This is a genomic window from Pseudomonas sp. DF11 (genome assembly GCF_058148565.1).
Genome location: NZ_JBYVYN010000008.1, coordinates 279564 through 333718 on the forward strand (window position 1 = coordinate 279564; position 54155 = coordinate 333718).

Consider the following 54155-nt stretch of genomic DNA (forward strand, 5'->3'; position numbering starts at 1 on the left):
TCAAGATTGCCTTGGTGTTGCCCATTGTTCATCTGGTGGACCCGTACATTCTGCGCTCTGGAGACTATTCGGCTTTTTTCAACAACCTCTGGGGCGCGCGCCCGCGTCTGGGGGAGAACCTTTCGCTGGCGTTGTTCTATGGGCTGGGGGTGTTCCTGGTGAAGGATTTCGTCCACTACTGGGTGCACCGGGCGTTTCATTCGCGCTGGCTCTGGGCTTTTCACAAGGTGCATCATTCGGCGCCCGTACTGGTGCCGGCCACGGCGAGTCGGGTGCATTTCGTGGAGAAGATCGTCGAGAAACTCGGCATCACCGCCTGCCTGGGCCTGTTCGCCGGTGGTTTCTGGTATGCCTGTGGGGGTGAAATCAGTCGCTACACGTTGTTCGGTGTGACGTACCTGGTGTTCATCTTCAATAGCCTGGCGGCGAATTTGCGTCATACCCATGTCTGGCTGTCCTTTGGTCCGGTGCTGGAACATGTGCTGAACAGTCCGGCCCAGCACCAGATTCACCACAGCGATGCGCCTCGTCATTTCAACCGCAATTTCGGTGTCAACCTGTCGCTGTGGGACTGGATGTTCGGCACGCTTTATGTCACCCGTTCCCAGCCCGAGCACTTGTGTTTCGGCACCGGAGAACAGGACCACCAGCGTTACCTGACGGTGTATAGCCTGATTGTCACGCCTTTCGTCGAAACTGCTCGCAAGTACCTGCCGGCGTTTTCATATCCAGGCCGACACGCCACAATGCCCCCCACGCCAGCCATCGGGTCAGTAAGTGCTGAGACGAGCGAGGCCGAGCGAAATCCAGCAAGGAACGCCCATGAATTTTTTCAAGAAGCTCCTCGGTTCGTCGAAAAGTCCTGAACCCCAAGCCCAAGACGCGCCGCAATCCCACGAACAGAGCAACCTGACCGAGGCTGAAGCGGCCAACCAGGCCGTCCGGGAAGCCGGCGAAGCGTGCCTGGATCGTCATTGGAATTCTGTCGGCACGGTCGAGCGGGATGTCCTTTCCTACCTGATCAGCCCGAGCTTTTCCGGCGGCCCATACTGGCCTTCGACCCGCCAGGCCTACCGCGTGGTTCGCCGTGGCGACACGATCATCCTCGCCACCGAAGGCCTGTCCGATCCATTTGATGACACTGAAGGAATGGGCAACGGCTTCGAGATGGAATTGTTCGTCGAAACCGCAGATATCCCCGAACACGCCCGCGGACCCGTGGGTGAGGTCGATCCTTTCAAGCGCAGTTGGGCATTCGAGCTCCTGGAGCACGTCGCCAAGACGGTGGCCGACGCTGGCGGCATCACCCACCAACTCGACCAGTACGGGGCGCTATCCCTAGAACTTCCCGGGTTTAGCCAATCGCACCACATGAGCGATCAACTGCCCAAGCTCTTCGTGACCGATGACGACTCCACCGGCGTCCTGCTCGGCGCCCCCGCGCCGGATTTCCCGACCCAACTGGATGACATGCCCTTGTCCCCGGTCAGATTGGTACCGGTGGTCTTGATCACGGCGGCGGAGCTGGAATACGTCCGTTCCGGTGGGCGAGCGGCGCGGGAGGATCTGGTGAGCCGTTTGAAGGCGGCGGGGGTAGGGCACATGAGCAGCCTGCATCGGGCGAGCGTGGTGTGATACCGAATGGGGTCGCCCCCACAAAATGCCCAAGTGAACGGTCGCTAGATTTGGTACCCCGTCCCACCCAATACCTTTCGAGACATCAATGACTGACTACCGCGGACTCATCCTCGAAGACACCCGTGAAGGCGCCACCGACCAGGCCATCGCGCAACTGGAAGCCAGCCTGGGCGCCCGCTTGCCGGACGACTATCGCCAGTTCCTCAAGACCTGCAACGGCGCCTACGTGGAATACGATGTGCTGGCCACGCTCGCCAATGGCGACGAGGAGTTGCTCAGTTTTTCGCTGTACGGGCTGGATCCGGATGAAAAGCATGAATCCAACCCCTTTGAACTGGAGCAACTGCGGGCGCAGCCAGGCTTCCCCGCAACGGGATTGTTGCCGATCGGTCGCGACGGCGGTGCGAGTATCCTGCTGCTGGATTTGCGGGAAGGGCGCCAAGACGTGGCAGCGATGGTGGCGGGCTTACCTGCCTGGACTGGGCGCCGTCAGCAGGGCGATGAATATGTGGTGCTGGCGGATTCTTTCAATGGTTATCTGGACTCGCTGCATCTATCGGAAGAGCGGATCGAGGAGCATATCAATCACTTCATGATCAGCCCTGAGAGTATTGAGGCGACGTTGGAGTGGTTGGATAAAGGGAGTCCGGGGTGGCGGGAACGGTATCGGGAATTGTGGAATGCGAGGGTTTTGGATCGGAGGATTTGAAGTCTTGCCGGTGAATGAGTCCTTGTGTAATGGATGTATACAGGTTCCTTTGGGGCGACGATGCCTGTCCTGAAGGGCTGCAATCGACCGATTCTGTTGAAAAGTCGACATCGAATTCCACGGCAGAAAAGTACGCGCCTGAGATTGAAATCTGAATTTTGGGCAGACGGTTCAGGGCTCGGATTTCATGTAGCAGCGTGCAACAGAGGTGTTTTCATCCCTCAATATTCGAGCGTTTTAGGAATACCGACTTTTTCAACAGAATCGACCCATTGCAGCCGGTCAGCACCGGCAGAAATCGGCCAGAAGCGGTCGGTTGCTTGGAGTGTAGGCAGGGGCGAATCTTTAGCTGCAGCCGATCGCAAGCGCACTAGGACATCAGGCAGAGATCAGTAGGCGACGGAGCTTGAGCAGGCGCTATCAAGCTGATCCGAAGAAGGTGTAAAGTCACTTTGATATCGAAGTAATTTCCATACAAGTATGGAAGCAACCGGGTCTGTTGTTCACGAGCGGAATTACGACTCTACAAAGCAAGGAGGCATAGGTGGGCGGATATCAAGGTATGCGCTGGTTCAAAATGGATTTCCAAGTCCAGACGCCGGAGGACAATAGGCACTGGGCGGACGACGATTTGCGCCTACAGAATCCACGTCGACCTTTACGAAATGGTGAGCCTGACGAAAGTGATATCCAAAACAAGGCCAAACGTTTCCTAATGCGGTGTCACGAGCTAGAGCTCGAGGCTATCGGTATCACCGACCACAACTTTTCAGAGAAAACTGAACCTCGTGATTGGTTTCTCACGCACCTCGTCGAGCAGAACAAAACCGTTGCCAGAGAACTTGATAGACCACCGCTCTTCATTTTTCCCGGTTTTGAGGTAGATCTCGGTTACCACGTTCTGTGCTTGTTTGAACCTGCTACGAAAGTGAGCCACCTCCGGCGCGTCAATATGATCCTTATTAAATTGGGATTGGCCGAAAATCAGCGATTCAGAGGCGGAATGCCCAATGCCTTACGTCGCGGGGACGAGCCTGTCAGTCTCAAGACCTTGCTGGATGTCGTTCAGAAAGATCATGGCGGTATTGTGATTGCTGCACACGCTGACCAGGAGGATGGTTTGCTTGCAGCCGGCCGAAATATGGATGACTACAAGCTGCCAGGACTGCTAGCCGTAGAGGTAACAACTTACCCAATGCCTCCAAGATATAGCTCGATCTTGGAAGGGAGGGATAGAAACTGGTCGCGTGGAGGACGACAGCCAGCATACGTTCAGTCCTCGGACGCAAAGTCACTGAAAATGGACGAAGATGGGGTTCCTCTAGCGAATGCTCTGGGCTATCGCCACACCTGGGTTAAGTCATCTAAGCCTTCGATCAACTCACTGCGCCAAGCCTTCCTCGATGGCAAGTCACGGCTTCGACTCCAACCGGCCCGCCCTTCGGATCAGCAGACTCACCCCAGGATCGTTTTTCTGAAATGTCGCGGCTTTAAGTTTCTCGCTGACCAAGAGATCTTTTTCTCACCAAACCTCAACACCTTAATCGGCGGACGGGGCACGGGGAAATCCACAGTTCTTGAGCTCCTTCGGTTCGCATTCGGCCGTGACCAAGGAGGTGCTTTCTCGGCCTCTACCAAGGCGAAATTCGACCGTGTACGGGCAACCTTTACTGAAGAGGCAGAGGTTCAGGTCGGCTGGGAGAGTATTCCTGGCCAGATAGATGTCATCTCGCTGAGACCACGGGATGGGCACGTATTAATTCAAGGAGAAGCACATGATCTTGAGGTCTTTCTCCGGCAGCTTCCGGTGCAGTTCTATAGCCAACAGCAGCTCAGTGAACTCACGGACGTGGATGGCGGCGATAGCTTGTTGGCGATGATCGACGAGGCTTGTTCAACTGAGCTCCAGGGTTTAAAGGGCCAGGAAAGTACTCTCCGTGCCGAGATCCATCAGCTTTTTGCAGGCGTCGATCAGATTCAAGCTCTGACCGACGAGATCAACGTCCTCAAACAGGAGCTCCAAGAGTTAAATCGACAGTGGCAGGCCCGGAGTGAGGTTCAAGCGGAGGCGCAACAATACCAGTACGCGGAGGCTGCCCGATGTTACTTTGAGCAGGTCCAAACTCAGATTAATGAAGACATCCAGCGTTTCTCCCTACTAGCCGACGATCTGTCTTCTCGAGGCGCACTCAACAATGGCCAGGTAGAGGTCTGGCCTAGGTCAGGGTGGTTCAATGAGTTCACTCGTGAAGCAGCCCAGATTAGGGAGATATATCGGACGAAGGCAGCCGAATTGGCGGCTCAGCTCCAGCAAGAAGCGATCAAGCTCTTTCAACATGGTGATGGTTGGGAACGAGTTTCAAAGGAGCTAGAGGGCACAAAGGATACGTTTCTTCTGGCATGTAGAGAGCGAGGACTTCAGCCTCAGGACGTGGCACGACTGCAAGAGATCGATAGGGCCCGCCAAGCAAAAATGCAATTGCTACTGCAGAAAGAGGAGCGCCTAGGAGTTCTTTCCCCGCAGCGTGAGCGTTTGAACACAGCGATGGAGGACATGGACGCTTTATGGGAGCAGCAATTCAATGTTCGCCATCAAGCCGCCCTTGAGATTAATGACAGGGCACAAGGCTCAATACGCCTCATCATTCAGAAAATGGCAGATGCAGCGGGCTTCATTCGGGCATGGAACGAAATGGCACCAGACGGTCGCAGTCGCCTTGGGAGAGCCTGGGAGCATATCGGCAAGCAACTATTTGAGAGCTTTTCCCGGCATCCACAGGGGGCAGATTCACCCTGGCTTCACATTCGTGAGGTGCTAGCTGAGCGGAGAGACTTCCCGCGATCCCTGCTGGAATACCGAGATGAGCTGAAGCCCTACGTCATATCCCAAAAAGACGCTTGGCGAAACGCTCGACTCACTCGTGTCGAGGAGCGTGTAGACATTGAGCTGTACCGGGCCGATAGGACATTGGTCGGTAGTGTTCAGAGCAAGGCCCTGTCGGAAGGTCAGCGCAACACAGCCGTCCTCAATTTACTCCTGGCCAAAGGAGAGGGGCCGATTGTCATCGACCAACCTGAGGACGAACTGGACTCAAAGTTTATCTATCGCGAGCTCGTGCCGTTACTGCGTAAGGTCAAAAATCAGCGTCAGTTGATATTGGCCACGCACAACGCCAACCTTCCCGTAAATGCCGACACCGACCTAGTGTATGCCTTAGAGGTGGAACGAGGATTTGGCGTAAGGCTTGCATCGGGCGGCTTGGACAGAGCTGATACAGCTACTGCAGTGCTGGACATCATGGAGGGATCGGAAGAAGCCTTTAAACGTCGACTCGACAAGTATCACTTCTAAACTCGGACGCAGTCCGTGGCGAGTCCATAGGACAAGCAAAGGTATGGGGGGCCAATTCGTGTAGCAGGCAGAATGGCCGCTCTTTGGTCGATTGCTGCCTGTCTCTCGGACACCGGGGCTAAGACAATCAACAGAGAAACTCAATCGTTTTGACGCCATTGAATAACCGCTTGCTGTCTTAAACATCGTTGTAGTATCAGATGCCAGCGCGAACCCGTCGATCCACCGGGCACTCCGCCTCGACTTCTAACTCACGTGTCATGCTGATCGCATCCGGTCAGGTTCGACAGCAAAGGTACCTGTGGATGATCTTCAGTCTTACGAGTATTAGCGACCTGACCTTGGCGCGGATTGGAGTAATAACGCAGCATGAGCTACGACTTCAAAAATCTCTCATCGGCGGACTTTGAGGATCTCGTCCGGGACCTCATCGGAAAAGAAGAAGGGCTCCGCTTTGAGGCCTTCTGCGCAGGCCCAGATGGTGGTATTGACGGTCGGCACGCGCACGCCAGCGGAAACGTTGTTCTACAGGCGAAGCATTATGAAGGTTCGCCGTTCAGCAAATTAACGGCGGCCATGAAGCGTGAGCGTCCTTCAATCGATAAGCTGGCTCCCGCCCGTTACATACTCGCGACCTCCTGTAGGTTTACTCCGCTTGGAAAAAGTAAGCTCGCGCCGCTCATAGGGCCAGGTTTGAAATCTGAGGTGGATATTTTTGGTCCGGAAGACCTCAATGGTCTTCTTCGGAAGTACCCAGACATTCTCAAGTCTCACATCAAACTCTGGCTCTCGGGGGTGGGGGTTTTGGAGCGGGTCGTATATGCGGCAGCGCATACCTTTGCAGCGCTAACACGTGAAGATATCGAACAAAAGGTTCGTGTCTACGCATCAAACCCCAGCTTCGACGAATCACTGGTGACACTAGAAAAACATCGGCTTCTCATCATATCCGGGCCGCCGGGCGTCGGCAAAACGACACTGGCCGAGATGCTTTGCTACACCTTTCTAAGCGAGGAGTGGGAGCTTATCCCCATCCGTAGTCTGGAAGACGGTTTCGCCGCTATTAACGACAGCAAGAAGCAGATATTTCTCTTCGACGACTTTCTTGGAAAGGTCGCCCTTGATCGACAAGCTTTGGCACATAAAGATTCTGACCTTGCGCGCTTCATGAGCCGCATACGTCGTTCACCTAATGCACGTTTCATTCTGACAACGAGAGGTTATATATTTGAGGAAGCCCGTAGAGTCTCTGAACATCTTGGTGATCAGCGCCTTGATGTGACGAAGTACGTGCTTGATGTTGGAGTTTACACTCGCCGCATAAAGGCGCGCATTCTCTACAACCACCTTTTTGTGTCAAAGACGCCGCAGTCGTATATCCGTGCGTTGTTAGAGAGCAAGAGACTTCCGGAAATTGTTGATCACAAGAACTATAATCCACGAGTCATCGAGGCAATGACCGATGCATTTCGCGTCAGTGACATTGAACCTGCTGACTATCCCACTGCCTTTATCAGCGCCCTGAACAATCCAAGCCAGATTTGGGACACCGCATTCCGGACGCACATAGATCATCGGTGCAGGCATCTCCTGATGGCGATGTTTTTCCTGTCAGAGTACGGGGTTCCAATCACGGTTCTTCGCTCATCTTTCGATGCTCTGCATAACGCAATAAGCACGGCCTACGGTCTAGCCCATGGCCCTAAAGATTTCGAAGAAGGCCTTCGCATTCTGGAGGGCAGCTTCGTCAACGTCGTCAACATCGACGGGCCAAGGGTTTCTTTTCTCAATCCTTCGCTCAAAGACTATCTCTCAACCTACCTGCTGGATACAGATCTACTCATTCGCCTTGTTCCCACGGCGGTCTCAATCGACTGGCTGTCTAACCTTTGGGACTTCGTACACCCGTCTGGGCTTAGTGAGGCCGACCAAGCGAAGATCGCCAGAGCCTGTGCTGATATGGTCGAGATGATTGAAGAGCGCCCGCACTGGCGTCCGCGAACCGGTGATGTCCGCTCACTCGAATACAACGATGCTGCAAACTCCAGGCGGCTCCGGATGCTCATGGATTGGTGGGAGATCACATACGACCGACGGTTTGCCGACAGCATCATCAAGATTGCGCGCAATCCACTGCAGGGCTTCAGTGCATGGTCAGACGGAGAGGCTCTGATCGAGTTTTTTTCCCTGCGAGACGGTAGGGGGAATGGTCAGCCATTCATTTATGAAGCCGAATTTCTAGAACTCATTGAAAAGGCTCTTACCGACACCATAAGGTGGAGTTCAAGTGACACGCTCTCGACTCTTGTCGATGTAGTGGATGCTGCGAATGGGCTGCCCCACAGCATTATTTGTGCCTTGCAAACGGCTGTGCTCGAAGAGTTCGACGATAACGCTAGTCGCATTCGCGAGGATGATAGTGAGTCCTCCCTTTCGGACCGGATCGATACCTTGAAAAAGTTCGCGCCGCGTTTTGGTGTACCAAAGGCTAAGTTGGATAGCGCCGTGTCAGCTATCGAGGATCGCATAGGCGAGATTGAAGGTCGAAGCAGTCACGCCTCCTCTCCGAACTTCCCCTCATCGAGCAGGCAGGACGGGGAAAAATTTGATGATCGCGCTCTTCGAGACCTTTTTACCCCTCTCCTTGAACGCTAGGCCAGCTCCAAAGAACAGGCCCCTTCATTCACAAATTCCGAACCGGTCTCTTGGCGCGGTCTCAGCTCCCGCCCGTCAGACCTAATCGCGGCTGAACTTAGCTGTCGAGAGAGTAAGAGCATTGCGCTAGGAGTACTACTGTCTCAGTTGGATAGTTGCGCCTGTTTACACCTCTTTTTTCAAAGTTCAGAGATCCAACGTTCGATTCTGGCCGATTCTGTTGAAAAAGTCGGCCACGGTTTGCGCATCAGAAAAGTACGCGTCCGAGATTGAAATCTTTACTTTTGGCAGAGGCTTTCGGACTCGGATTTCACGTAGCAGGGTGCAAAAAAGGCTTTCTCACCAGTCAATGATCAGGCAGTTTGAGCAGACCGACTTTTTCAACTGAATCGGCCGATTGCAGCCGATCAGCACCGGCAGAAAATCGGCCAATTGCGGTCGGTCGACTGATTGGGCCGGGACGGTTACGCTGGCGTTTCTCATCTGCACGGAACAGCTTATGACACAGGTATACCAAGGAAGCTGCTTATGCGCTGCCGTCAGTTACGAGTTACTCGTCTCACCAAAAGCAGTGAGTCATTGTCATTGCGACCAGTGTCGCAAAGGTCACGGGGCAGCATTCGCTTCGTACGGCAGCATTCCGCGCAGCGCGCTTCGAATACTTCGCGGTTCCACCAGCATCAAAACCTATGCTTCGTCAGCGACAGTAGTACGCGAGTTCTGCATGGACTGCGGCTCGACTCTGTTCTGGTCACGATCTGAAGGTAGGTTCTCCGACTGGGTCTCGATAGCGTTGGGCACGCTTGATACACCCTTCCTGCCTCAAAAGCAGAAGCATGTTCATGTCGATTCCGCAGTCCTCTGGTTCAAATCATCTAACCTATGCTCTCAGGTCGATTGACGGCTTTGGATCGCTTTCTGCCGGTCTCAGCCACGCAGTGTGCTGGTTAAGTTCGATGCAAACGATAGGTCTAGTTTCCGCTGCTGACGCATTTTTACAGAGCAACTTTGCGTTCGGGCTGAGGTGACGAGCAGTGACCACCGAATACAGGCTCACATTTTTTATCAGCAGCAAGGCTATGCAATAGACGAGCGTCGGTTTGTCAAACGGTATGATTCTCCCGGCGCAGTAAGTTTAAATTCGGCGAGCACGTCACCTTGATCAAAATACAAAACTGGTGAGCAGCGTATATTGCCGAACGCTTACGATTTGAAGCTTGATCGGATGGCTGAGTCCCAATTTTCCGAATGACGCCGGTCATCGTGGTCGAGCGTCGGCGAAGTTGAATATCCCTTAGCCGCTTGAATCTTCAGTCAAGGCGGTCAATGGCGCGTGCAAGATTCGCACGTGCCTGCTGCTCGAATGCGTCGAAGTACGGCGCGGTCGTATAAATGCGCCCGCGTGCCAGAAAGCCTTCAAGGACCTGACGCCGCTTTTGGCGGTACACAGGCAGCGGCACAAACTGGTACTCGCGGCGAATTTGCTGATCGTACTCCTCGAACCGCTCGAACGATGCCCCAAGGATCGCCAGATCCGTGTCCACCAACACCGCTTCATCTGCCGACGCCGGGGCACCGTCGTGTCGGGTCACCATCACCAGATCATAAAGCCTGCGTCGCGTTTCATCGCCCAGGCCGTTAGCGCGTGCCACGTCATCCAACCATTGGGCACTGCGCAGTTCGTTGTCGCTGCGAAGGGGGTCGTAGATCGCATCATGAAACCACAGCGCGAGGTCGACTTCGGCGGGGGCCTGGCAGGTAGCGTTGACGAGTCGGCGCACCTGAAGGCATTCCTTCAGATGCTGGAGGTTGTGGTAAGCGCGATGCGGCTCGCAGTAGTGTCGAGCGAGTTCTTCATACGTCTCTCGTGACGCGCATCCGACGCCAAGCTCCGCCCAGACGCGAGCCCAGGCGGCGAAGCCCGTGTCATCAGCCACGTCCAGGTCATCGGGTGTGCTGGCCGGGAATAGACCGCTCCCTTCTGGCGACCCCGTCATCGTATTTTTCCCCATATGAATTATTGGGCGTCATCCGCCGGCGCGTCGTCGGCATCCTCCGGTGGCGCTCCGTAAGGTACGCCAATCTCGACCCGATCAGCCTTTACCCAACCGGTATAGTCGTCGCCGCTTTTGGCGATGAAGTTCACTTCCAGCCATGATTCGTCTTCAAGGCTGGAGTAAATGGTGAGGGAGTCGCCGGGTATTACGAAAATCTTTTTATTGGCACAGGCTTCATCCGGCGCTTCGTGGAAATGCAGACGCCCTGTGCCGATGACCTTGCCTTGCACTGATGGATGGAATTCAGGCACCGTTCCGGAAAGCTTTTCTGCCAGGGCAGAACAATTGACAGCGGCCTGGCTCAGGCTGCTGAAAAGGCACAGGCACAACAAGCTTGAACGCAGATACATCTTGGCGAATTCCGTTTGGCGTGGGGCGTAGGATAGTAAAGTCTGAAACTATCGGGGAAGAGACATCTCTTTGACGAGAGTGGGGCCGTTCACAAATCACCTTCTTTGTACCCAACTGATTGCGCCAAAAACTCTGCAATCAATGACGCAACTTGCTGCTGGATCACTCCTCGAGCACGCCCGCCATCACCATCCCGACAAATGATCCCATCCCCCGGCACTTCCTCTTCAAGCATTTCCTGCGCACCCGGCTTACACATCGACATGAAACTGAAATGGCTCGCGTCTTTGATCTCGACGTAACGGCTTGACGCCTGGGGCAGACGCTTGGCCAGATTGGCAGACTCCAACTCAGCGGGAAGTTCTTGCGATGGCACACCGGCAGCGATCACCAGGGCAGGGACAGGCAGCGCGGCCAGGCTTTCATCCGTCAGGCCCCGGGAAAGGCCCAGGTCCAATGCCACCACCGCAGTCACACGTTTATCCCGCCAATCGGCGGCCAGTTCGGCTTTTGCTTCAGCGGTGCTGGCGGGATTCATCTGCTGGTAGACGGTGCAACTGGCTAACTGCGAATGGGCTTTGCAGTCCTGGGCGAAGCGCTCGGGATCGAAACGAGCGCCAGCGATCTCCAGGGCGGTCCAGCCGCCGAGTGAGTGGCCCACGGCTGCAATTCGACCATTGGCGACCCGGCCAAATTTTTCCGGTTGAGCCGTGACCGCATCAATGGCCCGACGCAGATCAACCGGCCGCTGCCATAGCTGTGCCGCTGCTTGAGGGCTGCGGTCATGGGTGGTGCTGCCGGGGTGGTTGATGGCGGCGACGATGTAACCTTTCTGGGCCAAGGAACTGGCGAGCCAAATCTGATTACCCCAGTTACCCCTGTAGCCGTGGGAGAGCACTACCAATGGATGTTCGCCGGCAGTGGGCGGCGCGTTACGCACGGCAGACGCGCCGACAAACACCGCATTATCGCCGATCAGTTGCGCGGTTGCGGAGGTTGCGCTGGGGTACCAGACGACCATCTCCAGTGCGCGGCCATTGTGCGGATCCGGCAGGGTGGAGGATTGGAAGCCGACGGGGTTTTCATCAGCCAATGCGGTAGTCGTCAGGCAAGCCAGCAACAGGGCGCCGAAAGCTGTTTTCAATGTCGTTTCTTCCTTGATTTGACGAAGGGGGGGAGATAAACACGGGCATTAAAGCTCAGATTCGAAACGTAGCGCACAACTTTCATCGAGCAAAAAACCTAGCTTCTGAAAGCAAAATCCGCAGGGGCGAATCGATCGCGGGTGTCCATACGAATATTTCGTAGCGCTGCGGTTTCCAGGTGTGATGCGTATAACGACTCCGAGCAGTAGCTGATCAGAATTGATCGACGGCGTGTGCCGATCACGTTCAGGCTGCCGGCGTGCACCAGATCGACATCGAACACCAGGATGTCGCCGGCGCAGCCTGACAACTGTACAGAGCGGGACTCGTCATTGAGGTCCAAGGGTGGTGCTCCCGGCTTCGGGCGATGGCTGCCGGGGACGATCCGTGTCGCGCCGTTCTGGGGGCCGTAATCGTCGAAGAAGGCCAGGGCGATGGCGATGTCGCCTGGCCGCTGGGCCGACAAGTCGCGGTGCAATTGTTGGTGGCCGCAACCGGCCAGGGGCTCGCGTCCTTCCACTTGGGAGAGGAAGAACCGTTCGCCGATCAACTCGCCTGCCACCGCCAGTAGTTGGGGCAGACGACACACCGCCTGAATCTTCGAATCATCGTCCAACATTGAATAGCGCCAGTCCATGCCACGGGGCACTGGCCATTGATCCGACGGCCGCACGCCTGCGTCGAACACGCTACGCAGGTCAGCCAGCCATTCGTTCGGGATCGCTTGGCGGAGCAGGACGTAGCCGTCTCGATGGAGTTGTTCGCGATCAGCCATGGAGGTCTCGACTTCCTTGTGGGGACGTTTGCAAGGCTAGTATTCAAACCAACAGAGGGCTACCGGACACTGGAAATTGACCGGAGCAAACCCGGGAGGTTTGCAGTTATCATCGGCCACCATCCAAGAAAAGGACTTCATCGATGAAGCGTTTGTTTGCCTGCACTCTCCTGGCACTGGCCGTCGTTGGCTACGCCAAGGCCGACCAGAGCACCTTCGAAGAAACGAACCAGTGCTCGGAAGACATCGACTGCCAGGGGGATTTCATTTGTAAAAACGGCCTATGCGATCTTCCAGAACCCCAGCAAAGCCTCGTTGCAAAGCCCGCCACCAAGCCTCAACCGGCACCTCCCGCACCCCCGGGCGTTGCTTATGAACCATTGCCCGTCAACGCCGAGCGTGCCGGACCGTTCACAACCCAGACCCAGGCGATGACGACCGCGCTGAATTATCGATCCAGGGCTGGCGTGATGAACGTTATGGAATCAATCGTCGAGCAAGTCGAATACACCGGTTATGTGACGATTGAAAAGGCTTATACGTTTGGCCCGAGCAAGTATGTGCTGGTCGTTTCCACGGGTGAGGGAGGCAATGCCTGCCCTGCGTCGACCTATGTATTTAGTTTCGATACCCAGGCCGAACGCGTTGATGGGAAGCGTGAGGTGGATGGGTGTTCTGAATTGGTCGAGGCCATGGCGCAGGGGAATAAGCTCGTGGTCAAGAAGGAGGGGAGTGCGACGGTTGTTTATAACGGGGTTGTTGAGTAGGTCCCGGAAGCTGCCCGATACAAAGCTGGGTTCTTGGCCTTTGCTATTGAAGAACCCACTTTTCTGAAAAGTCGCAGATCAGCATCCGTATGGGCTGCAGCAGAATGAGCCGACCATTTGGTTAGCAGGTCTCAAAGCGCTTCTTGGCGCGTCTCTTCTCCTGAAGGTACGTGCCATGGAGTATCAGGATTTCAGACTTGCTCAGAATGCCTTTTCTCTTGAGATTGACGAGCAACTGTTCGACGTTATCCAGCTCGACGACATCGCCAGCAAGACGGGGGATGGCCACGGCCATACGACTCATGGCGTCAAGATCAGCAGTGACATTGTGGGCTTCAGCAAGCCTGCGGACCTGAGCTGCGACACTGTCGGTAGGGGCTTGCGCCATTGGGAAGTCCTCCACTACAGCCAAATCTATTTCTCTCTTCACCGGAAGCCTCAGATTCGTGTTGAAGGGGAAGCTCTGTGTTTCTGGCGTTTCAAAATATCGCGGTACCGTCGTAATGCTGTTCACTTAAGAAAAACGATGGGCCCGTGGCGAGGGGATTTATCCCCGTTGGACTGCGCAGCAGTCCCAAAAACTGTGCGCGCCCAACCTGGGACACTGTGTTGGTTGGGTTAAGGGCTGCTGCGCAGCCCAACGGGGATAAATCCCCTCGCCACAGGTTCAGTGTTTGCCGGTGATTGGGTTTGATTAGTTAACACTTTCGCCACCGCGTCGGGATTATGACGTGAAGCCTGCCGGTGCCGCATCCAGTCGTCGTGCAATCACATCCATCACGTCGCACCCATCACGCAGCGGGATGCAGCAAAGCTGTGCCAGATCCTGAAGGGTCGCGGGGTCGATGGTCAGTTCATCGCGCATTGCCAAGTTTTCCAGGAATTGGGTGGCGGCACGGATTCGGTAGGCGGCTGAGTCGAGCAGGATGTGTAGCGGGGCGGTGGTATCGACGTAGAGAGGTTGGTCGTCGGCGTTGCTGGTGAGGCCCATATATCGGTTCATATCAATTCCTTGTGTCATGAATGAACTGCCACACTTTGTCGCCAAACAAAGGGTGACAGCTGTACGCAGGTTGGCGAACCGGAGACACAAGGAGCCGGCAGACCCGAAGGTCTCCCGCGCACAGCTGCCATAAAGCAGTTTCTGTGAGCATGAGCGTGCTTCTGCCACAGCAGAAAGCACCGTTGCACTTGTGTCAATCGAGTCGCCAAACCCGGTCGCCATCTGGGCGACGCCAAGACTATAGTCGTCACCGCAAAAAATACGCAAGGGATTGATAGGGAAGGGGATTCCCAATCACATGTAGGACGTTGCCATCGTCGTACGTATCCGAGCTGTACGTCTTACAACTTTGCAGTTTCCTCGCCTACATCAGTGCAATTCCCGACGATGTGTAGGATGTTTCTGTAGCCCAACAACCCATTTTCGCCATTCACCCCCCATCTACAGCCCGACACATTCCACAATCCAATCGCGCATTCCCACCCTGCGCGGGATAATACGGCCGTGCTTGAGGTCACAAGCTTTTCCCTCGTTGGTATTGGCGGCTCAGAAGGATCGAACGCAATGACTGATTGGCTCCAGAGCTATGGAGAAATGGCCGAACGGGTCCGCCGCCATCCTTGGAAGGACACGCCGCTCGGGCCGCCTGCGCAGTGGCCTGATGTGCTGAAGACCACTGTGGCGCTGAGCCTCGCCTCGCATTTTCCCCAGGCCATCGTATGGGGGCCGGACCTGATCACGTTGTACAACGATGCGTTCCTGCCGATCCTTGGCAGCAAGCCTGAGGCGCTGGGCCGGCGGTTCGATGAGGTGTGGCAGGAGGTCTGGAGCGATATCGAGCCGATTGCGCGCGCGGCCTTTGAAGGGCAAGCGACTTATATAGAGAACTTCCCCCTGGTCATCGAGCGCGGCGGCGGTCCTGAGCAGGCTTATTTCACTTTCTGCTATAGCCCCATCCGTGATCAGTTCGGCAAGGTCGTGGGCATGCTGGATACGGTCACCGAGACCACCTCGACGGTGTTCATGACCCAGCGCCTGGCCGTGCTCGATGCCATTGGCAACGCCGTGGCGAACGCCACCGACCCGCAGACCATCATGGCGACCACCACACGGATCCTGGCGGCGCACCTGAATCTGTCCAATTGCGCCTACGCAGACATGGATGAAGACGAGGACGGTTTCACCATTCGCGGCGATTGGGCCAGGGCGGGCTCGCCCCATATCCTTGGGCATTATCGGCTGGCTGATTTCGGTCGGCTGGCTGTTGCCAACCTGCGGGCCGGCAAGCCACTGGTGATCAACGATAACCTCAAGGAGCTGGCGCCGGAGGAAGCGGCTACATTCCAGGCCATTGGTATCGCGGCCACCATCTGCGTGCCGTTGATCAAGGGCGGGAGATTGACCGCGCTGATGGCCATACACGATAAAGCGCCGCGGGTCTGGTCGTCCAACGACCTGGCGCTGTTGGTGGAAGTCACGGAGCGCTCCTGGGCCCACATCGAGCGCGCCCGTGCCGACGCTGCCGTGCGCGAGGGCCTGGCGGCCCTGGCCGAATTGAACGCGACGCTGGAGGAACGGGTCGAGGAGCGCACCATGCGCTTGAAACAGACCGAAGCGGCGCTGCGCCAGTCGCAAAAACTCGAAGCCATCGGCCAGCTCACCGGCGGCGTGGCCCATGACTTCAACAACCTGCTGACGATCATCCGTTCTTCGGTGGACTTCCTGCGCATGCCCAACCTGTCCGAAGAGCGCCGGCAACGCTACATGACGGCGGTGTCCGAAACCGTGGATCGCGCCTCCAAGTTGACCAGCCAGTTGCTCGCGTTTGCTCGGCGCCAGCCGTTGAAGCCAGAAGTCATCGATGTGGGCAAGCAAGTACAGAGCCTGGGAGACATGCTGCAAACCGTCACCGGGGCACGGATTCAGGTCAACGTCGAGTTGTGCGACCGACCCTGTTACATCCGCGCGGATCTGAGCCAGTTCGAGACGGCGTTGATCAACATGGCCCTCAATGCCCGGGATGCCATGAATGGCCAGGGCACGCTGTGGCTTCGGGTCAGTTGCGGCGGTGGCATGCCGCCGATCCGTGGTCATGCCGGGGCCGGGCAATCCTTTGCTGCCATTGCCTTGGCCGACACCGGTACCGGTATTGACTCGCAAGTGCTCGAGCACATCTTCGAACCCTTCTTCACCACCAAGGAAGTGGGCAAGGGCACGGGGCTGGGCTTGTCTCAGGTGTTCGGCTTTGCCAAGCAGTCCGGTGGCAACGTCGATGTTTCGACCGTGGTGGGCGAAGGGACGGTGTTCACTTTGTACCTTCCGGAAGTGGCGCCCGAGAAAAACCACGAGCCGGTCAGGGAAGAGGTCACGCACCTGGTGCTGGAAAAGGGCAAGCGTCGAGTGTTGATCGTGGAAGACAACCTGGAGGTCGGGCGTTTTGCCAACCAGATCCTCCAGGACCTGGGCTACGAGACCGCCTGGGCGACCAACGCCAAAGAAGCACTGGAAATGGTCGGCCCGGAGGCGATGGCATTCGACGCGATATTTTCTGACGTGGTGATGCCGGGCATCAGCGGTATCGCTTTGGCCAGGGAACTGCGCCAGCGTCGCCCGGATCTGCCCGTGGTACTCACTTCCGGTTACAGCGAAGAGTTGGCCCACAGTGGGCATGAGGGCTTTGAGTTCCTGTCCAAACCCTATTCGGCCGATCAGGTTGCCCGGGTTTTAAACAGGACGATACTGGGGGCTGAATGAGTGTTTCCGTTTTGAAACAGTGAGTTCCATTCGTCGGCCAAGGGTTTTGTTGAATCAACAGTCTGTTGATGACCGACTAGTCTCATTGACGTGAAGGCCGATATTTTCAGGCAACCGGTTGTTGCCGATATGGGCCTCGATGAAAAGGGGAAAGGCAATGGGAACACCGTACAGCGAGGAGAGCACCGCCGCGTATCCGATCAACGAAGGATTGCAGTGTGGTCAGTCGACTTATCATGCGGATTTTGGTGATGAGCCGATCAAGTCCATCAGGACGAAGGTGGCTAAAGTTCAACGAGGGGAAAAGGCCAAGTTCTTGCCCAGGGTTCCGGTCAAGAAATGACGGAATCGTGGTAGGGGAGCTTGCTCCCGCCGGGCTGCATGGCAGCCCTTTTTTTCGTTCCCACCTCCTGCGTGGGAACGCCGCCAGGGACGCTCCGCGTTCCGCTTCTGGAAGGTGATGCAGAGCGTCACGGGATGCACTTCCATGCAGGAGCTTGGGAACAATCAAAATCTTTTCTCAACCGGTGTTTTCTTTCACGTTTCTTTCACAAGCAGGTACGTACTCTGAGCTCATCCGTTAGAAAGCAGTACCTGCCCGTTTCCCCAGCGGGCTTTTTTTTGCCTGTCATAAAATAAATCGCCGTTTCGTTGTCCAACCGTCATGGCTGACGCTGTCTGGCGTAAACTCGCGCCCGCGCGCACCGGCCATTTCTCCCCGATGCGGCATTCTTGAGGTTTCTATCATGCGTTTGACTTTGTCCACCTTGGTACTGGGGCTGGTGGTTGCCCAGGGCGCGATGGCTGCCGGCGACGGTACCGCTGCGGTCGGCGGCGGTCTGGGCGGTGTATTGGGCAATGTGGTCGGCCAGCAGATGGGCGGCAGCACCGGTGCCGCGATTGGCGCGGGTGTCGGCGGCGCAGCCGGCAGCGCGGTGGGCGCGCGCAAGGGCAGCCGGACGGAAGCCGCTATCGGCGGTGGCCTGGGGTCGGCCGGTGGTTCGATTGTCGGTAACCGTCTGGGCGGCTCCACCGGTTCCACTATCGGCGCAGGCGTTGGCGGTGCGGCCGGCGGCGCGTTGGGCAGCAACCTGTCCAATGACGACGACGGCCATTCCGGCGGCAAGAAGCACAAGCATAAGAGAAAGCATCGTTAAGCGATGTCTGGACAAGAAGACCCGGCCCTGTGCCGGGTTTTTTATTGACCTGCAATTACCTGCCCATCCCCATGGCGAGGGAGTATCTTGGATATTTCCCGGAACGATTGGCGTTCCTCCGTCTCGAATTCATACAGCCATCAGCAATTGCGAGGTATGCCATGACGCCGCAAACGCAAGGCAAGGAAGAGAAAGATTTCTCAGGTGCGCCTGTCGTCAATGACCCGGGCAATGAAGATCCCGGTTCGCTGATGGATGACGCCCAGGTGCCCTTGATCGAGGATGAAACCCCGGAATATCCGCTGCCTTCGCCAACCAACTCCCTGAGCCGCGATCAGCGTCCACCGGATGACGATTCGGGAGTGGAGCAGGTACCCAGCGAGGATGAGGATGTCGAGGCGACCCCGGATGATCCGGACATCGCCGGTGACGATGCCTCCGGCACGCCGAGCTGATTGTCAGTTCCGCCTGTCGATTCAGCGGCACCTTCGGCCAGCCACGCTTGCCACACATCGGGTAAGGATCTTGAAAAGGAGACTCACCATGATGAAGTCCAACATGACAGCACTGACACTCGCCGGGATTCTTTCGGTCAGTTCATTGGCTGCTTTCGCCCAATCCTCGAGCGGCACGCCCCCCGTGGACAAGGGCGGGATGCCGCCTTCCACGGAAATGGAGGCCGGCTCCAATTCCGGTGCCAGCGGTAACGCCTTGCCCCCCGGCTCGGTGGGGGGCGGCAATGGCGGCGATGCCAGCGGCAGCAGCACCAGCCCCGGCACGGGCAGCGGTTCGATGAGTGGCGGCAGCACGATGGGCGGTGCCGACGCGAGCGGTGGGACCAACGGCGGAACCGGTACCAGCGGCAGCGGTGGCAGCTCCGGTGGCAGTGGCTCGGGGGCGGGTGGCTCAGGCAGCTCGGGTCAGTAAGCGTCCCGTTATTCCGACACCAGTCCGCTTTTAGGGTGAGGGAGCCCGCTCCCTCGCCATGGCACTCATCCACAGATTTCCCATTGCCGGCTCCAAGCCCCCTTCGTTATCCTGCTGAATCCTTTAAGGCGAACACTTGCCCTGGCCGCACCTGAGCCATCCCTGGAATGTTGTGTTGATAACGGATCAGATGCGATGAATGCACCGCTGAAAGAGTTTGGCCCGATCAAGGCTGTGATTTTCGACATGGATGGGCTGTTGCTGGACACCGAGGGTATCTACACCGAGGTCACCTCCATCATCGCCGAACGCTATGGGCGCACCTTCGATTGGAGCGTCAAGCAGAACATCATCGGGCGCGGGGCCACGGACCTGGCCAATTACGTCGTCCAGGCGCTGGAGTTGCCGATCACTCCCCAGGAGTTCCTGGTCATCCGCGAGCCCTTGATGCGCGAGCGTTTTCCTCATGCCCTGGGGATGCCCGGCGCCGAGGAACTGGTGCGCCATCTCAAAGCCCACAACATTCCGATCGCGGTGGGTACCAGTTCGTCGAGCCCCACGTTCGCGCTGAAAACCACGCTGCACCGGGATTGGTTCGCGCTGTTCGATTGCATCGTGACGGCGGATGACCCTGAGGTCGGCGCGGCCAAACCGGCGCCGGATATCTTCCTCACCGCTGCCCGGCGCCTGGGTGTAGCGCCGCGCGACTGCCTGGTGTTCGAGGATTCACCGTTCGGTGTGACGGCCGCCAAGGCCGCCGGCATGACCGCCATTGCCATTCCGGATTCGGCCATGGCGGACGAAAAATACGCCCATGCCGACGGGATCCTTCGTTCGTTGAAAATGTTCCAGCCCGGCCTTTGCGGTTTGCCGCAATTGGAGTGGGCCTGACACTATCGCGCTACACCGCAAAACGCCGGTCATGGTTGAACCCATGACCGGCGTTTTTTCATGCCCGGATCAGGCGCCGAAACCACCGTCGATGGTCAGGCTGGCACCGGTGATGTAGCCGGCTTCCGGCCCAGCCAGGTAAGCGACGAAGCTGGCGATTTCATCGACGTTGCCGTAGCGCCCGATGGCCATCAGCGACATCAGGCTGGAGGCGAAGTCGCTGTCGGCCGGGTTCATGTCAGTGTCCACCGGGCCGGGCTGCACGTTGTTGACGGTGATGCCGCGCGGGCCGAGGTCACGGGCCAGGCCTTTGGTCAGGCCCACCAGCGCGGATTTGCTCATGGCGTACGTAGCGCCGCCGGCGAAGGGCATGCGGTCGGCGTTGGTGCTGCCGATGTTGATGACCCGGCCACCTTCGCCCATGTGCCGCGCTGCCGCTTGGGTGGCGACGAACACGCTGCGCACGTTGACGGCCAGGGTCTGGTCGAAATCTTCGAGTTTGAATTCATCCAGTGGCGCCATGGCCAGCACGCCCGCATTGTTGACCAGGATGTCCAACCGCCCAAAAGCCTCGACGGTGGCGGCGACGGCGTTACGGACGGCCTCGGCGTCGGCGCTGTCGGCCTTGATCGCCAGGGCCTTGCCACCTGCTGCGGTGATGCTGTTTTGCAGTTCTTCAGACTTGGCGCCAGAGCTGACGTAGGTGAAGGCCACGGCGGCGCCTTCTGCTGCAAGGCGTTTGACGATGGCGGCGCCGATGCCGCGAGAACCGCCCTGGATCAAGGCGACTTTACCGCTCAGTGTTTGCGTGCTCATAACTATTCTCCAGAAGATACCGAGGCGTGGTGCCGCGGGAATGGAGCGAGTATCAAGCGTTGGTTATCGCCTGTGTAGACGCTCGTTGATACAGTCTGTGTAAACCAAAAGTTTGGAATGGCCCATATGGAAACCTTCAGCAGTATCGAATGCTTTGTTCGCAGTGCCGAAGTCGGCAGCTTTGCCGAGGCGGCGCGACGCTTGAGCGTGACCCCGGCAGCGGTGGGTAAAAGCGTCGCCAAGCTGGAGGCGCGCATGGGCGTACGCCTGTTCCAGCGCAGCACCCGCAGCCTGAGGCTGACCGAAGCCGGTCAGTTGTTCCTGAGGGAAGTTGGCAGCAGCTTCAACACTATCCAGAACGCCGTCGCCAACCTGGCCAGCGCCGGAGGGCAACCGGCGGGGACGCTGAAGGTGAGCATGGGCACGGCGTTCGGTCGATTGTATGTCGTGCCCTTGCTGGGAGAGTTTCTGCGGCGCTACCCGGCGATCAACCCGGACTGGCATTTCGATAACCGCCAGGTGGACCTGATCGGCCAGGGTTTCGATGCCGCCATCGGCGGCGGTTTCGAACTGCCCCAGGGCGTGGTGGCGCGCAAGTTGACGGTGGCCCATCGGGTGCTGGTTGCATCCACGGACTATCTGCAAAGCCATGCCGCCGTGACAGAACCGGAAGATCTGTCACAACACCAAGGCATCCTGATTCGTTCGCCCCAGACCGGGCGCGTCCGTTCCTGGCAACTGACCAGCCGCAGCCGAGAACACAGGCCACTGACGCTCAAGACGCGCATGACCATGAGCGATTCGGAAGCCGACTGCGCCGCCGCCGCCCAAGGCTTGGGCATCGGCCTGGTGAGCATGCCGATTGCCGTTCCCTTCCTGGAATCCGGGGTTCTGCAGCGGGTGTTGCCGGACTGGTATGTCGATGACGGCAACATCTCCATCTACTACGCCGAGCACAAACTCTTGCCGGGCAAGACCCGGGCGTTCGTGGATTTCATCATTGGGCAGTTTGCCGAGCGGGGGCTGGCGCAGCGGTTCAGTGCGGTTTGAGCTGGGCTTGGGACCGAGTTGGCCCCAATCGCGAGCAGGCTCGCTCCCACAGAGTTGGATGTGTTTACAGACTTCTGATCACCACCCATCACCTGTGGGAGCGAGCCTGCTCGCGATTGTGGGCACCTCGGTCCAAGACTGTGAACTCACCGCCCAAACCGCCCCGGCCAGCCAATGATGGTCTTGGGCCGAGGCGTGGCATAGGTGCGCACTTTCGACGTCGACAACCCCAACCGCACCAGCGATTCAGCAATGGTCACTGCCGCAGTCACCCCATCGACCACCGGCACCCCGGTGCGCTGGCGGATCTGCTCATCGAGCCCGGCCATGCCGCCACAGCCCAGGCAGATCACCTCGGCCTTGTCCTGGCTGACCGCCAGTTCGGCTTGCTGCACGATGGCTTCAACCGCCCGTTGCGGGTCTTGCTCCAGTTCCAGCACCGCCAGACCGCTGGCACGCACCGAGGCGCAACGGTCGAACAGGCCGGAGAGTTTGAGGCGGTCTTCGATCAGCGGCACGGTGCGGTCCAGGGTGGTGACCACCGAGTAAGCATGGCCGAGGAACATCGCGGTGCTGGCGCCGGCATCGGTGATATCCACCACCGGTACGTTGAGCAGTTCCTGCAAGCCTTCGCGGCCATGTTCGCCGTAGCCGGCCTGGATCACCGCGTCGAACGGCTGGTCGTAGGACATCACCCGGTCCATCACCGCGATGGCCGCCAGGTAGCTTTCAAAATTGCCCTCGATGGAATCGGCACCGAAATGCGGCGTGAGCCCGACGATCTCGGTGCCCGGCGCGGCCACGGCCTGGGCTTGCCGAGCGATGGCCTGGGTGATGGATTCGGTGGTGTTGACGTTGACCACGAGAATTCGCATGAGCTGTCCTCCTTGATGTAGAAAAATAAGCGACCCGAACCGGGCGAGCCGCTGGGGCCAATTAATGACTGACGTTATCCACCGCGATGACTTCGCCGCTGACATCTTCGTAATACGGTTGGCGTTTGGCGATGATCAGGTACAGCAACCCTGCAATCGAAGCGCCAATCAGCCAGGAAAACGGTGAAACGCTGTCAAAACCCGGCACCAGCGCCAGGATGATTGCGATCAGCGCCGCCGGAATGAACGCCGTTACCGCACGCAGGTTGACCCCGTTGCTGTAGAAGTACGCACCGTTGGGGTCTTCGCTATACAGTTGCGGCACGTTGATGCGGCCTTTTCGCAGCAGCCAGTAGTCGACCATGATCACCCCGTACAGCGGCCCGAGCAGGGCACCGAGGCCGGACAGGAAATACACGATCACCAGTGGGCTGTTGTAGAGGTTCCACGGCAGGATCAGCACGGCAATGGCGGCGCTGATCAGCCCGGCGCGGCGGAAGGTCAGGTACTTGGGCGCCAGGTTGCTGAGCACGAAGGCCGGGGCGACGAAGTTGGCCATGATGTTCACGGCCACGGTGACGATCAGGAAGGCTAGGCAGCCCAACACGAGGAAAAAGGTATTGGGGATCGAGGCGATCACCTGGGTCGGGCTTTCGATGATCTGCCCATTGATCTGGAATTGCGCACCGCAGAGCAGGATGGTGATCCCGGCGAACACCAGGATATTTACCGGCAGGCCCCAGAAATTTCCGACGACGATGGTCCGACGGCACGGCGAGGAGCGGGCGAAGTCGCAGAAATTGAGAATCAAGGTGCCGTAGATCGACAACCACAGCGCGCCGCCGGCAAAGATGTTGCGCCACATCTCACCACCGGTCAGCGGTTCGCGGATCGACCAGGCAATCGTGGCGCCGGCCTGGGTGTACATCCAGCCGGCCAGGGCCGCGACGGTCACCAGGATCACCGGGCCGGCAAAGCCTTCGTAACGACGAACCGTTTCCATGCCGTAGGCCAGGATCACCAGTTGCACGAACCAGATCGCCACGAAACACACCCATCCCAGGCTCGACAGGCCGAGGATCGAGTCGTGGTCATAGTCGGCGAAGCCGGGATGGATCGCCACCAGCAAGACGCGGAAAACCACCGAGGCCAGGTAGGTCTGGATACCGAACCAGGCAATCGCAATCACAGCCCTGATCAACGCCGGGATCTGCGCGCCGTGGATACCGAAACTGATTCGGCTGATCACCGGAAACGGCACCCCGGTTTTCTGCCCCATGTAGCCAGACAGGTTCATGAAGCCGTACACCAGCGCCGCTCCGATCCCCAGAGACAGCAAGATCTGCCAGCCGCCCAGGCCCAGGGCATAGAGGCCAATGGCGAAGGAATAATTGGCGATGTTGTGCACGTCGTTGGTCCAGAGGGCAAAGATGCTGTAGCGACCCCAGCGCCGACCTTCGGCCTTGGTCGGCGCCAGGTCTTTGTTGTGCAGCCGCGGGCTCAGGGCCAGGGGCGCTGCGGTGTTGTCATCGAGGGCAGTGGTAGAGGAGGGCAGATCCAGCGCGATGTTATTGGAGAGACTTGTACGCATTCCGGCAGGCTCCTGATTCTCGGTGCCGCGATGACTGTGCATGAGCTTGAGGCTCGACAAATCTTCGTCGCGGCGGGTGAGCATCATTGGTTACGGGGCATCTGCAGCCTGTACGGGATAGGGCGCTTCAGGCTTGCGGATCTAAAGTGTGTGTATGTTTTATAAATGTTGTATACAAAACACTTGTCGACTCAAGCCAGATTTATGCCACTTACGGATCTATCGTCCGTAGCGCTAATTTCGTTTTGTTATTGAATATGAATAACTAACTGAAATAACGCGATTTAAAACTGACCGTTTAAACAGGTATTTATTTTTTGGCGAACGCCAGTAAGGTTAGATGGGCAGGCGAGGCGGGAAGGTGTGTGTAACCTTTCGGGGCATAAACGATATAAGTGCACACAAAAATGCCACTTGTAGTGACATTTTTGTGTACAGATTGCGAGGCTCAGACGCTCTTGGATTTGGCGATGATGTTCCCGGCATGCAGCCCGCATTCTTTCTGCGTGGCTTCTTCCCACCACCAGCGGCCTTCACGCTCGTGCTGGTTCGGCAGCACTGGGCGGGTGCAGGGCTCGCAGCCGATGCTGATGAAGCCGCGCTCATGCAAGCTGTTGTAAGGCAGCTCCAGCATGCGGATGTAGCCCCAGACTTCTTCGCTGGTCATCTGCGACAGCGGGTTGAACTTGTACAGGGTGCGCTCCGGGGTGGAAAACGCCGTGTCGATTTCCAGCACCGCCACCTGGCTGCGGGTGCCGGGGCTCTGGTCGCGGCGCTGGCCGGTGGCCCAGGCACGGACATCGGTCAGTTTGCGTCGCAACGGTTCGATCTTGCGGATGCCGCAGCATTCGCCATGACCGTCCTTGTAGAAGCTGAACAGGCCTTTTTCCTTCACGAAGGGTTCAAGTTTCGTGTAGTCCGGCGAGATCAGTTCGATGTCGATCTTGTAGTGCTCGCGCACCTGATCGATGAAGCGATAGGTTTCCGGGTGCAGGCGGCCGGTGTCGAGGCTGAACACCTTGACGTTCTTGTTCAGTTTCCAGGCCATGTCCACCAGCACCACGTCTTCGGCGCCGCTGAAAGATATCCACAGGTCATCGCCGAATTCGGCGAAGGCCAGCTTGAGGATGTCCTGCGGGGACTTGTTGGCATAGGTCGTGGCGAGTTCCACGACATCAAACGATGGGCTCATCAGGGCGGTTTCCTACAGGTCGGTGGCGCTGGGCGCTCTATATGGGGCTGATGGTAACAAAAGCTGTCGGGGCTGGCGCGTTCCTCTGCGTTGCGCGGACTTCGGCGAATGGCTAGAGTCGGCAGGCCTTTTGTTCGCTCAACCGATAAACATCAAAAAAGTGGGAGTGTCTTGTGGAAATTGCCTGTCTCGACCTGGAAGGTGTGCTGGTCCCGGAGATCTGGATCGCCTTCGCCGAAAAAACCGGTATTGAGTCCCTCAGGGCGACCACTCGGGACATTCCCGACTACGACGTGCTGATGAAGCAACGCTTGCGTATCCTCGATGAGCACGGCCTCAAGCTCTCCGACATCCAGGAAGTCATCGCCACCCTCAAGCCGCTGGACGGCGCCATCGAGTTCGTCGACTGGCTGCGCGAACGCTTTCAGGTGGTGATTCTTTCTGACACGTTCTACGAATTTTCCCAGCCGTTGATGCGCCAGTTGGGTTTCCCGACATTGCTCTGCCATCGGCTGATTACCGATGACAGTGGGCGGGTAACTGGCTACCAATTGCGTCAGAAAGATCCCAAGCGCCAGTCGGTCCTGGCTTTCAAGAGCCTGTACTACCGGGTGATTGCGGCGGGGGATTCCTACAACGACACCACGATGCTGGGTGAAGCCGACGCCGGGATTCTGTTCCATGCGCCAGAGAATGTGATCCGTGAATTCCCGCAGTTCCCGGCGGTGCACAGCTTTGCCGAGTTGAAGCAGGAATTCCTCAAGGCTTCGAACCGCAATCTGACTCTTTAACCACTATCCCTGTGGGAGCGGGCTTGCTCGCGAATTCAGTGTGTCAGTCAACATCATCATTTCTGACCCATCGCATTCGCGAGCAAGCCCGCTCCCACAGAAGATGGTGTGGTAACTAAAGGTTCTGCAAAGTTTCGAGCAACACTCGAACCTTGGTAATCGACTCCTGATACTCGGCCTGCCAATCCGAGTCCGCGACAATCCCGCCACCGCCCCAGCAACACACCTGCCCATCCTTGACCAGCAAACTGCGGATAGCGATGGAGCTGTCCATTTCCCCACGCACGTCCAGGTACAGCAACGAGCCGCAGTACAACCCGCGGCGGGTCGGTTCGAGCTCGTCGATGATCTGCATGGCACGGATTTTCGGCGCGCCGGTGATCGAGCCACCGGGAAAACTGCCGGCGATCAGGTCCAGGGCGTCCTTATCCACAGCCAGTTCGCCGGTCACGCTGCTGACCAAATGATGCACGTTCGGGTAGCTTTCCAGGCTGAATAACTCCGGCACCCGCACCGAGCCGATGCGGCAGGTGCGGCCCAGGTCGTTGCGCAGCAGGTCGACGATCATCAGGTTTTCCGCCCGGTCCTTGGAGCTGGCCAGCAGCTCGGCGGCGTGGGCCGCGTCTTCCGCGGGCGTTGTGCCGCGGGGCCGGGTGCCTTTGATCGGCCGGGTTTCCACCTGGCCTTCGCTGACCTTGACGAAGCGTTCGGGGGACAGGCTCAGCACCGCGCCGCCATCGGGTAGGCTCTGGAAGCCGGAAAACGGCGTCGGGCAAGCTGCGCGCAGCGCCTGGTAGGCGGCCCAGGCATCACCCTGGCAGGGCGCGCGAAAGCGCTGGGCAAAGTTGACCTGGTAGCAGTCGCCGGCCTGGATATACGCCTGGATACGTTCGAATGCCTGTCGGTAGGCCTCGGCGCTGAGGTCCGGCGTCATGGGGCCTTCAAGGCTGAACGGGAGAACGGGCGCGGTGGTCGGCTGGCTGAACAGCGCGATCAGGCGTTGGCGTTCGTCTTCGGCGCAGTGGGGGTGGAACACCAGTTGGCTGGTGCCCACCTGGTGATCGCTGATCAAAGCCCAGTCGTACACGCCAAAACGCGCATCGGGCAGTTGCAGGTCGTCCTTGGCGTGGGATGGCAGGGCTTCGAGGTGTCGGCCGAAGTCGTAGCTCAAGTAGCCGATCAGGCCGCCGGCGAAGGGCAATTGCACTGTGGCTGGTAGTTCCGCGTCGCCCAGTTGCGTCAGCTGAATGCGCAGGCGTTGCAGGAAATCGCTACCGCTCTCGTCGGGCAACACTGCCAGTTGCTCCAGCGGCCAGGCACTGAGCAGGTCGTAACGTCCGCGCTCGGCACTCGGCCGGCCACTGTCGAGCAGCACGCTGCCGGGGGCATGACGGATCGCCGCGAAATACTCGGCGGGGTTGGTGCGGTAGGGCAGCGGGTGTACGGAGCAGGTTGGCATGGGCGGGGCGGGTCGGCCGTTCAGGCGGGGTGGCGATTGTAATCCCTCTGTAGGATTTGCTCCTAGAGGGATGTCGGAGATGGGTAAGTATGGGGCCATCAAAAGTATTGGAGTGTGAACACCCTGTGGCAAGGGGACTTATCCCCTTGCCACAGGGCGGCTTCAACCCTCAACCGGCGGAATATGCCCAAACAATGCCTGGGCGAACGCCACGCGCTCTTCCACGGTTTCCTCGACACCCCGTGCCTTGAGCTCTTCCAGATGCGCTTCCACCGCATGGGTGCGCAGGGTCAGGCCGCAGTCGTTGGCGATCTGGATATTCAGGCCCGGCCGGGCGTTCAATTCCAGGATCAACGGACCCTTTTCCTGGTCCAGCACCATGTCCACGCCGATGTAGCCCAGCCCACACAGTTCATAGCAACCAGCGGCCAGTTTCATGAAACCGTCCCAGTAGGGCAGTTGCACGCCGTCCACCGCGTTGGTGGTGTCGGGGTGTTTGGTGATGATGTTGTTCAGCCAGGTACCGCGCAGGGTCAGGCCGGTGGCGAGGTCGACGCCCACCCCGATGGCGCCCTGGTGCAGGTTGGCCTTGCCGCCGGATTGACGGGTCGGCAAGCGCAGCATGGCCATCACCGGATAGCCCATCAGCACGATGATGCGAATGTCCGGCACGCCTTCGTAGCTGATGCTCTTGAAGATCTGGTCCGGCGTCACGCGGTACTCGATCAGCGCCCGGTCTCGGTGCCCGCCCAAGGAGTACAGGCCGGTGAGGATACTGGAGACATGGTGCTCGATTTCCTCATGGCTGATGATCTTGCCGGACACCGTGCGATAGCGGCCTTCGAAGCGGTCGGCGATGACGATGATGCCGTCGCCGCCAGCGCCCTGGGCCGGCTTGATCACGAAGTCGGTGCGCCCGCCGATGATCTCGTCGAGCTTGTCGATTTCCTTCTCGGTGGAGATCACACCGTATAGCTCCGGCACATGAATGCCGGCGGCGATAGCCCGTTCCTTGGTGATGATCTTGTCATCGACGATGGGGTACAGGCTGCGCTTGTTGTACTTGAGCACGTAGTCGGCGTTACGCCGGTTGATGCCCATGATGCCCCGGGCTTCCAGGGCCTTCCAGGTCTTCCAGAAGCCGAACATCAGGAGTCTGCCTTGAGGAAGGCCTTGAACCGGACCAGCTCGGTCAGGCGGTAGCCGCGATAACGACCCATGGCCAGCATGAAGCCCACCAGGATCAGCAGGATCGCCGGGAAGGTGAACACGAAGTACACCAGTTCCGGCACGCTCATGATCAGGTGCGCCAGGGACGCGGCGAACAAGGTGCCGATGGCGACTTTCATCGCGTGGCCGGCGCCGCGTTCTTCCCAGGTAATGGACAGGCGTTCGATGGTCATGGTCAGGATCACCATCGGGAACAGTGCCACCGACAGGCCGCGCTCCAGGCCCAGCTTATGACTGAACAGGCTGATGGCGGCGATCAGCACCACCACGAACGTCAGCACCACCGAGAGCCTTGGCAGCATCTGCAATTTAAGGTGTTCCAGGTACGAACGCAGCGACAGGCCCAGGGTGGTGATCACCGTGAACAGGATGATCCCGAAGCCCAGTTGGGTTTCGCGGAAGGCCAGGGCGATCAGTACCGGCGTGAAGGTGCCCAGGGTTTGTAGGCCGATCAGGTTGCGCAATATCAGAATCACCAGCACGCCGATCGGGATCATCACCATGATCATGAACGTCTGCTGGGTTTGCAGCGGCAGGCCGTACAGCGAGTATTCGAGGAAGTTGGCGTCGGTGTTCTCGTCCGTCAGCTTGGCCAGGCGAATGGCGTTCATTTCGCTGTTGTTCATGCTGAAGGTCACGGTGGCTTTCTTGCCGCCATCGACGGTGATCAGGTTTTCATCGCCGGTCCACCACAACAGGCGGTCGGTGGGCAGGCCCTGTTCGCCGGAGTCCGGGTTGAAATACAACCAGTCGGTGCCGTTGAAACTGCGCAGCCACAGTTCCGGTGTCTGCGGCTGGTCGGCCACCAGGCGAATGGTATGGACCTTTTCCACCGGCACGTGGGCGATGGACAGCACCAATTCGACGATACGCGCCTTGTTGGCCGAAGAAGGATCGCCGGCCAGCAGCAGCTTGACGTTGTCGTCGTTGAGGTTGTTGACCCGCTTGATCGCTTCGCTGATGAACGTCTCGACGTCCGCCGAATGTTGGCGGATCGGTGCGAGCAGGGCTTCGGCGGCCAGTTTCTCCGGGCCTTCGACGGCGATGCTGTCGCGGAAGGTCGGGCCCTTGACCTTGGTTTTCTCGGCGCTGTAGCGCTTGGTCAGCACCAAACGGTAATAAAGGGTCTGGTTACCCTTGGCCCGACGGGCCGACCAGGTCACCTTGCGGTTACCGTCGACCCGGTTCACCGCCACGCCATAATTGTTGGAAATGAAACTCTCGTTGAGGCTCACATAGTCGCGGCTCAGGGGCGGCACGAACATCTGGATCTTCACCGGATCCTTGGCATTGGGCACGAATTCGACCTTGGCGTCGATGTTCCACAAGTCGTCGGTGGCGTCTTCGGTGACCGGGATGCCGAGCACGAAAATCTGATAGGCCGTCACCGACAGGCCCAGCACCACCAGGATGGCGATCAGCATTTTCAGATGGAGGGTAAGGGAGCGCATTGGAATTACTCTGCGGTTTGAGCGGCATTGGCGCAGGCGGGTTTGCCGGCAGCGTATTTAAGACTGGGGTCGACCAGCGCATCGAAGCGCTTGAGCGCCTCGGAACCGATCAGCAACGGGTATTGGAAGGCGCTACGGTCGGTCAGGTTCACTTCGATGCTGCGCAGGGCCGAGCCCATGCAGATGTCCAGTTCGATGACCGGCCGGGCCGTGTATTTCTTGCCTTCTTCCGGGTCGTAGTCACCGGCGCGACGCTTGATCTTGCTGACCCGGGCCAGGGGGCGTTCGATGGGGTGCGAGTGGGCCGCGTCGATGGCCAGGTAAAAGCGCACCCAGGATTCGCCATTGCGCTTGAAGCGCTTGATGTCACGGGCACTGAGGGATGCGGTCTTGGCGCCAGTGTCGAGCTTGGCGGCGACCTCCAGGTCGATGCCCTGCAAGGCGGCGTATTCGTTGAGGCCGTACACGGTTTTTTCACCCGCCGCGGCAAGTCCCGGCAGGCACATGAAATAAAGAGCGGCAGATAAGGGCTTGAGTGTCATAGATCCTGGTGCGCAGCGTTCCGTTTATCGGTTCAGGCCCTGGCATTACTGCACAAGCTCCTTCAATAGCCTTCCCTATAAAAGAGAGCGGCGAATAGCGGCGGCATTCTAGCACGGTGGTTTTCTGACGCCACCGCTGGCCGGACGCTACGAGTCTTCATGCAGAAGGGTTATCGCCAGGGCGCTTATTAGACGATTGTCGACAATGTTGATTTTTGTTTTGACGTTTACGCTGCTATTGGATAGTTTTTGCCTTATTGATTTTCAAGGTGTCGACAATATGCTCGATCAGCTCGAAACCCCGGTGATGGCTCAGGACGACTCGGAGACCCTGTCCGAGAACGTCTTCCGGCGTATCCAGGCCGCCATCGTCAAAGGCGAGATAGCCCCCGGCAGCAAGATCTCCGAGCCCGAGCTGGCGCGTACCTACGGCATCAGCCGCGGGCCGCTGCGCGAGGCGATCCACCGCCTGGAGGGCCAGCGCCTACTGGTGCGCGTGCCCCACGTCGGCGCCCGAGTGGTGTCCCTGAGCCACGCCGAGCTGCTGGAACTCTATGAAATCCGTGAATCCCTCGAAGGCATGGCCTGCCGTTTGGCGGCTGAGCGCATGACGTTGGAAGAAATCGACGAACTGCGCCGGGTCCTGGAGACCCACGAGCGCGATGCGGCGTTCCAGGCCGGTGTTGGCTATTACCAGCAGGAAGGCGATTTCGACTTTCATTACCGAATCATCCAGGGCAGCGGCAACCGCACTCTGACGCAAATGCTGTGCGGCGAGCTGTATCAACTGGTGCGCATGTACCGCATCCAGTTTTCCACCACGCCCAACCGTCCGCGCCAGGCCTTTGCCGAGCACCATCGGATTCTCGATGCCATCGCCGACCGTGACGGCGAACTGGCTGAATTATTGATGCGCCGGCACATCGGCGCCTCCAAACGCAATATCGCGCGTCATTTCCAGGACAGCGCCGCCACTGAACGAGGTGAGTCATGAGTTCCAGCAAGAGCACGCCAGGCCAGCGTTTCCGCGATGCGGTCGCCACCGAGCATCCGCTGCAAGTGGTGGGCACGATCAACGCCAACCACGCGCTGCTGGCCAAGCGCGCCGGTTTCAAGGCGATCTACCTGTCGGGCGGCGGCGTGGCGGCCGGTTCCCTCGGCGTGCCGGACCTGGGCATCACCGGCCTGGATGACGTGCTGACCGATGTGCGCCGTATCACCGACGTGTGCGACCTGCCGTTGCTGGTGGACGTGGACACCGGTTTCGGTTCCTCGGCGTTCAACGTGGCCCGTACGGTCAAGTCGATGATCAAGTTCGGCGCGGCGGCCATCCATATCGAAGACCAGGTCGGCGCCAAGCGTTGCGGCCATCGTCCGAACAAGGAAATCGTCTCGCAGCAAGAGATGGTCGACCGCATCAAGGCCGCCGTCGATGCCCGTACCGACGACAGTTTTGTGATCATGGCGCGTACCGACGCCCTGGCCGTGGAGGGCTTGGAGTCGGCCCTGGACCGCGCCGCCGCGTGCATCGAGGCCGGTGCCGACATGATTTTCCCCGAAGCCATCACCGAGCTTGAGATGTACAAGCTGTTCGCCAGCCGCGTGAAGGCGCCGATCCTGGCCAACATCACTGAATTCGGCGCGACCCCGCTGTACACCACCGAACAGCTGGCCGGTGCCGATGTGTCCCTGGTGCTGTATCCGCTGTCGGCGTTCCGCGCCATGAACAAGGCCGCCGAGAACGTCTACACCGCGATCCGCCGCGACGGCACGCAACAGAATGTCATCGACACCATGCAAACCCGCATGGAGCTTTACGATCGCATCGACTACCACACCTTCGAGCAGAAGCTCGATGCGTTGTTCGCGGCGAAGAAGTAAGGCGCGACTCCCCCTATAAATTCAAGAAAATGGAGACAGCAAATGGCCGAAGCAAAAGTACTCAGTGGCGCCGGGCTCCGTGGCCAGGTGGCCGGGCAAACCGCATTGTCCACCGTAGGCCAATCGGGCGCGGGCCTGACCTATCGCGGCTACGACGTTCGCGACCTGGCGGCGGACGCGCAGTTTGAAGAAGTCGCCTACCTGCTGTTGTACGGTGAGCTGCCGACCCAGGCCCAACTGGATGCCTATACGCGCAAACTGAGCCAACTGCGGGACTTGCCCCAAGCCCTGAAAGAAGTGTTGGAGCGCATTCCCGCCGACGCCCACCCGATGGACGTGATGCGCACCGGCTGCTCGTTTTTGGGCAACCTGGAACCTGAGAAGGACTTTTCCGAGCAACACGACAAGACCGATCGCCTGTTGGCCGCGTTCCCGGCGATCATGTGCTACTGGTATCGCTTCAGCCACCAAGGCCAGCGCATCGAATGCGTGACCGACGAAACCTCCATCGGCGGCCATTTCCTGCACCTGCTGCATGGCAAGCAGCCGAGCGAGTTGCACGTCAAGGTGATGAACGTCTCGCTGATCCTCTACGCCGAGCACGAGTTCAACGCCTCGACCTTCACTGCCCGGGTCTGCGCCTCCACACTGTCGGACCTGTTTTCCTGCATCACTGCCGCCATCGGCTCGCTGCGCGGTCCGCTGCACGGTGGCGCCAACGAAGCGGCGATGGAAATGATCGAGCGTTTCAGCTCGCCCCAGGAAGCCATCGAAGGCACCCTTGGCATGCTCGCGCGCAAGGACAAGATCATGGGCTTCGGCCACGCGATCTATAAGGACAACGACCCGCGCAACGAGGTGATCAAGGGCTGGTCGAAGAAACTCGCCGACGAAGTGGGCGACACGGTGCTGTTCCCGGTCTCCGAGGCCATCGACAAAACCATGTGGGAGCAGAAGAAACTGTTCCCCAACGCCGATTTCTACCACGCCTCGGCGTACCACTTCATGGGCATCCCGACCAAGCTGTTCACGCCGATCTTCGTTTGCTCGCGCCTGACCGGCTGGGCCGCCCACGTGTTCGAACAACGTGCCAACAACCGCATCATCCGACCGAGCGCCGAATACACCGGCGTCGAACAGCGCAAGTTCGTGCCAATCGAACAACGCTGAGCTGGAGGGTTCTAGCCGCAGGTACCGGACAAACCAAAAACCTGTGGGAGCGAGCCTGCTCGCGATGGCGTCGGGTCAGCAGCATAAATGTTGACCGACACACCGCAATCGCGAGCAGGCTCGCTCCCACAAGAGAACAGGTTACTTCAGTCGCTGCGCCACCCCTTCTGAAACCACCGTGATCCGAGTCCTGACGATGAACACAGAATTTCGCAAACCGCTACCCGGCACTTCGCTGGATTATTTCGACGTTCGCGGGGCCGTGGAGGCCATTCGGCCCGGCGCCTACGATGGCTTGCCATACACCTCCCGGGTGCTGGCGGAAAACCTCGTGCGTCGCTGCGATCCGGCCACGCTGCGTGAATCGCTGTTGCAACTGATCGAGCGCAAGCGCGACCTGGACTTCCCGTGGTTCCCGGCGCGGGTGGTGTGTCATGACATTCTCGGCCAGACCGCGCTGGTGGACCTGGCGGGCCTGCGCGACGCCATCGCCCTGCAGGGCGGCGACCCGGCGCAGGTCAACCCGGTGGTGCCGACCCAACTGATCGTCGACCACTCCCTGGCGGTGGAAAGTGCTGGTTTCGATCCCCAGGCCTTCGCCAAGAACCGCGCCATCGAAGACCGGCGCAACGAAGACCGCTTCCACTTCATCAACTGGACCAAGAAAGCCTTCAAGAACGTCGACGTGATTCCGCCGGGCAACGGGATCATGCACCAGATCAACCTGGAAAAAATGTCCCCGGTGATCCAGCAACGTGACGGCGTGGCATTCCCCGACACCTGCGTGGGCACCGACAGCCACACGCCCCACGTCGATGCCCTGGGCGTGATCGCCATCGGCGTCGGCGGCCTGGAAGCCGAAAGCGTCATGCTCGGTCGCGCTTCATGGATGCGCCTGCCGGAAATCATCGGCGTCGAGTTGACCGGCAAACTGCAGCCGGGCATCACCGCCACGGACATGGTGCTGGCGCTGACCGAATTCCTGCGCAAGCAAAAAGTCGTCGGCGCCTGGCTGGAGTTTTTCGGCGAAGGTGCCAGTGCCCTGACCTTGGGCGATCGCGCGACTATCTCCAACATGGCCCCGGAATACGGCGCCACGGCGGCGATGTTCTACATCGACCAGCAAACCATCGATTACCTGAAGCTCACTGGCCGCGAAGACCAGCAGGTGCAACTGGTCGAGACCTACGCCAAGCAGACGGGCCTGTGGGCCGACACGCTCAAGGGCGCGCAATACGAGCGCGGCTTGACCTTCGATTTGTCCTCGGTGGTGCGCAACATGGCAGGCCCGAGCAACCCTCACGCCCGCGTCGCGGTGTCGGATCTGGCCGCCAAAGGTATCTCCGGCCAGTGGGACGATGTGCCCGGGCAAATGCCCGACGGCGCCGTGATCATCGCGGCCATCACCAGTTGCACCAACACCAGTAACCCGCGCAACGTGATCGCTGCCGGCCTGCTGGCGCGCAACGCCAACCGCCTGGGCCTGGCTCGCAAGCCGTGGGTCAAGTCGTCCCTGGCGCCGGGTTCGAAAACCGTGGCGCTGTACCTGGATGAGGCGGGCCTGACCTCCGAACTCGAGAAGCTGGGTTTCGGCGTCGTGGCCTTCGCCTGCACGACCTGCAATGGCATGTCCGGTGCGCTGGACCCGGTGATCCAACAGGAAATCATCGACCGTGACCTGTACGCCACAGCCGTGTTGTCGGGCAACCGCAACTTCGATGGACGCATCCATCCGTACGCCAAGCAAGCGTTCCTTGCCTCGCCGCCGCTGGTGGTCGCTTATGCCATCGCCGGGACCATCCGCTTCGACATCGAGAAGGACGTACTGGGTGTGGTGGACGGCCGGGAAATCCGTCTCAAGGACATCTGGCCGAGCGACGAAGAAATCGACGCGGTGGTCAAGGCTTCGGTGAAACCGGAGCAGTTCCGCCAGGTGTACATCCCGATGTTCGCCATCCAGGAGGACACCGGGCCGAAAGTCACGCCGCTGTACGACTGGCGTCCGCAAAGCACCTACATCCGTCGCCCTCCCTACTGGGAAGGGGCGCTGGCCGGCGCGCGACCGCTCAAGGGCATGCGTCCGCTGGCGGTACTGCCGGACAACATCACCACCGATCACCTGTCGCCGTCCAACGCCATCATGCTGGACAGCGCCGCCGGCGAATACCTGGCGAAAATGGGCCTGCCGGAGGAGGACTTCAACTCCTATGCAACCCACCGCGGCGACCACCTGACCGCGCAACGCGCGACCTTTGCCAACCCGAAACTGTTCAACGAAATGGTCCAGGAAAACGGCAAGGTCAAGCAGGGCTCCCTGGCCCGGGTCGAGCCGGAAGGCCAGGTCATGCGCATGTGGGAGGCCATCGAAACCTACATGGAGCGCAAGCAACCGCTGATCATCATCGCCGGTGCCGACTATGGCCAGGGTTCATCCCGGGACTGGGCGGCCAAGGGCGTACGCCTGGCCGGTGTCGAGGCGATTGCCGCCGAAGGTTTCGAGCGTATCCATCGCACCAACCTGGTGGGCATGGGCGTGTTGCCGCTGGAGTTCAAGCCCGGCACCAACCGCAAAACCCTGGGCATCGACGGCAGTGAAATCTATGACGTGATCGGCGAGCGCACTCCGCGGGCGACGCTGACCCTGGTCATCACTCGCAAGAACGGCGAGCGCGTCGAGGTGCCAGTGACTTGCCGCCTCGATACCGCTGAAGAAGTGTCGATCTATGAGGCCGGTGGCGTGCTGCAACGCTTTGCCCAGGACTTCCTTGAATCGGCGGTTGCCGTCTAAATCACAGCTGCGGACACCTTGCGTGTCCGCTTGAGGAGCATCATGGCTCACGCAGCGCAAATCAAAATTCCCGCTACCTACATGCGTGGCGGCACCAGTAAAGGCGTGTTCTTCAGCTTGCAGGACCTGCCCGAAGCGGCCCGCGTCCCCGGCGCAGCCCGGGATGCCTTGCTGCTACGGGTGATCGGCAGCCCCGACCCGTACGAGAAGCAGATCGATGGCATGGGCGGCGCGACGTCCAGCACCAGCAAGACCGTGATCCTGTCCAAGAGCACCCGGGCCGACCACGATGTCGATTATCTGTTCGGCCAAGTGTCCATCGACAAGCCGTTCGTGGACTGGAGTGGCAACTGCGGCAACCTGTCGGCGGCGGTCGGTTCATTCGCCATCAGCAGTGGTTTGGTGGACGTCAGCCGTATCCCACAAAATGGCGTGGCCGTGGTGCGGATCTGGCAAGCCAACATCAGCAAGACCATCATTGCCCATGTGCCGATCACCGATGGCGCGGTGCAGGAAACCGGTGACTTCGAACTCGACGGCGTGACCTTTCCGGCGGCCGAAGTGCAACTGGAATTCATGGACCCGGCGGCCGAGGAGGAGGGCGGTGGTGGCTCGATGTTTCCCACCGGCAACCTGGTGGACGACCTTGAGGTGCCAGGTGTGGGTACTTTCAAGGCGACCTTGATCAACGCCGGGATCCCGACGATTTTCATCAATGCCCGGGACGTCGGTTACACCGGTACTGAGTTGCAGGGCGCGATCAACAGTGATCCGAAGGCGCTGGCGATGTTCGAAACCATCCGTGCCCACGGCGCCTTGCGCATGGGCTTGATCAAACACCTGGACGAAGCGGCCCAGCGCCAGCACACGCCGAAAGTGGCGTTTGTCGCACCGCCGGCGGATTACATTTCATCCAGCGGAAAAGCCGTGGCGGCTGGGGATGTCGACTTGTTGGTACGCGCCCTGTCGATGGGCAAACTGCACCACGCCATGATGGGCACCGCAGCGGTCGCCATCGGCACGGCCGCGGCGATTTCTGGCACCTTGGTCAACCTGGCGGCTGGCGGCATCGAACGCAACGCCGTACGTTTCGGTCACCCGTCCGGCACCTTGCGCGTCGGTGCCGAGGCCAGCCAGGTCGAGGGTGAATGGATGGTAAAAAAAGCCATCATGAGCCGCAGCGCACGGGTGTTGATGGAAGGGTTTGTGCGGGTGCCAGGGGATGTCCTGAACTGACATAAAAACCTGTGGGAGCGGGCTTGCTCGCGAAAGCGGTCAAACATTCAACATTGATGCAAGCTGATCCACCGCAATCGCGAGCAAGCTCGGCTCCACAAATTAATCTGAGATGGGTTTGAGTTCTGGGTCCACCGCAAATCCTTTGTGGGAGCGAGCCTGCTCGCGATGAGGCCGGTACAGTCAGCATTGATGTCGCCTGACACACCGCTTTCGCGAGCAAGCCCGCTCCCACAGTGGATCGCACTCCAGCAGTCAGCCCCCTGTCAGTGCCGCGACAACCAATCCCACATTATTTTCCAGCTCTGCCACGGGGTCAGCGGCGTCGGTGCTCAGTACCAGCAGGCGACTGCCGCCCTCGCTGATGGCCGCCTTCACGGCATCCGAAGGCTGGCGATGATGCAGCACCAGCGCCACGTCGTTGTCTTTCAACATGGTGGTCAATTGCTTGAGGGCTTCGGCTGTCCAGTCGGCGTCGGGCCGGGCATCGGTGCTGAGGGCATCCAGGTTGAGCCCGCTAATCAAGTAACCCAAGTGCTCGCTTAGGCTGACCACGCTCAAGTTGTCGGCACTGGCGAGCCGCTTTTCGCTGTCGGCGCTGAGTTTGAGCAGCCGTTGCTTGAGGGCCGCCAGGTTGGTATCGATTTTCGGTTTGGCCGCTGGGGCCAGGCGCACCAGGTCGGCGGCGATCACGTCGGCCATGCGTCCCAGGTTATGGCTGGCCATCCACGGCTGGCTCGCCAGGCCGTCGGCCATGCCCGGTTGCACGGCAATCCCGGGCAGGGCGCCGTCCACCGGGCGGGCGGCGTCGACTTCGACGATGCGAATATTGCTGCGGCGGGCCATGGGGTACAGCGGATCGTCCGGCCATAGCGAGCGCAGGCCGATCACTCCGTCGGCCTCGCCGGCCAGTTTGCTCAGGGCCGGCGCCCCCCGGCCGCTGAAATAGGCACTCTGCCGGGTGCCGGGCAGATTGGCGGGTGCGGCTCGCTCCAGGCTGACGTCGGTGCCCTTGAGCAAGGCTTCACTCAATCCGTAGGTGACCGGCAGCGATGCCAGCAGGCGCACTTTTTCGCTGGCAAATGACGAGGTGACGGCCACGCTGCATAGCGCTACGGCGAGGGCCAGTTGTCGCAATGAGAAAACCATTTATCCAAGATTCCCTTTGAGGCTGGGGACGACGCCACGGGCGATGGCGCTCAGGGCGAAAGCGATGCCGGCCACCAGGATGATCGCGGCGCCGGATGGGATCGGCAGGTCGAACACAATTGGCGCGAGAATCCCGCACAAGGTACTGAGGGTGGCGATCAGCACCGAACACCAGAAAAACCCTTTCAACGACTGGCTGAGCAGGCGCGCCGCCGCTGCCGGAATGACCAGCAACGCCCCCACCAGAATCGCGCCGATGACTTTCACCGCCGCTACGGTGATCAGCGTCACCAGCACCACGAACAGGTAATCCAGGGTCTTGACCGCCACCCCGCGTACCGCCGCCAGTTGCGGGTTGAAGCTGGCGAGCATGATGCGGTTATAGAGCGGCAACGCCAGGGCCATGACTAATGAACCGACCACGGCCAGCACCAGCAGGTCATTGCCATTGACCGTCAGTACCGAGCCAAACAGTACGTTCTCCAGGATATGCACGTTGATCTTGCCCGCCAGGATTAGCAGCAGGCTGGCGCCCAGGGCCAGGGACACCGAAAGGAAGACGCCGATCAGCGTGTCCGGCGCCAGGCCGGTACGGTTGCGCAGGTAATTGAGCAGGATGCCGAACAGCAGGCAGTAACCGAACAGGCTGCCATATGGTCCGGTGTAGGGTTCGCCGAGCAGGATGCCGACCGCCACGCCGGTCAGCGCCGCATGGCCCACCGCCTCGGAGAAAAACGCGAAACGCTTGACCACCACCAGCGTGCCGAGGCCGCCCAGTACCGGGCCGATCAACAACCCGGCCAGCAAAGCATTGACCACGAACCCGTAGGCCAGCGCTTCGGGCAGGTAACCGGCCGAAGCCCAGCCCTGGACCATCAAACGAAAGGCTTCGTAACTCATCAGGCGGCGCTCCCGTTCGTGCGTGGATGGGTGGAAAACAGCGTCAGCAAGCGCTCTGGGGTCAGGGTCTGGCCTGGCGGGCCGTCGAACAGCACCTTGCGGTTCAGGCCGGTGACACGGTCGGCCAGGCGCCCGACGGCTTCCAGGTCATGTTCGATCCACAGCACGGTGATGCCGGCCTGCCGCCAGTCCTGCAGCAACCGTTCGAACACCTGGATGCCGGCCTCGTCCAGGGCCGACATCGGCTCATCCAGCACTAGCAACTGTGGGGGCGGAATCAGGCCCTGGGCCAGCAACACCCGCTGGCGCTCGCCGCCGGACAGCGCGCCCATGCGCCGCTTGCGTTTATCCTGCATGCCCACGCGTTCCAAAGCCTGGCCGATAGCGTCGGCGTAATGCTTGCTCAAGCCGAGAAAGGCCGGTCGCCGCTGACACATCGCCGCCATGAAATCGTCCACGGTCATGGGCAGGCCTCGGTCGAATTCCAGCGCCTGGGGCACGTAGCCGATCACACCGGGTTCGCCCGGCCATTGCAGGCTCAGGCGTCCCTGGTGCGGCATCTGCCCCAGCATGGTCTTGATCAACGAACTCTTTCCGCCGCCATTAGGGCCCACCAAAGCATGGATACTGCCGGGTTCCACCTGGAATGCCACGCTGTCGAGGATGGTGGTGCGGCCCAGGTTCAGGCTGACATCGGCGAACTCAATGGAGGGGCCGACGCGATTCAGGGTGAGGGTTTCCGGGACGGTCATGCGCCGGACTCCTGGATCGCCCGGACCACGGTATCGAGATTGCCGGCCATTTCCTTTTCGTACTTCTCGGCGCTGTAGTCGCCGTAGGAAATGTGCGAGAGCGGGTACAGTTTCACCCCTGATTCACGCTGGATGGTGTCGACGTAGGTGGACGGAAAATCCATTTCCGAGAAGATCACTTTCACGTCCAGCTCGCGCAGTTGGTCGATGGTCTTTTTCAACTGGCTGGGGCTCGGTTCGATGCCGTGGGCTGGCTCGACCACGGCGGTCACTTCCAGGCCGAATTCGCGCAGCAGGTAGTCGTAGGCGGCGTGCACCGTGGCGACCCGTAGCTCGGCATTGGGCGCCTGGGTCAGTTTCGCCAGGGCGGCAGCGCGCATCTGGCGCAGGCGCTTGCCGTAGGCGCGGGCATTTTGGGTGTAGGCCTTGGCGTTGTCCGGGTCGAGCTTGCCCAGCTCCCGGGCGATGTTATTGACCTGGGCAATGGAGGCGCTGATGGACAGGAACGTGTGTGGGTTGACGACCTTGCCAGCGCCTCGGGCGGCGGTGCCGGTGGCGGCGAGCAGGGGCACGTTTTCGTTGGCCTCGATCACCTTCACGTTCGGGGTTTCGCTGGCGGCGATCATGCGGTCGGCGAAATCGTCGTGGCCCACGCCGTTGAGCACGATCACGTCGAGGCCGCTGATGCGTTTGATGTCCTCGGCCCGTGGTTCATAGGCATGAGGGTTGAAACCGGCCGGGATCAGCGGAACCACCTCGGCCTTGTCGCCGACGATGTTCGCCACGTAGCTGTAATACGGGTGCAAGGTGATGCCGATGCGCAGGCGCTTGGCTGTTTCGGCATTCACCGGCGAGGTGAACAGACAGGCCAGCAGGCCGATCAACAGCAGGCGCAGCAAGGGGCGGCGTTGAGATGCAATAGGCATGGGCGAAGGGTCTTCTCTCGAATAAGGGCGTGGGATCAGTGCCGGTGCTGACGGGTTACGCCAGCGTCGAATTGCGCGACGATCTGTTGCCAGCCGGCGGCGGACAAGGCGGAGTCGTCCAGCGCGGTGGGGGCAGTGAGGCCGTTGCTGCGATTGAGCCAGATGTCGGGAGCGGCGTCGGACGCTTCGCTGATGCGCATCAGAAACGAACCGGCAACGGATGAGTTGCTGCTCGCGCCGAAGTAGGCCCGGTCTTCGAGCTGTTGCCAGGCATGGCCGCCGCGGCTGATGGAGCTGGCGTCCAGGGTGAACGGGGCAAAGCCTTCGTCGGCCAGCGTCTGCGGGCCGGGCAGGCGCTGTTGTTCTTCGCGTAGCAGGCGGATTTCATCCAGGGTCACCCGCAGGTCGGCATAGATGCCTTGTTCGGCGGCGTTGAGGTCGCGGCGCGCGTCGAGTTGGTTCGAGGCCAGGTGAGTGGCGTCATCGGTTTTGCCATGCCAGGCCACCACAGACCCGGCCACCAGCATGATGAACAGGCACAGCAGCAACACATACAGGGTTTCATGGCCCGCGCCGGCCGGGCGGATGACTTGGGTGGTGGGATTGCTCATGGGGCCTCGATGTCGGCTTGGTCGATTTCCACCACGTGGCCGGGGCCGGCGTCGAAGAGCACGTAGAATTCGGCGTTCGGTTTCTTGAAGGTCAGCGTCGAGTCGGCACCGAGCTTGCCTGGGACGAGGATGGTCTCGTCATAGCCGATCACATCCAGGGTCACCCCGGGCGCACCGCTGCCATCGGAAAAACCGCCGGTGCACTGGATCTGTTCGGCATCGATGGCCTTGCATTCGCACATCGGGTTGTGGGCCAGGGCGCTGCTGGCGAAACCGGCGCAGAGCAGCAGCGCCAGGCTGTTGAGAGAGGTGCGGGGGATCATGGTTGGGCTCCTTGGGTTTTCAGCCAGGCAATGGTGGCGGGGGAGGCCTGGCTCAGGGGAATGGCGGCTTGGTGCATCGAGCCGTCCCAGCCCTCGAGGGTTATCCACAGTTCGGCGTCGAGCGGGGTCTTTTGCGGCACTGGCAACAGGGCCCCCATGCGATAGGGCGAACCGAAGAAAATCACCCCGGCGGCCCGCAGGCTGCGAGGCTTGCCGATGCGCAGGTAGGTGGCCTTGACCTCGCCGATGCAGCGTTGGCACAGGGCTGCGTTGAAATGTTTCATATGCCCGGCCGGGCCATCGGGGCGTGGGGCTTCGTTGCGAAACTCGGCAAGACGCAGGCTCCACGGTCCGACCTGGACTTCGCCGATCTCCCGCTCGCCAAGCCCGGTATCCCCGCGAAACAGAGCCGCTTCCGAGAAATACTTGGGCATGAAACCCAGGGGAATCAGCAGCAACAGCACATTGAGGTGAAAGCGCCATTTGTGCCAGAACAGGCTCAGGCGTGACGGTGATGAGGCGGTATTGGACGGATTCAAACGTTGCCCTCCGATGATTCACGATGGACGGACGGTTGCAATGCCTGGGTGATCCGGGCTTCACGGGGCGGTTTCTGGCTGCGCTTGAAGGCATTGGCGGTGGCCAGGGCCGTGCGTTTGGTCCAGATCAGCAGCCCGCTGAGGACCATCATGCTCAGGACCAAGCCGAAGAAGAACCAGATGAGCTTGATCCAGAGGCCGCCGAAATCCCCGGTGTGCAAGGGGCGCATGGATTCGGTGACGAACTCCAGCGGCGTACGGTCCGACAACAGTCGCGAGGCAGCCACGTCACCGTTGTAGGGATTGATGGTGGCGGTCTGGAACATCAACGGGTACCAACCACGGCCGCCGATTTCCAGGTGGCTGTAGGCATTGCCGGGCAGGCTGACGAAACTGGCGTCCAGGCCCGGGATTCGCTGCTGGGCGATTTCAATCGCGCGGTCCAGGCTAAGTTGCTGCGGTGCAAGACCATCGGTTGACAGCGGAACGCTTTCCCGCGCCACCACTGGAATGACGGGCGCGCTGGAAATGGAAATCTGATTGTCCGACAGCACGGCCTCGATCAGGAACCAGGTGCCGGTAATGGAAATCACCGCGATGAACCAGATCGACCAGATACCGCTGAGTCGGTGGAAATCTCCCCAGAAAATCCGCGCACCGTGGCGGATGCGCAACGTCGGGCGGAAAAAGCCTTTCCAGAAACGCTTGTAGACCACCAGCCCGGTCACCAGGGAGGCCAGTAACGGCAATCCCAGCAAGGACACCAGGTACCAGCCCCAGCTATAGCCGTTGGTGAACGGCACCAGCCACCAGCCATGCAGGGCACGGGTGAATCCCCTGAAATTGAACGCCGGCGCCGAGCCCTGGATCACGCCGCTGTACGGGTTGACGTAAACCGTGTCGGGGCGCCCGTCGGGATAGGTCACCTTGGCTTCCAGCGCAAAATGCGATTCGTCCGGACGCGCGATGCTCAGCACCTGGGTCAGTGGTTGGGCTTGCTTGATCGCGGCAATCACTTGGTCATAGCTGAGCAGCGGGGCATCGTCCGATGGCTTGCTGGCACGCATGTCGGGGTTGGCCAGCCAGACGATCTCCTGGCTGACCACCGCCAGGGTGCCGGTGACGCAGACGATGAGCACAAAAAACCAGATGGGCAATGCCAGCCAGCTGTGCACCAGGAACCAGAGTTTGGAGCGGGACTTCTTCGACATGATTGAACGTCTTGATTCGATGAAAGGCTCTGGATTACGGGCTTCGCAACCCCTTGAACCCTGAAAAAACGGCCGTGGCTTTTGCCGACGCGGCCGGTTGCATCTAATTAAGACGAACCAGCAAGTGAAATCCTGAAGGGAAAGATGAAAGAAAATGTTTCGCGTTTAGCATCACGGCCTTTTGTGGCCAGGGACAAGCTCCCTGGCCACAAGGGCAGATTGCTTCAGGCAAGTCAGCCTTGCTGTTGGAACATCTCCCTGGCCCTTTGCTCGATCTGCTCCTGGCTCAGATCCTCCTTATGCGTTGCCAGGAACCACAGATGCCCATAGGGATCTTTCAAGGTGCCGGTGCGATCTCCGTAGAATTGGTCCTTGACCTCGGAAATCACCGTGCCACCGGCGGCAATGGCCTGGGCAAATGCGCTGTCCACGTCCTCGACATATAAATGCAGGCCGACCGATGGCGATTGGTCCGGGTTGCTCAGCGGGCCTTGGTCGCAAGGCGTACCGAGCATGATCGGAAAACCGTTGATCCGCAGTTCGGCGTGGCCGATGCCTCCGTCGGGCATGGCCAGGCGCATGACCTCGGTGGCATTGAAGGCTTTTTTGTAGAAGTCGATGGCTTCGGCGGCTTTTTGAATGCCCAGGTAGGGCGTGATGTTATGGAAACCTTCGGGAATGGCTTTGACGCCCATGACGTTTCTCCTTGTTGTTATGGGAGGCGAAGAGAGTCTTCGTCGATTTGCGCCCATCCACTATAGGTCAGCAGCCGTGGGCGGGCTCATGCCCCGACGAACGCTTCAGGGCTGTTCCAGTAGGTGCGCCCCCGGCCCTTGTTTGCCCAGCGCGTCGCCCTGATTGCGTAGTGGGCAAGCTTCCATCGACAGGCATCCGCAGCCGATGCAGCCGTTGAGTCGATCACGCAGCGTCACCAATTGGTTGATGCGCTCGTCCAGGTCTCGGCCCCATTGCGCCGACAAGGTCTGCCAGTCGGCGGCGGTTGGGGCGCGGTTGTCCGGCAGGTTCTTCAAGGCCTCGCCGATTTCCGCCAAGGGGATGCCCAGGCGCTGGGCGACCTTGATCAGCGCCACGCGGCGCAATACCGCCCGTGGGTATCGACGTTGGTTGCCCGGGTTACGCGTGCTTTTGATCAGTCCCTTGGCTTCATAGAAATGCAGGGCGGTGACCGCCACACCGCTGCGAGCGGCCACTTGGCCGACGGTGAGTTCCTTGTGGACATCTATCTGCGTCATCGCTTCAATTCACCGCTTGACCTCAAGTTAACTAGAGGTTTTACCCTGCGCGTCTTCGGATCGCAAGATCCGCCTTACCTGCATAGGGGACCTTTCATGCAATCACCAAGGAACAATCGCAGCTTCACCCAACTGATGGAATTCGACATCGAGCCTCAATGGCAGCAGGCGCTGGTCACGGCCTTGTCGGAACAGACCGAACGCCTGGCCCGGGACCACCAGGGGTTCCTGAGTGCCAGCATCCAGGTCAGCGAGGATGGTCGGCGCGTGCTCAACTATTTGCAGTGGCAAACCCGCGAGGCAGGCGAGGCGGCGCTTCGAAGCTTCGAAAGTGGCGAGCAGGATTTCTGGCGGCTGATCCAGGCACACCGAGCCAAAGCCGTGACGTTCGGTTCGTTCCAGGTGCTACGCAACATCGAGCGCAGCCTGGACAATGCGCTGCATTGCCAGTTGGTCGACTGAGCGAAGCGACTGATCCGCAAAGGCAATAGCCACTATCGAGAGGGTTGATTTCTGCCGCGCAGGGCTGGCGGGTAGCCTTTGTTCATCGCCCAACTCCAGAACACCGGACACCTGCCATGAACCGTACCCTCGCTATTTTACTGCTGTTGACCGCAACCGTATTGAGCGGCTGTGCCTCCTCGTCTCCGGAGCTGCGTCCTTACACCGCCGACGAAGCTCGCGAACTTGCGCTGGAGGCCTTGAATCGTCGCGGCCTCTCCTTCGAGGAGTATCACGCGAAAAAGGCCGAGTTGCTTGGCACGGCACAAAAGAACGTTGGCTTCGACGACCGGGGCGAGATGAGTGCTGAGCGGGCCGTGCAACAGCCTGGTCGGTCGAGCTGAAAGACTGTACCGCTCGAAGTTTTGCTCAACTGTCCATGGGACGCCAGCAGGACGTGGGGTAGGGTCATCACCTGACTCACCGCCCGATGGATTGTCCTGACATGACCCTTTCGCTTGACCTGTTGCTGGGCTTCGCCCTGTTTGCCCTGGTGACCTCGATCACGCCAGGCCCTAACAACACCATGTTGTTGGCTTCGGGTGTCAATTTCGGTTTCAACCGCACCATTCCGCACATGCTGGGTATCACCTGCGGGTTCTTTTCCCTGGTGCTGGCGGTGGGCCTTGGCCTGGGCGCGGTGTTCCAGACTTATCCACTGCTCTATACCGCACTGCGCTACATCGGCGCGGCGTACCTGCTGTACCTGGCGTGGAAAATAGCCCACTCCGGCCCGGTTTCGGAAAGTCAGCCGGGGGACAATACGCCGATCAGCTATTGGGGCGCGGCGGCGTTCCAGTGGGTCAACCCCAAGGCCTGGATCATGGCCATCGGTGCCATCAGTACCTACACGCCACTCCAGGGTTACTTCTTCAATGTGTTGGTGATTGCAGCGGTGTTTGCCCTGATCAATCTACCCAGCGTGAGCCTGTGGGTGGTGTGTGGCAGTCTGTTGCGCAACCTGTTGCGTGATCGTCGCTGGCTGCGCCTGTTCAATTGGGGCATGGCGCTGCTGTTGGTCGCTTCGCTGTATCCGTTGTTGCTCGAAAGCATCAGTTGAGGGCTGAGCTTCGACGCGATGCCTGCTAAGCTCGCTGTTCAGGAGCGTTCCTACGCACTTTTAAACGAAGTCCGACTTCTTTAAGGTCTTCGATCAGGTATTGCTAGTCTCGAACCCAACGAGGGCGCCTGATCCCGGAGCAGGCTCTGCGAGTTTCCTATGAATAAACGTCCTTTGTATTTCGATTACGCCGCCACCACGCCGGTGGATGAGCGGGTCATCCGGGTCATGGTCGAGTGTCTGGGCTTTGACGGCAACTTCGGCAACCCGGCTTCCAGTTCCCATGCCTTCGGCCAGGAGGCCCGGCGCTCGGTGGAGCGTGCCCGCCAGCAGGTGGCGCAATTGGTGGGGGCTCAGCCCGAACAGATCGTCTGGACTTCCGGCGCCACGGAATCCAACAACCTGGCCCTCAAGGGGGTGGCCCAGGCGCGCGCAGGTTCTGCCGGCCATGTCATCACCAGCCGGATCGAACACAAGGCGATTCTCGATACGGCACGCCAGCTCGAGGACAGTGGCGTCGCGGTAACCTGGCTGGCGCCGGACGCCGAGGGCCTGATCAGCCCGCAAGCGGTTCGCGAGGCGTTGCGCGAAGACACGTTCCTGGTATCGCTGATGCTGGTGAACAATGAGTTGGGTACCGTCAACGATGTCGTCGCCATTGGCGAGATCGTTCGCGAGCACGGTGCGCTGTTCCATGTGGACGCAGCCCAGGGCGCCGGCAAGGTGCAGATCGACCTGTCTCGTTGGCCAGTGGACCTGATGTCTTTTTCCGCGCATAAAATCTACGGCCCCAAGGGCATCGGCGCGCTCTACGTGGGCGACCGGGCCCGGCCACGGCTGTCGGCGCAGATTCATGGCGGTGGACATGAAGGCGGTTTGCGCTCCGGGACCCTGGCGACGCACCAGATCGCAGCCATGGGGGCCGCATTTGAGCTGGCCTCAGCGGCATTCGACGAAGAACTCGCTAAAATCGCCCGGTTGCGCAATCGTTTGCTCGAGCCGCTGCTGGCCTTGCCCGGTGTGCGTATCAACGGCAGCGCGAGCCAACGGATTCCTCACACGCTGAGCCTGACGTTCAACGAGGGTGAGTTCAATCCGGCGACATTGGGTGCATCGATTGCATTTTCCGCGACCTCGGCCTGCAATTCGGCACACAACACCCCGTCCCATGTGCTGCTGGCCCTGGGGCACGATGCACGCGCGGCCGGGCGGACCATTCGCTTGAGCCTGGGCCGCTTTACCACCGAGCAGGATATCGACGAGGCGGTGCGGCTGATCCAGGCGGCATGCGCGACTGCGCCGGCGTTATGGGCCACGACTTCATAAGCCGTCCTCGGCATCGAACAACAATATCAATGAACAGGAGAAACAATGAGCACCGAGCCTTTGCCCCATGAACGGGTTCCCCAGCGCCTGGCCCGAATCCGCCAACTGATGAGTCGAGAGGGCATTCACGCGCTGCTGGTGCCATCGGCTGACCCGCATCTTTCCGAGTACCTGCCGGGCTATTGGCAAGGACGACAATGGCTGTCGGGGTTCCACGGTTCGGTGGGTACCTTGATCGTGACCGGCAATTTCGCCGGCGTATGGGCTGACAGCCGTTATTGGGAGCAGGCGACCAAGGAACTGGAGGGCAGCGGTATTGAGCTGGTCAAGCTGATTCCAGGCCAGCCCGGCCCCTTGGACTGGTTGGCCGAACAAACGCCCGAGGGTGGGGTGGTCGCGGTCGACGGTGCGGTCATGGCCGTCGCATCGGCCCGTACCCTGGGTGGCAAACTTGCCGAACGCGGCGCGCGGTTGCGCACCGATATCGATCTGCTCAAGGAGGTCTGGACCGATCGCCCAAGCTTGCCGGATCAACCGGTCTACGCCCATTTGCCGCCCCAGGCGACCGTCAGCCGGGTCGAGAAACTCGCCAAGTTGCGCGAATCCCTCAAGGAGCGTGGCGCCGACTGGCATTTCATCGCCACGCTGGATGACATCGCCTGGTTGTTCAACCTGCGCGGCGCGGATGTGTCGTTCAACCCCGTGTTCGTCTCCTTTGCCTTGATCAACCAGCAACAGGCAACGTTGTTCGTGGCCCTGGACAAGGTCGACGCATCGCTGCGTGCCGTTCTTGAACAGGACGGCGTGACCCTGCGCGATTACAGCGAAGCCACCGCCGCGTTGCGTGAAGTGCCGGACGGCGCGAGCCTGCAGATCGATCCGGCGCGGGTTACGGTCGGCTTGCTGGATAACCTGGGCAGCGGTGTGAAGCTGGTCGAGGGCCTCAATCCAACGACGCTGGCCAAGTCCCGCAAGAGCTTGGCCGACGCCGAGCACATCCGCCGGGCCATGGAGCAGGATGGCGCGGCGCTCTGTGAGTTCTTCGCCTGGCTGGAGAGCGCCTGGGGGCGCGAGCGCATCACCGAACTGACCATCGATGAGCACCTGACCGCCGCTCGCATGCGCCGGCCGGACTTCGTCTCCCTGAGCTTCAATACCATCGCCGCCTTTAACGCCAACGGCGCGATGCCTCATTACCATGCCACGGAAGAAGCCCATGCGGTCATCGAAGGTGATGGCCTGTTGCTGATCGATTCCGGCGGCCAGTATTTGGGCGGCACCACTGATATCACTCGCATGGTGCCGGTCGGAACACCGACCGCTGAGCAGAAGCGTGACTGCACGCGGGTGCTCAAAGGCGTGATTGCCCTGTCCCGGGCCAAGTTTCCGCGGGGCATTCTTTCACCGTTGCTGGATGCTATCGCCCGCGCACCGATCTGGGCGGAGCAGGTGGATTACGGCCACGGCACTGGCCATGGCGTCGGCTATTTCCTCAATGTTCACGAAGGCCCGCAGGTGATTGCCTATCAAGCCGCTACCGCGCCGCAAACGGCGATGCAGGCAGGCATGATCACCTCCATCGAACCGGGCACTTATCGTCCCGGTCGCTGGGGTGTGCGTATCGAGAACCTGGTGTTGAACCGCGAAGCCGGGAGCAGTGAGTTCGGCGAATTCCTTGAGTTCGAAACCCTGACCCTGTGCCCGATCGACACACGCTGCCTGGAGCCTTCGCTGCTGACCCAGGACGAAAAAGACTGGTTCAACGCCTACCACGCCGAAGTTCAGCGTCGATTGAGCCCGTTGCTGGACGGCGATGCACTGCAATGGCTCGATACGCGGACGATGGCCATTTGAAGTAGAGGATCAGGTGAGGGCTTCACGGACGAAGTCCAGCCGATCCTGGCCGAAGAACATCTCTTCGCCGACAAACATGCTCGGAGCACCGAATACGCCTCGTCCGATGGCTTCTTCAGTGGCGGTCTTGAGTGCTTGCTTGACCTGCTCGTCGTTCGTCAGGGTCAGTACGTAGTCGGCGTCGAAAGCGCCTTCGTCCAGGATCGCTGCGACAGTCGCGAGGTCATTGAGGTTGCGGCCGTCCACCCAAAAGGCGCGGAACAGGCAGTCGATGAAGGCCTCGAAGCGTTCAGGATGGCGCAGTTGCATGCCGGTCACGGCGCGCATCAGTTGCAGCGTATTGATGGGGAAGTGTGGATTGAACTGGAAGGCGACGCCGTAGCGCTTGGCGAAGCGATTCAGATCCTTGAACAGATAAGGGTTCTTGGCCGGCACTGTTGCCGGTGAGGCATTGCCGGTTGCCTTGAAGACGCCGCCCAGTAACATCGGACGATAGATCAACTGACTGTTTGTCTGTGCGCACAGCGTCGGCAACTGGGTATAGGCCAGGTACGTGGTCGGGCTGCCGAGATCGAAGTAAAACTCCACCGATTTGCTCATGGTATCCGCTCTCTTGTTGTTTTAAAGGGGTGGCTTTACCAGCGTTCGCTCCAAGGGCGCAGGTCCAACTCGAAGGTCCAGGCGTCGCGGGGTTGGCTGTGCAGGTACCAGTAATTGTCGGCGATGTGTTCAGGGTTCAGGATGCCGTCCTGATCCTTGGTGGCATATTTTTCCGGGAAATTATCGCGGATGAAGTCGGTGTCGATGGCGCCGTCCACCACTACGTGAGCCACATGAATATTCAGCGGCCCCAGCTCACGGGCCATGCTCTGGGCCAATGCCCGGATGCCATGCTTGGCGCCTGCGAATGCGGCAAACCCCGAAGCTCCGCGCAATCCTGCCGTTGCGCCGGTAAACAGGATCGTCCCGCGCTGGCGCTTGACCATGCGCCTGGCCACTTCCCGTGCATTGAGAAAGCCTGAGAAGCAGGCCATTTCCCATATCTTGAAATACTTGCGCGCGGTTTCTTCGAGGATGCTGCACGGAACGTTGGCGCCGATGTTGAATACAAAGGCTTCGATCGGACCGATCTGATTCTCGATTTGCTCGATGAGCGCAATCACGTCATCTTCTTTGCGCGCATCACAGGCAAACCCGTGGGCTTCTCCACCTTGAGCGCGGATTCCATCCACCAGAGGCTGGAGTTTGTCGGCGCTACGACGGGTAACACAGGCAACAAAACCTTCCTGCGCAAAGCGCTTGGCAATCGCTCCGCCGGTGGAGTCGCCCGCGCCGACAACCAGTACGACCTTCTTGTTATTCATGGCCCGCCTCATTGGTAAACGATCGTTAACTAAACGGACGTTATGCTAAGGTCCGGCAAGCGTCAAGGTGAGTAATTCAGGGGCAAGTCCATGCGATATTCAGCCAATCACAAAATGGAAACCCGCGAGAAACTGCTCGCCAGCAGTGCTATTTCCGCCAAGAAATCGGGTTTTTCCACGGTCGGCGTCGATGGCCTGATGAAAGCGATCGGGTTGAGCGGCGGTGCGTTCTATAGCCACTTTTCCTCCAAGGATGAGCTTTTCAAAGCCATCGTTGAGCGGGAGTTGGCCCAAAGCCTGGATCGCCTGAGCGGAGACGGTGCGATGGATTCGACCAAGCTGGAGCGCTGCCTCAAGCAGTACTTGAGCATGAGTCACGTTGAGCAGCCCGAAGCAGGTTGTGCGTTGCCGGTGTTGGGCGCCGAGATTGCGCGATCGGATGCCCAGGTGAGGGAGGCGGCGCAAACGTGGATCTGTCGTTTGCACGAAAGCTGGGCGCGGATATTGGGAAGCGACAGCCTGGCTTGGGCCATCCTGTCTCAATGTGTGGGAGCGTTGGTTGTTGCGCGGATGCTGGTCACGCCGCAGGTCCAGCGCGATGTCCTCAAGTCCAGTCATGAGGAAATCTGTCGCCGAATGGCCGAGCAGGGGCTCGACTGACGTGGCTTATTTGCAGATGACGATCATGCTGCGGCTGGTATAGCCAGCGGGGTTGAGCCCGAAAGGATAATCCCCGGGTTCTTCGACGGCGTCGCCGGATTTGGCAATGACCTTATAACCCTTGGGAGCGCATGAGTTGGCGGCACTGGCGGCGCACTGCTCCCAGGATGAGGACAAACCGGAGCAGTTGATGTGCAGGCCTTTCTTGCCGCGCTTGACTTCAGTTTTCGACGTTGCTGCACAGCCCGCTATTGCAAGTGCGGCGATCAGTATCAAAATTCGTTTCATTCCCGTCCTTATGATCTTCGTGGATCTTGTGTCCACGTACGATCATGTTTGCTCTCGCTTGAAGCGTTCATGACTTCCTGTATGAAAAAATCCATGTCTGGCATTAGGTTACCGGCCTAAACATGGCCTAAATGCGCGGCAAATACCAGACCTTCGTGAAATCCTGCTTCAATCTGCCGCGACGACGGGTTTCGCGGTGTTGGCCATGGTCAGTGTTGCGCCGACCGATGCCAGGATGATGCAGGCAATGGCGGTCCACTGGGCCAAGGACAAGTACTCCTGGAGAAAGACAAGCCCTGACAAGGCCGCGATTGCCGGTTCGATGCTCATCAGAGTGCCGAAAGTGCGGGCTGGCATTCGGGTCAGGGCGATCATTTCCAGGGTATAGGGCAGGGCTGTAGACAGGATGGCGACACCGATGGCGATTGGAATCAGGCTCGGCGTGAGCAGTGCGGTGCCCGCATGCACGATGCCAATAGGTGCGACGAACAGGGCGGCGATCATCACGCCCAATGCGGCGGTCTGCACACCATTGTCCGCGCCGGCCTTCTGGCCGAACAGAATGTACAACGCCCAGCAGAAACCTGCGCCCAGTGCGTAGCCGGCTCCAAGCAGGTCAATACCGGCTGTGGTCGCACCGCTCGGTATGAGTAGCAGCAAGCCAGCCACTGCCAGGGCAATCCAGAGAAAGTCGATTGCCCGGCGCGAGGCGTAAATGGCAACTGCCAGTGGGCCGGTGAATTCCAGTGCCACGGCAATGCCCAGTGGAACGGTGCGAACCGACATATAGAAGAGAAAGTTCATGCCGCCCAATGCCATCCCATAAACGATCACGGTGCGCAGGGATTGGGCGGTGAGCTTGGCACGCCAGGGGCGTAGCAATAACAGCATGATGAGACTGGCAAAAATGAGTCGCAGTGTCGTAGTGCCTTGTGCGCCCACCACCGGGAACATGCTTTTGGCGAGGGAGGCTCCCGATTGAATAGAAGCCATGGCTATTAATAGCAGGGCAACCGGGTAGAGGGTGGAGGCCAGGCTGCGATGTGGAGGGGGTGTCATTACGGGGTGTCGTCCAGGAATAAAGGCGGAAGGCTTAGTTGAGCAGTATATTGCGCATATGAAGTGATTCCGTCTATATATCTGGGTAGATTTAAGTGCCGTCTCGGGTTGCAGATAGAAAAATCA

54 protein-coding genes (1 of these 54 only partly in view) are annotated in these 54155 nt (G+C 59.6%); 26 read left to right on the forward strand and 28 right to left on the reverse strand.

Going from position 1 to position 54155, the window contains the following annotated elements; all coding sequences use genetic code 11:
* From AC30D9_RS23120 to AC30D9_RS23145, 6 genes are all read left to right on the forward strand, one after another.
* Positions 1–866, forward strand: partial view of a sterol desaturase family protein gene (locus AC30D9_RS23120; RefSeq protein WP_490144921.1) — the 3' portion only. 271 nt of this gene lie to the left of the window's left edge; only the last 866 of its 1137 coding nucleotides appear in the window; the start codon falls outside the window, past its left edge; its stop codon occupies positions 864–866.
* On the forward strand, positions 823–1635 hold the full coding sequence (locus AC30D9_RS23125; RefSeq protein WP_490144922.1) for a suppressor of fused domain protein: 813 nt from the start codon (positions 823–825) through the stop codon (positions 1633–1635). Before AC30D9_RS23120 ends, AC30D9_RS23125 begins: the two co-directional genes overlap by 44 nt.
* Before the next feature lie 88 nt (positions 1636–1723).
* A complete protein-coding gene (locus tag AC30D9_RS23130) occupies positions 1724–2347 on the forward strand; it encodes an SMI1/KNR4 family protein (protein WP_490144923.1) in 624 nt (207 codons plus the stop codon).
* A gap of 562 nt (positions 2348–2909) precedes the next feature.
* A complete protein-coding gene (locus tag AC30D9_RS23135; protein WP_432421872.1) occupies positions 2910–5699 on the forward strand; it encodes a TrlF family AAA-like ATPase in 2790 nt (929 codons plus the stop codon).
* A gap of 369 nt (positions 5700–6068) precedes the next feature.
* Positions 6069–8354, forward strand: coding sequence for an nSTAND3 domain-containing NTPase (locus AC30D9_RS23140; RefSeq protein WP_134925210.1), 2286 nt, complete (start codon positions 6069–6071; stop codon positions 8352–8354).
* 499 nt (positions 8355–8853) lie between these two features.
* A complete protein-coding gene (locus tag AC30D9_RS23145; protein WP_490144924.1) occupies positions 8854–9255 on the forward strand; it encodes a GFA family protein in 402 nt (133 codons plus the stop codon).
* 409 nt (positions 9256–9664) lie between these two features.
* Here the strand turns inward: AC30D9_RS23145 and AC30D9_RS23150 are convergent, their stop codons facing one another.
* The 4 genes from AC30D9_RS23150 to AC30D9_RS23165 all read right to left on the reverse strand — a co-directional run bounded on the left by AC30D9_RS23150 (position 9665) and on the right by AC30D9_RS23165 (position 12682).
* Positions 9665–10351 carry an HD domain-containing protein gene (locus AC30D9_RS23150; RefSeq protein ID WP_307573847.1) on the reverse strand — a complete coding sequence of 229 codons (687 nt, stop codon included), beginning with the start codon at positions 10349–10351 and terminating at the stop codon, positions 9665–9667.
* A 20-nt stretch (positions 10352–10371) separates the two neighbouring features.
* Positions 10372–10761 (reverse strand): hypothetical protein, encoded by a 390-nt coding sequence (locus tag AC30D9_RS23155; protein WP_307573846.1) that lies wholly within the window; start codon positions 10759–10761, stop codon positions 10372–10374.
* A gap of 89 nt (positions 10762–10850) precedes the next feature.
* On the reverse strand, positions 10851–11906 hold the full coding sequence (locus AC30D9_RS23160; RefSeq protein ID WP_490144925.1) for an alpha/beta hydrolase family protein: 1056 nt from the start codon (positions 11904–11906) through the stop codon (positions 10851–10853).
* A gap of 98 nt (positions 11907–12004) precedes the next feature.
* Positions 12005–12682 carry a phytanoyl-CoA dioxygenase family protein gene (locus AC30D9_RS23165; RefSeq protein WP_134925206.1) on the reverse strand — a complete coding sequence of 226 codons (678 nt, stop codon included), beginning with the start codon at positions 12680–12682 and terminating at the stop codon, positions 12005–12007.
* Positions 12683–12825: 143 nt separating this feature from the next.
* On the opposite strand from AC30D9_RS23165, the gene AC30D9_RS23170 reads away from it, so the two are divergent.
* Positions 12826–13449, forward strand: a complete 624-nt coding sequence (locus tag AC30D9_RS23170) for a hypothetical protein (RefSeq protein ID WP_490144926.1) — start codon at positions 12826–12828, stop codon at positions 13447–13449.
* 121 nt (positions 13450–13570) lie between these two features.
* Here the strand turns inward: AC30D9_RS23170 and AC30D9_RS23175 are convergent, their stop codons facing one another.
* On the reverse strand, positions 13571–13837 hold the full coding sequence (locus AC30D9_RS23175; protein ID WP_134926673.1) for a hypothetical protein: 267 nt from the start codon (positions 13835–13837) through the stop codon (positions 13571–13573).
* Between the two features lie 336 nt (positions 13838–14173).
* Positions 14174–14452 (reverse strand): short-chain dehydrogenase, encoded by a 279-nt coding sequence (locus AC30D9_RS23180; RefSeq protein WP_490144927.1) that lies wholly within the window; start codon positions 14450–14452, stop codon positions 14174–14176.
* 564 nt (positions 14453–15016) lie between these two features.
* Here AC30D9_RS23180 and AC30D9_RS23185 point away from each other — a divergent pair.
* The 6 genes from AC30D9_RS23185 (at position 15017) to AC30D9_RS23210 (ending at position 20181) form a co-directional block, all read left to right on the forward strand.
* Positions 15017–17206: a GAF domain-containing hybrid sensor histidine kinase/response regulator gene (locus tag AC30D9_RS23185; protein WP_490144928.1), complete on the forward strand. Its 2190-nt coding sequence runs from the start codon at positions 15017–15019 to the stop codon at positions 17204–17206.
* 157 nt (positions 17207–17363) lie between these two features.
* The gene (locus AC30D9_RS23190) at positions 17364–17549 is read left to right on the forward strand and encodes a hypothetical protein (protein ID WP_134925202.1); all 186 of its coding nucleotides are present in this window, start codon (positions 17364–17366) and stop codon (positions 17547–17549) included.
* A gap of 403 nt (positions 17550–17952) precedes the next feature.
* Complete coding sequence (locus tag AC30D9_RS23195; protein ID WP_134925201.1) at positions 17953–18363, forward strand: glycine zipper domain-containing protein; 411 nt, start codon at positions 17953–17955, stop codon at positions 18361–18363.
* Positions 18364–18614: 251 nt separating this feature from the next.
* Complete coding sequence (locus tag AC30D9_RS23200; RefSeq protein ID WP_167659392.1) at positions 18615–18818, forward strand: hypothetical protein; 204 nt, start codon at positions 18615–18617, stop codon at positions 18816–18818.
* Positions 18819–18906: 88 nt separating this feature from the next.
* Positions 18907–19290, forward strand: a complete 384-nt coding sequence (locus tag AC30D9_RS23205; protein WP_490144929.1) for a hypothetical protein — start codon at positions 18907–18909, stop codon at positions 19288–19290.
* Between the two features lie 195 nt (positions 19291–19485).
* Positions 19486–20181 carry an HAD-IA family hydrolase gene (locus AC30D9_RS23210; protein WP_134925199.1) on the forward strand — a complete coding sequence of 232 codons (696 nt, stop codon included), beginning with the start codon at positions 19486–19488 and terminating at the stop codon, positions 20179–20181.
* 69 nt (positions 20182–20250) lie between these two features.
* On the opposite strand, the gene AC30D9_RS23215 is transcribed toward AC30D9_RS23210, so the two are convergent.
* Entirely contained in the window at positions 20251–20997 is a 747-nt protein-coding gene (locus AC30D9_RS23215) for a 3-oxoacyl-ACP reductase family protein (RefSeq protein ID WP_116833102.1), read from the reverse strand.
* A 126-nt stretch (positions 20998–21123) separates the two neighbouring features.
* Between AC30D9_RS23215 and AC30D9_RS23220 the strand changes: the two genes are divergently transcribed.
* Positions 21124–22047: a LysR family transcriptional regulator gene (locus tag AC30D9_RS23220; protein WP_307573831.1), complete on the forward strand. Its 924-nt coding sequence runs from the start codon at positions 21124–21126 to the stop codon at positions 22045–22047.
* 146 nt (positions 22048–22193) lie between these two features.
* On the opposite strand, the gene AC30D9_RS23225 is transcribed toward AC30D9_RS23220, so the two are convergent.
* From AC30D9_RS23225 to AC30D9_RS23235, 3 genes are all read right to left on the reverse strand, one after another.
* Positions 22194–22922 (reverse strand): aspartate/glutamate racemase family protein, encoded by a 729-nt coding sequence (locus AC30D9_RS23225; RefSeq protein WP_134925196.1) that lies wholly within the window; start codon positions 22920–22922, stop codon positions 22194–22196.
* Positions 22923–22983: 61 nt separating this feature from the next.
* On the reverse strand, positions 22984–24513 hold the full coding sequence (locus AC30D9_RS23230) for an NCS1 family nucleobase:cation symporter-1 (RefSeq protein WP_307573829.1): 1530 nt from the start codon (positions 24511–24513) through the stop codon (positions 22984–22986).
* A 448-nt stretch (positions 24514–24961) separates the two neighbouring features.
* A complete protein-coding gene (locus AC30D9_RS23235) occupies positions 24962–25705 on the reverse strand; it encodes a phosphoadenylyl-sulfate reductase (protein ID WP_490144930.1) in 744 nt (247 codons plus the stop codon).
* A 173-nt stretch (positions 25706–25878) separates the two neighbouring features.
* Here AC30D9_RS23235 and thrH point away from each other — a divergent pair, with 173 nt between their 5' ends.
* Positions 25879–26496, forward strand: a complete 618-nt coding sequence (gene thrH, locus AC30D9_RS23240) for a bifunctional phosphoserine phosphatase/homoserine phosphotransferase ThrH (RefSeq protein WP_490144931.1) — start codon at positions 25879–25881, stop codon at positions 26494–26496.
* Between the two features lie 115 nt (positions 26497–26611).
* Here the strand turns inward: thrH and pabB are convergent, their stop codons facing one another.
* The 4 genes from pabB to rloA all read right to left on the reverse strand — a co-directional run bounded on the left by pabB (position 26612) and on the right by rloA (position 31178).
* Entirely contained in the window at positions 26612–27955 is a 1344-nt protein-coding gene (pabB, locus tag AC30D9_RS23245; RefSeq protein WP_490144932.1) for an aminodeoxychorismate synthase component I, read from the reverse strand.
* A gap of 162 nt (positions 27956–28117) precedes the next feature.
* A complete protein-coding gene (locus tag AC30D9_RS23250) occupies positions 28118–29104 on the reverse strand; it encodes an alpha-L-glutamate ligase-like protein (protein WP_134925191.1) in 987 nt (328 codons plus the stop codon).
* Positions 29104–30636 (reverse strand): osmotic stress tolerance membrane protein RloB, encoded by a 1533-nt coding sequence (gene rloB / locus AC30D9_RS23255; RefSeq protein ID WP_060741350.1) that lies wholly within the window; start codon positions 30634–30636, stop codon positions 29104–29106. Before rloB ends, AC30D9_RS23250 begins: the two co-directional genes overlap by 1 nt.
* 5 nt (positions 30637–30641) lie before the next feature.
* Positions 30642–31178, reverse strand: coding sequence for a retropepsin-like aspartic peptidase RloA (gene rloA / locus AC30D9_RS23260; protein ID WP_003179569.1), 537 nt, complete (start codon positions 31176–31178; stop codon positions 30642–30644).
* A 280-nt stretch (positions 31179–31458) separates the two neighbouring features.
* Between rloA and AC30D9_RS23265 the strand changes: the two genes are divergently transcribed.
* The 5 genes from AC30D9_RS23265 (at position 31459) to prpF (ending at position 38253) form a co-directional block, all read left to right on the forward strand.
* Positions 31459–32172 carry a GntR family transcriptional regulator gene (locus AC30D9_RS23265; protein ID WP_003204063.1) on the forward strand — a complete coding sequence of 238 codons (714 nt, stop codon included), beginning with the start codon at positions 31459–31461 and terminating at the stop codon, positions 32170–32172.
* Complete coding sequence (gene prpB / locus AC30D9_RS23270) at positions 32169–33059, forward strand: methylisocitrate lyase (RefSeq protein WP_003204061.1); 891 nt, start codon at positions 32169–32171, stop codon at positions 33057–33059. The genes AC30D9_RS23265 and prpB overlap by 4 nt, the downstream gene beginning before the upstream one ends.
* Positions 33060–33101: 42 nt before the next feature.
* A complete protein-coding gene (prpC, locus tag AC30D9_RS23275; RefSeq protein WP_307573821.1) occupies positions 33102–34229 on the forward strand; it encodes a bifunctional 2-methylcitrate synthase/citrate synthase in 1128 nt (375 codons plus the stop codon).
* 196 nt (positions 34230–34425) lie between these two features.
* Complete coding sequence (acnD, locus tag AC30D9_RS23280) at positions 34426–37017, forward strand: Fe/S-dependent 2-methylisocitrate dehydratase AcnD (protein WP_134925189.1); 2592 nt, start codon at positions 34426–34428, stop codon at positions 37015–37017.
* Positions 37018–37059: 42 nt separating this feature from the next.
* A complete protein-coding gene (gene prpF, locus AC30D9_RS23285; RefSeq protein ID WP_307573817.1) occupies positions 37060–38253 on the forward strand; it encodes a 2-methylaconitate cis-trans isomerase PrpF in 1194 nt (397 codons plus the stop codon).
* A gap of 255 nt (positions 38254–38508) precedes the next feature.
* Here the strand turns inward: prpF and AC30D9_RS23290 are convergent, their stop codons facing one another.
* From AC30D9_RS23290 to soxR, 10 genes are all read right to left on the reverse strand, one after another.
* Positions 38509–39402 (reverse strand): metal ABC transporter solute-binding protein, Zn/Mn family, encoded by an 894-nt coding sequence (locus AC30D9_RS23290; protein WP_490144933.1) that lies wholly within the window; start codon positions 39400–39402, stop codon positions 38509–38511.
* Complete coding sequence (locus tag AC30D9_RS23295) at positions 39403–40302, reverse strand: metal ABC transporter permease (RefSeq protein WP_134925185.1); 900 nt, start codon at positions 40300–40302, stop codon at positions 39403–39405. It lies immediately after the preceding gene.
* Positions 40302–41054 carry a metal ABC transporter ATP-binding protein gene (locus tag AC30D9_RS23300; RefSeq protein WP_490144934.1) on the reverse strand — a complete coding sequence of 251 codons (753 nt, stop codon included), beginning with the start codon at positions 41052–41054 and terminating at the stop codon, positions 40302–40304. The genes AC30D9_RS23295 and AC30D9_RS23300 overlap by 1 nt, the downstream gene beginning before the upstream one ends.
* On the reverse strand, positions 41051–41980 hold the full coding sequence (locus AC30D9_RS23305; protein WP_134925183.1) for a metal ABC transporter solute-binding protein, Zn/Mn family: 930 nt from the start codon (positions 41978–41980) through the stop codon (positions 41051–41053). Before AC30D9_RS23305 ends, AC30D9_RS23300 begins: the two co-directional genes overlap by 4 nt.
* A 35-nt stretch (positions 41981–42015) precedes the next feature.
* A complete protein-coding gene (locus tag AC30D9_RS23310; RefSeq protein ID WP_490144935.1) occupies positions 42016–42591 on the reverse strand; it encodes a DUF6162 family protein in 576 nt (191 codons plus the stop codon).
* Complete coding sequence (locus tag AC30D9_RS23315) at positions 42588–42914, reverse strand: hypothetical protein (protein WP_490144936.1); 327 nt, start codon at positions 42912–42914, stop codon at positions 42588–42590. Before AC30D9_RS23315 ends, AC30D9_RS23310 begins: the two co-directional genes overlap by 4 nt.
* Positions 42911–43453: a thiamine pyrophosphate-binding protein gene (locus AC30D9_RS23320; protein ID WP_134925180.1), complete on the reverse strand. Its 543-nt coding sequence runs from the start codon at positions 43451–43453 to the stop codon at positions 42911–42913. The genes AC30D9_RS23315 and AC30D9_RS23320 overlap by 4 nt, the downstream gene beginning before the upstream one ends.
* A complete protein-coding gene (locus AC30D9_RS23325; protein ID WP_490144937.1) occupies positions 43450–44664 on the reverse strand; it encodes a PepSY-associated TM helix domain-containing protein in 1215 nt (404 codons plus the stop codon). Before AC30D9_RS23325 ends, AC30D9_RS23320 begins: the two co-directional genes overlap by 4 nt.
* Positions 44665–44897: 233 nt before the next feature.
* Positions 44898–45359 (reverse strand): VOC family protein, encoded by a 462-nt coding sequence (locus tag AC30D9_RS23330; protein WP_077508672.1) that lies wholly within the window; start codon positions 45357–45359, stop codon positions 44898–44900.
* Positions 45360–45464: 105 nt separating this feature from the next.
* On the reverse strand, positions 45465–45917 hold the full coding sequence (gene soxR / locus AC30D9_RS23335) for a redox-sensitive transcriptional activator SoxR (RefSeq protein ID WP_490144938.1): 453 nt from the start codon (positions 45915–45917) through the stop codon (positions 45465–45467).
* Positions 45918–46013: 96 nt separating this feature from the next.
* Here soxR and AC30D9_RS23340 point away from each other — a divergent pair, with 96 nt between their 5' ends.
* From AC30D9_RS23340 to AC30D9_RS23360, 5 genes are all read left to right on the forward strand, one after another.
* Positions 46014–46379 (forward strand): antibiotic biosynthesis monooxygenase, encoded by a 366-nt coding sequence (locus AC30D9_RS23340; protein WP_307573804.1) that lies wholly within the window; start codon positions 46014–46016, stop codon positions 46377–46379.
* Positions 46380–46495: 116 nt separating this feature from the next.
* The gene (locus AC30D9_RS23345) at positions 46496–46762 is read left to right on the forward strand and encodes a hypothetical protein (protein ID WP_490144939.1); all 267 of its coding nucleotides are present in this window, start codon (positions 46496–46498) and stop codon (positions 46760–46762) included.
* Positions 46763–46863: 101 nt separating this feature from the next.
* On the forward strand, positions 46864–47478 hold the full coding sequence (locus tag AC30D9_RS23350) for a LysE family translocator (protein WP_014337373.1): 615 nt from the start codon (positions 46864–46866) through the stop codon (positions 47476–47478).
* Between the two features lie 159 nt (positions 47479–47637).
* The gene (locus AC30D9_RS23355; protein ID WP_490144940.1) at positions 47638–48804 is read left to right on the forward strand and encodes a cysteine desulfurase family protein; all 1167 of its coding nucleotides are present in this window, start codon (positions 47638–47640) and stop codon (positions 48802–48804) included.
* Between the two features lie 45 nt (positions 48805–48849).
* A complete protein-coding gene (locus tag AC30D9_RS23360) occupies positions 48850–50658 on the forward strand; it encodes an aminopeptidase P family protein (protein WP_134925174.1) in 1809 nt (602 codons plus the stop codon).
* Positions 50659–50667: 9 nt separating this feature from the next.
* Here the strand turns inward: AC30D9_RS23360 and AC30D9_RS23365 are convergent, their stop codons facing one another.
* On the reverse strand, positions 50668–51258 hold the full coding sequence (locus tag AC30D9_RS23365; protein ID WP_134925173.1) for a 2-hydroxychromene-2-carboxylate isomerase: 591 nt from the start codon (positions 51256–51258) through the stop codon (positions 50668–50670).
* A 35-nt stretch (positions 51259–51293) separates the two neighbouring features.
* Positions 51294–52022: an SDR family oxidoreductase gene (locus AC30D9_RS23370; protein WP_134925172.1), complete on the reverse strand. Its 729-nt coding sequence runs from the start codon at positions 52020–52022 to the stop codon at positions 51294–51296.
* Between the two features lie 90 nt (positions 52023–52112).
* On the opposite strand from AC30D9_RS23370, the gene AC30D9_RS23375 reads away from it, so the two are divergent.
* Positions 52113–52682, forward strand: coding sequence for a TetR/AcrR family transcriptional regulator (locus AC30D9_RS23375; protein ID WP_307573792.1), 570 nt, complete (start codon positions 52113–52115; stop codon positions 52680–52682).
* A 6-nt stretch (positions 52683–52688) separates the two neighbouring features.
* Here AC30D9_RS23375 and AC30D9_RS23380 read toward each other — a convergent pair whose 3' ends face one another.
* Both AC30D9_RS23380 and rhtA read right to left on the reverse strand, forming a co-directional pair.
* Positions 52689–52970, reverse strand: a complete 282-nt coding sequence (locus AC30D9_RS23380) for a hypothetical protein (RefSeq protein ID WP_134925170.1) — start codon at positions 52968–52970, stop codon at positions 52689–52691.
* Between the two features lie 168 nt (positions 52971–53138).
* Positions 53139–54029, reverse strand: coding sequence for a threonine/homoserine exporter RhtA (gene rhtA / locus AC30D9_RS23385; RefSeq protein WP_134925169.1), 891 nt, complete (start codon positions 54027–54029; stop codon positions 53139–53141).
* Positions 54030–54155 lie beyond the last annotated feature (126 nt).

What these genes read in the sequence shown, in the direction of transcription:
- AC30D9_RS23235 (WP_490144930.1), bottom strand. Translation starts at nt 25,705, where the DNA reads ATGAGCCCATCGTTTGATGTCGTGGAACTCGCCACGACCTATGCCAAC.
- AC30D9_RS23170 (WP_490144926.1), top strand. Translation starts at nt 12,826, where the DNA reads ATGAAGCGTTTGTTTGCCTGCACTCTCCTGGCACTGGCCGTCGTTGGC.
- AC30D9_RS23195 (WP_134925201.1), top strand. Translation starts at nt 17,953, where the DNA reads ATGCGTTTGACTTTGTCCACCTTGGTACTGGGGCTGGTGGTTGCCCAG.
- AC30D9_RS23205 (WP_490144929.1), top strand. Translation starts at nt 18,907, where the DNA reads ATGATGAAGTCCAACATGACAGCACTGACACTCGCCGGGATTCTTTCG.
- rloA (WP_003179569.1), bottom strand. Translation starts at nt 31,178, where the DNA reads ATGACACTCAAGCCCTTATCTGCCGCTCTTTATTTCATGTGCCTGCCG.
- AC30D9_RS23145 (WP_490144924.1), top strand. Translation starts at nt 8,854, where the DNA reads ATGACACAGGTATACCAAGGAAGCTGCTTATGCGCTGCCGTCAGTTAC.
- prpC (WP_307573821.1), top strand. Translation starts at nt 33,102, where the DNA reads ATGGCCGAAGCAAAAGTACTCAGTGGCGCCGGGCTCCGTGGCCAGGTG.
- AC30D9_RS23230 (WP_307573829.1), bottom strand. Translation starts at nt 24,513, where the DNA reads ATGCGTACAAGTCTCTCCAATAACATCGCGCTGGATCTGCCCTCCTCT.
- AC30D9_RS23295 (WP_134925185.1), bottom strand. Translation starts at nt 40,302, where the DNA reads ATGAGTTACGAAGCCTTTCGTTTGATGGTCCAGGGCTGGGCTTCGGCC.
- AC30D9_RS23200 (WP_167659392.1), top strand. Translation starts at nt 18,615, where the DNA reads ATGGATGACGCCCAGGTGCCCTTGATCGAGGATGAAACCCCGGAATAT.
- AC30D9_RS23140 (WP_134925210.1), top strand. Translation starts at nt 6,069, where the DNA reads ATGAGCTACGACTTCAAAAATCTCTCATCGGCGGACTTTGAGGATCTC.
- AC30D9_RS23380 (WP_134925170.1), bottom strand. Translation starts at nt 52,970, where the DNA reads ATGAAACGAATTTTGATACTGATCGCCGCACTTGCAATAGCGGGCTGT.
- AC30D9_RS23375 (WP_307573792.1), top strand. Translation starts at nt 52,113, where the DNA reads ATGCGATATTCAGCCAATCACAAAATGGAAACCCGCGAGAAACTGCTC.
- AC30D9_RS23315 (WP_490144936.1), bottom strand. Translation starts at nt 42,914, where the DNA reads ATGATCCCCCGCACCTCTCTCAACAGCCTGGCGCTGCTGCTCTGCGCC.
- AC30D9_RS23330 (WP_077508672.1), bottom strand. Translation starts at nt 45,359, where the DNA reads ATGGGCGTCAAAGCCATTCCCGAAGGTTTCCATAACATCACGCCCTAC.
- AC30D9_RS23180 (WP_490144927.1), bottom strand. Translation starts at nt 14,452, where the DNA reads ATGAACCGATATATGGGCCTCACCAGCAACGCCGACGACCAACCTCTC.
- AC30D9_RS23155 (WP_307573846.1), bottom strand. Translation starts at nt 10,761, where the DNA reads ATGTATCTGCGTTCAAGCTTGTTGTGCCTGTGCCTTTTCAGCAGCCTG.
- prpB (WP_003204061.1), top strand. Translation starts at nt 32,169, where the DNA reads ATGAGTTCCAGCAAGAGCACGCCAGGCCAGCGTTTCCGCGATGCGGTC.
- rhtA (WP_134925169.1), bottom strand. Translation starts at nt 54,029, where the DNA reads ATGACACCCCCTCCACATCGCAGCCTGGCCTCCACCCTCTACCCGGTT.
- AC30D9_RS23365 (WP_134925173.1), bottom strand. Translation starts at nt 51,258, where the DNA reads ATGAGCAAATCGGTGGAGTTTTACTTCGATCTCGGCAGCCCGACCACG.
- AC30D9_RS23150 (WP_307573847.1), bottom strand. Translation starts at nt 10,351, where the DNA reads ATGACGGGGTCGCCAGAAGGGAGCGGTCTATTCCCGGCCAGCACACCC.
- AC30D9_RS23325 (WP_490144937.1), bottom strand. Translation starts at nt 44,664, where the DNA reads ATGTCGAAGAAGTCCCGCTCCAAACTCTGGTTCCTGGTGCACAGCTGG.
- rloB (WP_060741350.1), bottom strand. Translation starts at nt 30,636, where the DNA reads ATGCGCTCCCTTACCCTCCATCTGAAAATGCTGATCGCCATCCTGGTG.
- acnD (WP_134925189.1), top strand. Translation starts at nt 34,426, where the DNA reads ATGAACACAGAATTTCGCAAACCGCTACCCGGCACTTCGCTGGATTAT.
- AC30D9_RS23300 (WP_490144934.1), bottom strand. Translation starts at nt 41,054, where the DNA reads ATGACCGTCCCGGAAACCCTCACCCTGAATCGCGTCGGCCCCTCCATT.
- AC30D9_RS23370 (WP_134925172.1), bottom strand. Translation starts at nt 52,022, where the DNA reads ATGAATAACAAGAAGGTCGTACTGGTTGTCGGCGCGGGCGACTCCACC.
- AC30D9_RS23225 (WP_134925196.1), bottom strand. Translation starts at nt 22,922, where the DNA reads ATGCGAATTCTCGTGGTCAACGTCAACACCACCGAATCCATCACCCAG.
- AC30D9_RS23190 (WP_134925202.1), top strand. Translation starts at nt 17,364, where the DNA reads ATGGGAACACCGTACAGCGAGGAGAGCACCGCCGCGTATCCGATCAAC.
- AC30D9_RS23305 (WP_134925183.1), bottom strand. Translation starts at nt 41,980, where the DNA reads ATGCCTATTGCATCTCAACGCCGCCCCTTGCTGCGCCTGCTGTTGATC.
- AC30D9_RS23125 (WP_490144922.1), top strand. Translation starts at nt 823, where the DNA reads ATGAATTTTTTCAAGAAGCTCCTCGGTTCGTCGAAAAGTCCTGAACCC.
- AC30D9_RS23130 (WP_490144923.1), top strand. Translation starts at nt 1,724, where the DNA reads ATGACTGACTACCGCGGACTCATCCTCGAAGACACCCGTGAAGGCGCC.
- AC30D9_RS23355 (WP_490144940.1), top strand. Translation starts at nt 47,638, where the DNA reads ATGAATAAACGTCCTTTGTATTTCGATTACGCCGCCACCACGCCGGTG.
- AC30D9_RS23250 (WP_134925191.1), bottom strand. Translation starts at nt 29,104, where the DNA reads ATGTTCGGCTTCTGGAAGACCTGGAAGGCCCTGGAAGCCCGGGGCATC.
- AC30D9_RS23310 (WP_490144935.1), bottom strand. Translation starts at nt 42,591, where the DNA reads ATGAGCAATCCCACCACCCAAGTCATCCGCCCGGCCGGCGCGGGCCAT.
- AC30D9_RS23215 (WP_116833102.1), bottom strand. Translation starts at nt 20,997, where the DNA reads ATGAGCACGCAAACACTGAGCGGTAAAGTCGCCTTGATCCAGGGCGGT.
- AC30D9_RS23210 (WP_134925199.1), top strand. Translation starts at nt 19,486, where the DNA reads ATGAATGCACCGCTGAAAGAGTTTGGCCCGATCAAGGCTGTGATTTTC.
- soxR (WP_490144938.1), bottom strand. Translation starts at nt 45,917, where the DNA reads ATGACGCAGATAGATGTCCACAAGGAACTCACCGTCGGCCAAGTGGCC.
- AC30D9_RS23265 (WP_003204063.1), top strand. Translation starts at nt 31,459, where the DNA reads ATGCTCGATCAGCTCGAAACCCCGGTGATGGCTCAGGACGACTCGGAG.
- AC30D9_RS23175 (WP_134926673.1), bottom strand. Translation starts at nt 13,837, where the DNA reads ATGGCGCAAGCCCCTACCGACAGTGTCGCAGCTCAGGTCCGCAGGCTT.
- AC30D9_RS23185 (WP_490144928.1), top strand. Translation starts at nt 15,017, where the DNA reads ATGACTGATTGGCTCCAGAGCTATGGAGAAATGGCCGAACGGGTCCGC.
- AC30D9_RS23165 (WP_134925206.1), bottom strand. Translation starts at nt 12,682, where the DNA reads ATGGCTGATCGCGAACAACTCCATCGAGACGGCTACGTCCTGCTCCGC.
- AC30D9_RS23135 (WP_432421872.1), top strand. Translation starts at nt 2,910, where the DNA reads ATGCGCTGGTTCAAAATGGATTTCCAAGTCCAGACGCCGGAGGACAAT.
- AC30D9_RS23220 (WP_307573831.1), top strand. Translation starts at nt 21,124, where the DNA reads ATGGAAACCTTCAGCAGTATCGAATGCTTTGTTCGCAGTGCCGAAGTC.
- AC30D9_RS23350 (WP_014337373.1), top strand. Translation starts at nt 46,864, where the DNA reads ATGACCCTTTCGCTTGACCTGTTGCTGGGCTTCGCCCTGTTTGCCCTG.
- prpF (WP_307573817.1), top strand. Translation starts at nt 37,060, where the DNA reads ATGGCTCACGCAGCGCAAATCAAAATTCCCGCTACCTACATGCGTGGC.
- AC30D9_RS23340 (WP_307573804.1), top strand. Translation starts at nt 46,014, where the DNA reads ATGCAATCACCAAGGAACAATCGCAGCTTCACCCAACTGATGGAATTC.
- AC30D9_RS23345 (WP_490144939.1), top strand. Translation starts at nt 46,496, where the DNA reads ATGAACCGTACCCTCGCTATTTTACTGCTGTTGACCGCAACCGTATTG.
- AC30D9_RS23290 (WP_490144933.1), bottom strand. Translation starts at nt 39,402, where the DNA reads ATGGTTTTCTCATTGCGACAACTGGCCCTCGCCGTAGCGCTATGCAGC.
- AC30D9_RS23360 (WP_134925174.1), top strand. Translation starts at nt 48,850, where the DNA reads ATGAGCACCGAGCCTTTGCCCCATGAACGGGTTCCCCAGCGCCTGGCC.
- pabB (WP_490144932.1), bottom strand. Translation starts at nt 27,955, where the DNA reads ATGCCAACCTGCTCCGTACACCCGCTGCCCTACCGCACCAACCCCGCC.